Origin of the sequence: Shewanella sp. LC6 (assembly GCF_006385735.2) — a bacterium.
Classification (GTDB): Bacteria; Pseudomonadota; Gammaproteobacteria; order Enterobacterales; family Shewanellaceae; genus Shewanella; species Shewanella xiamenensis.
The window spans coordinates 3,472,892-3,530,562 of sequence record NZ_CP043902.1 but is presented as its reverse complement, the minus strand read 5'-3'; the positions used below and the strand labels follow the sequence as shown (position 1 = coordinate 3,530,562).

General features: G+C 47.0%; 39 protein-coding genes, 1 other RNA gene and 4 pseudogenes (1 of these 44 cut by a window edge). 29 read left to right on the top strand and 15 right to left on the bottom strand.

Translation table 11 applies throughout. The features are described from left to right. Positions 1–1,196 carry the 3' portion of an IS66 family transposase gene (locus FJD32_RS15820; RefSeq protein ID WP_088585867.1) on the top strand. It extends 307 nt beyond the left edge of the window, so only the last 1,196 of its 1,503 coding nucleotides appear in the window; its start codon lies off the left edge, out of view; its stop codon occupies positions 1,194–1,196. A gap of 23 nt (positions 1,197–1,219) precedes the next feature. On the opposite strand, the gene FJD32_RS15815 is transcribed toward FJD32_RS15820, so the two are convergent. Beyond that, positions 1,220–2,425 (bottom strand): flavocytochrome c, encoded by a 1,206-nt coding sequence (locus FJD32_RS15815; RefSeq protein WP_226871913.1) that lies wholly within the window; start codon positions 2,423–2,425, stop codon positions 1,220–1,222. A 204-nt stretch (positions 2,426–2,629) separates the two neighbouring features. Between FJD32_RS15815 and FJD32_RS15810 the strand changes: the two genes are divergently transcribed. Then, positions 2,630–3,334, top strand: coding sequence for a LysR family transcriptional regulator (locus tag FJD32_RS15810; protein WP_226871895.1), 705 nt, complete (start codon positions 2,630–2,632; stop codon positions 3,332–3,334). Between the two features lie 3 nt (positions 3,335–3,337). On the opposite strand, the pseudogene FJD32_RS15805 reads toward FJD32_RS15810, so the two are convergent. After that, positions 3,338–3,535: pseudogene (locus FJD32_RS15805) on the bottom strand (hypothetical protein); the annotation flags it as partial. A 107-nt stretch (positions 3,536–3,642) separates the two neighbouring features. Between FJD32_RS15805 and FJD32_RS15800 the strand changes: the two are divergent. Then, a complete protein-coding gene (locus FJD32_RS15800) occupies positions 3,643–4,851 on the top strand; it encodes an IS4-like element IS10A family transposase (protein ID WP_001206290.1) in 1,209 nt (402 codons plus the stop codon). Between the two features lie 12 nt (positions 4,852–4,863). Here the strand turns inward: FJD32_RS15800 and FJD32_RS15795 are convergent. Then, positions 4,864–5,877 (bottom strand): annotated as a pseudogene (locus FJD32_RS15795) (IS256-like element ISSod4 family transposase); the annotation flags it as partial. Positions 5,878–5,909: 32 nt separating this feature from the next. On the opposite strand from FJD32_RS15795, the gene FJD32_RS15790 reads away from it, so the two are divergent. After that, a complete protein-coding gene (locus tag FJD32_RS15790; RefSeq protein WP_181159895.1) occupies positions 5,910–6,167 on the top strand; it encodes a hypothetical protein in 258 nt (85 codons plus the stop codon). Positions 6,168–6,304: 137 nt separating this feature from the next. Here the strand turns inward: FJD32_RS15790 and FJD32_RS15785 are convergent, their stop codons facing one another. The 3 genes from FJD32_RS15785 to smpB form a co-directional block, all read right to left on the bottom strand. Next, complete coding sequence (locus tag FJD32_RS15785; protein ID WP_088585866.1) at positions 6,305–7,549, bottom strand: integrase domain-containing protein; 1,245 nt, start codon at positions 7,547–7,549, stop codon at positions 6,305–6,307. A 184-nt stretch (positions 7,550–7,733) separates the two neighbouring features. Beyond that, positions 7,734–8,088: a transfer-messenger RNA gene (gene ssrA / locus FJD32_RS15780) on the bottom strand. Positions 8,089–8,160: 72 nt separating this feature from the next. Further along, positions 8,161–8,652 (bottom strand): SsrA-binding protein SmpB, encoded by a 492-nt coding sequence (gene smpB / locus FJD32_RS15775; RefSeq protein WP_011071661.1) that lies wholly within the window; start codon positions 8,650–8,652, stop codon positions 8,161–8,163. Between the two features lie 255 nt (positions 8,653–8,907). Between smpB and FJD32_RS15770 the strand changes: the two genes are divergently transcribed. Both FJD32_RS15770 and FJD32_RS15765 read left to right on the top strand, forming a co-directional pair. Continuing rightward, entirely contained in the window at positions 8,908–9,345 is a 438-nt protein-coding gene (locus FJD32_RS15770) for a type II toxin-antitoxin system RatA family toxin (protein ID WP_011623526.1), read from the top strand. Beyond that, on the top strand, positions 9,335–9,670 hold the full coding sequence (locus FJD32_RS15765; protein ID WP_037415988.1) for an RnfH family protein: 336 nt from the start codon (positions 9,335–9,337) through the stop codon (positions 9,668–9,670). Before FJD32_RS15770 ends, FJD32_RS15765 begins: the two co-directional genes overlap by 11 nt. 77 nt (positions 9,671–9,747) lie before the next feature. Here the strand turns inward: FJD32_RS15765 and bamE are convergent, their stop codons facing one another. Then, the gene (bamE, locus tag FJD32_RS15760; protein ID WP_037416135.1) at positions 9,748–10,239 is read right to left on the bottom strand and encodes an outer membrane protein assembly factor BamE; all 492 of its coding nucleotides are present in this window, start codon (positions 10,237–10,239) and stop codon (positions 9,748–9,750) included. 406 nt (positions 10,240–10,645) lie between these two features. Here bamE and FJD32_RS15755 point away from each other — a divergent pair. The 5 genes and pseudogenes from FJD32_RS15755 to FJD32_RS15735 all read left to right on the top strand — a co-directional run. Further along, a pseudogene (locus FJD32_RS15755) lies at positions 10,646–11,368 on the top strand (SAM-dependent methyltransferase); the annotation flags it as partial. Positions 11,369–11,447: 79 nt separating this feature from the next. Then, positions 11,448–12,656 (top strand): IS4-like element IS10A family transposase, encoded by a 1,209-nt coding sequence (locus FJD32_RS15750; RefSeq protein ID WP_001206290.1) that lies wholly within the window; start codon positions 11,448–11,450, stop codon positions 12,654–12,656. Positions 12,657–12,818: 162 nt separating this feature from the next. Beyond that, entirely contained in the window at positions 12,819–13,031 is a 213-nt protein-coding gene (locus FJD32_RS15745; protein ID WP_047538087.1) for a hypothetical protein, read from the top strand. A 63-nt stretch (positions 13,032–13,094) separates the two neighbouring features. Next, positions 13,095–14,822, top strand: a complete 1,728-nt coding sequence (locus FJD32_RS15740) for a GGDEF domain-containing protein (RefSeq protein WP_088585865.1) — start codon at positions 13,095–13,097, stop codon at positions 14,820–14,822. 223 nt (positions 14,823–15,045) lie between these two features. Next, positions 15,046–16,815, top strand: a complete 1,770-nt coding sequence (locus FJD32_RS15735) for a monovalent cation:proton antiporter-2 (CPA2) family protein (RefSeq protein WP_037425544.1) — start codon at positions 15,046–15,048, stop codon at positions 16,813–16,815. 68 nt (positions 16,816–16,883) lie between these two features. Here the strand turns inward: FJD32_RS15735 and FJD32_RS15730 are convergent, their stop codons facing one another. Then, entirely contained in the window at positions 16,884–19,352 is a 2,469-nt protein-coding gene (locus FJD32_RS15730; RefSeq protein ID WP_088585864.1) for a TonB-dependent receptor, read from the bottom strand. 835 nt (positions 19,353–20,187) lie between these two features. Here FJD32_RS15730 and aceB point away from each other — a divergent pair. The 3 genes from aceB to FJD32_RS15715 all read left to right on the top strand — a co-directional run bounded on the left by aceB (position 20,188) and on the right by FJD32_RS15715 (position 24,037). After that, positions 20,188–21,837 carry a malate synthase A gene (gene aceB, locus FJD32_RS15725; protein WP_088585863.1) on the top strand — a complete coding sequence of 550 codons (1,650 nt, stop codon included), beginning with the start codon at positions 20,188–20,190 and terminating at the stop codon, positions 21,835–21,837. Between the two features lie 134 nt (positions 21,838–21,971). After that, positions 21,972–23,294: an isocitrate lyase gene (aceA, locus tag FJD32_RS15720; RefSeq protein ID WP_037425548.1), complete on the top strand. Its 1,323-nt coding sequence runs from the start codon at positions 21,972–21,974 to the stop codon at positions 23,292–23,294. A gap of 374 nt (positions 23,295–23,668) precedes the next feature. Continuing rightward, positions 23,669–24,037: a hotdog domain-containing protein gene (locus FJD32_RS15715; protein ID WP_007646510.1), complete on the top strand. Its 369-nt coding sequence runs from the start codon at positions 23,669–23,671 to the stop codon at positions 24,035–24,037. 37 nt (positions 24,038–24,074) lie between these two features. Here the strand turns inward: FJD32_RS15715 and FJD32_RS15710 are convergent, their stop codons facing one another. From FJD32_RS15710 to yiaY, 4 genes are all read right to left on the bottom strand, one after another. Further along, entirely contained in the window at positions 24,075–24,287 is a 213-nt protein-coding gene (locus FJD32_RS15710; protein ID WP_037425550.1) for a hypothetical protein, read from the bottom strand. 74 nt (positions 24,288–24,361) lie between these two features. Next, the gene (locus tag FJD32_RS15705; RefSeq protein ID WP_037416017.1) at positions 24,362–25,660 is read right to left on the bottom strand and encodes an NAD(P)/FAD-dependent oxidoreductase; all 1,299 of its coding nucleotides are present in this window, start codon (positions 25,658–25,660) and stop codon (positions 24,362–24,364) included. Positions 25,661–26,342: 682 nt separating this feature from the next. Next, positions 26,343–26,714: a hypothetical protein gene (locus FJD32_RS15700; protein WP_037416019.1), complete on the bottom strand. Its 372-nt coding sequence runs from the start codon at positions 26,712–26,714 to the stop codon at positions 26,343–26,345. 685 nt (positions 26,715–27,399) lie between these two features. Continuing rightward, complete coding sequence (gene yiaY / locus FJD32_RS15695) at positions 27,400–28,548, bottom strand: L-threonine dehydrogenase (protein ID WP_037416021.1); 1,149 nt, start codon at positions 28,546–28,548, stop codon at positions 27,400–27,402. Between the two features lie 327 nt (positions 28,549–28,875). Between yiaY and FJD32_RS15690 the strand changes: the two genes are divergently transcribed. Then, positions 28,876–29,352, top strand: a complete 477-nt coding sequence (locus FJD32_RS15690; protein ID WP_037416024.1) for a MarR family transcriptional regulator — start codon at positions 28,876–28,878, stop codon at positions 29,350–29,352. A gap of 68 nt (positions 29,353–29,420) precedes the next feature. On the opposite strand, the gene FJD32_RS15685 is transcribed toward FJD32_RS15690, so the two are convergent. Continuing rightward, positions 29,421–30,053 (bottom strand): peptidylprolyl isomerase, encoded by a 633-nt coding sequence (locus FJD32_RS15685; protein WP_088585862.1) that lies wholly within the window; start codon positions 30,051–30,053, stop codon positions 29,421–29,423. 508 nt (positions 30,054–30,561) lie between these two features. On the opposite strand from FJD32_RS15685, the gene malQ reads away from it, so the two are divergent. The 11 genes and pseudogenes from malQ to FJD32_RS15630 all read left to right on the top strand — a co-directional run bounded on the left by malQ (position 30,562) and on the right by FJD32_RS15630 (position 50,701). Continuing rightward, positions 30,562–32,952, top strand: coding sequence for a 4-alpha-glucanotransferase (malQ, locus tag FJD32_RS15680; protein WP_088585861.1), 2,391 nt, complete (start codon positions 30,562–30,564; stop codon positions 32,950–32,952). A gap of 17 nt (positions 32,953–32,969) precedes the next feature. Further along, a complete protein-coding gene (gene glgB / locus FJD32_RS15675) occupies positions 32,970–35,210 on the top strand; it encodes a 1,4-alpha-glucan branching protein GlgB (RefSeq protein ID WP_181159875.1) in 2,241 nt (746 codons plus the stop codon). Next, entirely contained in the window at positions 35,207–37,465 is a 2,259-nt protein-coding gene (gene glgX, locus FJD32_RS15670; RefSeq protein ID WP_088585860.1) for a glycogen debranching protein GlgX, read from the top strand. Before glgB ends, glgX begins: the two co-directional genes overlap by 4 nt. A 2-nt stretch (positions 37,466–37,467) precedes the next feature. Further along, on the top strand, positions 37,468–39,981 hold the full coding sequence (locus tag FJD32_RS15665) for a glycogen/starch/alpha-glucan phosphorylase (RefSeq protein WP_088585859.1): 2,514 nt from the start codon (positions 37,468–37,470) through the stop codon (positions 39,979–39,981). Positions 39,982–40,099: 118 nt separating this feature from the next. Then, positions 40,100–41,362: a glucose-1-phosphate adenylyltransferase gene (gene glgC, locus FJD32_RS15660; RefSeq protein ID WP_047535906.1), complete on the top strand. Its 1,263-nt coding sequence runs from the start codon at positions 40,100–40,102 to the stop codon at positions 41,360–41,362. Between the two features lie 67 nt (positions 41,363–41,429). After that, a complete protein-coding gene (locus FJD32_RS15655) occupies positions 41,430–43,019 on the top strand; it encodes a glycogen/starch synthase (protein WP_181159876.1) in 1,590 nt (529 codons plus the stop codon). 109 nt (positions 43,020–43,128) lie between these two features. After that, complete coding sequence (locus FJD32_RS15650; protein ID WP_088585857.1) at positions 43,129–46,152, top strand: EAL domain-containing protein; 3,024 nt, start codon at positions 43,129–43,131, stop codon at positions 46,150–46,152. A 201-nt stretch (positions 46,153–46,353) separates the two neighbouring features. Continuing rightward, positions 46,354–47,724: a DEAD/DEAH box helicase gene (locus FJD32_RS15645; protein ID WP_088585856.1), complete on the top strand. Its 1,371-nt coding sequence runs from the start codon at positions 46,354–46,356 to the stop codon at positions 47,722–47,724. A 106-nt stretch (positions 47,725–47,830) separates the two neighbouring features. Continuing rightward, a pseudogene (locus FJD32_RS15640) lies at positions 47,831–48,217 on the top strand (GTP-binding protein); the annotation flags it as partial. A 123-nt stretch (positions 48,218–48,340) separates the two neighbouring features. Beyond that, positions 48,341–49,951: an IS1634-like element ISSpu7 family transposase gene (locus FJD32_RS15635; RefSeq protein ID WP_011787758.1), complete on the top strand. Its 1,611-nt coding sequence runs from the start codon at positions 48,341–48,343 to the stop codon at positions 49,949–49,951. 12 nt (positions 49,952–49,963) lie between these two features. Then, positions 49,964–50,701 carry a GTP-binding protein gene (locus tag FJD32_RS15630; protein ID WP_140907600.1) on the top strand — a complete coding sequence of 246 codons (738 nt, stop codon included), beginning with the start codon at positions 49,964–49,966 and terminating at the stop codon, positions 50,699–50,701. A 10-nt stretch (positions 50,702–50,711) separates the two neighbouring features. Here FJD32_RS15630 and FJD32_RS15625 read toward each other — a convergent pair whose 3' ends face one another. After that, positions 50,712–51,488 carry a transporter substrate-binding domain-containing protein gene (locus FJD32_RS15625; RefSeq protein ID WP_037425870.1) on the bottom strand — a complete coding sequence of 259 codons (777 nt, stop codon included), beginning with the start codon at positions 51,486–51,488 and terminating at the stop codon, positions 50,712–50,714. A 422-nt stretch (positions 51,489–51,910) separates the two neighbouring features. Between FJD32_RS15625 and FJD32_RS15620 the strand changes: the two genes are divergently transcribed. Both FJD32_RS15620 and FJD32_RS15615 read left to right on the top strand, forming a co-directional pair. Further along, positions 51,911–53,524: an IS1634-like element ISShes12 family transposase gene (locus FJD32_RS15620; protein ID WP_011715680.1), complete on the top strand. Its 1,614-nt coding sequence runs from the start codon at positions 51,911–51,913 to the stop codon at positions 53,522–53,524. 33 nt (positions 53,525–53,557) lie between these two features. After that, entirely contained in the window at positions 53,558–54,079 is a 522-nt protein-coding gene (locus tag FJD32_RS15615; RefSeq protein ID WP_069454559.1) for a DUF3087 domain-containing protein, read from the top strand. A gap of 113 nt (positions 54,080–54,192) precedes the next feature. Here FJD32_RS15615 and FJD32_RS15610 read toward each other — a convergent pair whose 3' ends face one another. Beyond that, the gene (locus tag FJD32_RS15610; RefSeq protein ID WP_037416046.1) at positions 54,193–55,737 is read right to left on the bottom strand and encodes an MFS transporter; all 1,545 of its coding nucleotides are present in this window, start codon (positions 55,735–55,737) and stop codon (positions 54,193–54,195) included. 421 nt (positions 55,738–56,158) lie between these two features. Here FJD32_RS15610 and FJD32_RS15605 point away from each other — a divergent pair, with 421 nt between their 5' ends. After that, the gene (locus tag FJD32_RS15605) at positions 56,159–57,505 is read left to right on the top strand and encodes an MATE family efflux transporter (protein WP_088585854.1); all 1,347 of its coding nucleotides are present in this window, start codon (positions 56,159–56,161) and stop codon (positions 57,503–57,505) included. The last annotated feature ends 166 nt before the right edge of the window (positions 57,506–57,671 follow it).

Genomic DNA, 57,671 nt, shown 5'->3' with positions numbered 1-57,671 from the left:
CGTATTGCGACTGCTGTGATGCGCCTTTACATGAATGCGGTAAGGAAATCAGCGAAACCCTGAAAATCCTACCTCAGCGAGTGAGTGTCATTCGCCATGAGCGCACCAAATATGCTTGTCGCCACTGCGAGCAAACAGCCGAAACCAGCAAAGTGGTCACAGCTCCAAAACCGGCGAGTATGCTCCCTAAAAGCCTTGGCAGTGCCGAGGCCTTCGCCGCCGTGGTCACCGCCAAATACGTCGATGCACTGCCGCTCTACCGTCAGGTAGATATCCTGAACCGCTCGGGTATAGATATTAGTCGCGCCACCTTGGCCAACTGGTGTGTGCAGCTTGGCAGTAAAGTGCAGGTCATTATCGATGCAATGAAAGCGCAGCTCCTAAAAGAATCCCTCATCTGCGCCGATGAAACCACGGTGCAAGTGCTCAGAGAAGAAGACAGACAGGCCCAGTCCAAATCCTATATGTGGGTTTATCGCAGCGGCGAGTTCACCCCCAATCCCGTCGTCATCTACGACTATCACCCCAGCCGAGCAGGCGCTTGTGTGCGCGAATTCCTTGGTGATTACCATGGTTATCTGTTGTCAGATGGTTACAGTGCGTATGACACGGTAGACGGTGTCACTCAAGCCGCGTGCATGGCGCATGTGCGCCGCAAGTTCACCGATGCTCAAAAGGCATCCCCTTCGAAAAAGGCAGGGAAACCCGAAAAGGCCCTGGCCTTTATCGCCAAACTGTATGGGATAGAAAAGCGAGCCAAAACGCTGTCGGCCGAAGCCCGCCAACAGCTGAGGATGCAAGAAAGCCTCCCCATATTGAATGACTTCAAAGCGTGGCTCGATAGCCTGAATGTGCTGCCCAAAGGAGCATTAGGCCAGGCCATCACCTACACCAAGAATCAGTGGCCTAAGCTGCTGACCTACCTGGAAGATGGACATATCAGCATCGACAACAATGTGACAGAGCGGGATATCCGGCCGTTCACGACGGGGCGAAAAAACTGGATGTTCTCAACGTCAGTCGGTGGTGCGAAAGCCAGTGCCAATCTGTATAGCTTGGTCATGACGTGTCGGGCGAATGACATCAACCCCTATTATTACTTCCGGCACCTGTTCACGGAGTTGCCAAAGCGTTCAATCGCCGATGATATGTCGGATCTGATGCCATGGAATGTTGATCTCAGTGGAATTGAGTAGGGCTTCACTGGTTCATTAACCGCTTACATACATTCAGACACCTTATCTCTTGGCCCCATTTCATCACAGAACCGGTCACCATCATTATTTAACATGATTGCTCCGGCACCTCGTGCAGTCCCTGAAATAACCATTTTCCCTGCTGCTGCCGTTGGAAAGGCTTGAATTTCTTTTATATCAACAACCTCTGCACCTGCTTTGGGGGCAAAAGTTAGCGCATCTCCTACGTTACCTGGATTGTTTGTTGCATCGACTCCTTTCAAATCTGGGCGATATTTTGCCACTAGTTCATTATTTCGAGCAAAACCACCTGAAGCAATAATGACTGCTTTAGCTCCAAGTATATGTAGTTTCGAGTGTTTTCCTTGAACAAGGACGCCAGTGACAACCCCTTGTTTATCTTGTACTAACTGGATAACTTTACTATTTGTACGCGTTTCAATCCCGAGTTTCTTTGCTGTTTCTTTTAGGGTGTTAACGATTTCAGGACCTGATTTCGCCCCACCTGTAGGCCTATGTAAACGTTCAGCATTATGCCCCCCAGCACTTGATGCTGACGTTAAATCTGCTCCCATTGCTTGTAGCCAATCAATCCCAGCGCTGCCGTTTTCTGTCAAGATTTTAACGAGATTGGGGTTGTTTATGTTATGTCCACCTTTCATTGTATCTTCGTACCACAGTGCCTTACTGTCAGGATAGTTTTTAAGGGCTTGTGTGATTGTTTCTGCGGCAGACATTCCGCCTGCGGCTAACATGCTATTCCCTCCTATATAGGGTTGCTTTTCAAGAATAACGACATCTGCAACACCATGTTGCCTCGCTGAAATAGCCGCAGCATGTCCTGCTGCACCTGCTCCAATAACAACAACTTGGTGTTGTTCAACTGGAGCTTTTGCAAGGGCTGTATCAATCATTTCTTGAGTAACTTTAGGGAATTGATAGCTATCAAGAATGGGCTTGTCATCAGAAAAGGGGATTTTGAACTCATTCTTAAAAGAGTCGTGACAAGTTTGGCAGACGAATACCGGTTGTTTATGGCCCGAGTGGCAACTAGTACATGACACATCAATAAGGTGGCTATGGTGTGGGGATAGTTTTGTTTTTGATTTAGTAGCTAATTTATCCATAGTACCATGACAACTTTCACAGGACTTATTTTCATAACTTTCTGCATCATCAACTTTTATAGGCTTTGTGTGACATGATTGGCAATTATTGCCATTATCAATATGGAATTCTGATAACGTTTGTCCAAAACTAAATGTTGATATAAAAAAGCAGATATAGCTAACGGTAATAACTTGGTGTTAAACATTACTCTTACCTCTCTAGTGTTTTAATTCACATTCATCATTGCTTCAGGGGTGCATGTTGACAAAGCAAAAAAATTAATTTGTCAGAATAGAAAAATTCACTTAACACAAGGAGATGGCATGAGAGTTATACCTCCGATAAAATCGATTATTTATTTTGAGGCAGCAGCTAGACTGCAAAGTTTTAAACTTGCTGCAATGGAACTGAATGTTACGCCTGGTGCAATTAGCCATCAGATAAGTACGTTAGAAGATTTTATTGGTAAAAAAGTATTTGAAAGAGGTAGCAGGAAAGTTACTCTAACCTATTGTGGTTTAAGGTATTATTCTAGAATATCCATGATTTTGCAAAATATGGAAGAAGCTACGGTTGACCTGGGGATTGAAGGGAGTAAGCCAAAAATCAAAATAGCTATACCTCCTTCATTATTAAAGAATTGGCTTCTACCAAGGTTGGTAGATAACAAGCTAAAAGAGCTTAATCGTAGTGTTGAATTCATTGATACATTAGATTACCTTGAATTTTCTAAGTGTGATTTAGATCTGGCAATACGTTATGGCTACGACTCTTGGGATAATCTCTACTCAGTTTTTTTATTTCATGAAGAAATGATCCCAGTATGCCATCCTAATTATTTTAATTCTGATGTTCTTAGCTTTAATCAGGAGATTGTCGATAAACATACTTTGATTTTTACCAACAACCGTTTAGTTCAATGGGATATTGTCATGCAGTATTTTGGAGTAGAGCGAAAATCGAGCCAGAGTAAACTTATCTTTCAAAACTCTATTCAAGAGGGCGTTCAAAATTCTGTGTCAGGCTAATTTTTAAATTTCCAGCACGCTATCTAAACGTCCTTCAAAATAAATCGCTAACTGAGATAAACAAAGGCTCCAATTGTGGATTGGCATGGTCCATTTATCTGAGGCGTTTAATATGCCTGCGTAAAGTAGCTTCAACAAGCTATTTTCATTAGGAAAAGCACCTTTGGTTTTGGTGAGCTTTCTAAATTGGCGATGCACAGCCCTGAAGAATCCCCTGATGATTTACAAATAAATCATCAAATTAGAGTGGAAGCGCATCTTGTTGCATGATCAAATGGTTTCGCTAAAAACTACACTTGGACAACAAGATGCGCGAAGCCAATATCCTACAACATTCTTTACACCAATACTGCCCAGAACTTCACCTAAAACGATTAAACAGCTTGATGCTGGCCTCTAAGGCACTGATTGAATGTAAGACACTGACCTTGACTGAGTTAGGTCGAAATTTACCAACCACGGCCCGAACCAAGCACAACATCAAGCGCATTGATCGTTTGCTCGGCAACACGCATCTGCATCAAGAACGGTTAGCTGTCTACCAATGGCATGCCAGCCTCATCTGTTCTGGTAACCCTATGCCGATTGTGCTCGTCGATTGGTCAGACATCCGAGAGCATAAACGCATCATGGCTCTGCGCGCCTCAATAGCCTTCAATGGCCGCTCTATTACCCTGTATGAGAAGTCCTATCCCCTATCAGAACAATGCTCTAAGGCCTCCCACAACGGTTTTTTAGCGGACTTAGCCAAGATTTTACCTTTGCATGTTACCCCTCTCATCGTGACTGACGCGGGGTTCAAAGTGCCTTGGTACAAAGAGGTTGAGGCGCATGGTTGGTTTTGGCTAAGCCGTATTCGCGGTACAGTTCAATTTGCAGATATTGGCGCTGAAAATTGGCGTGCAGTTCGCAGTACACATGACTTGGCCAACGGTCAAGCGAAGAGCCTGGGTTGTAAGACCTTGACCAAAACTAACCCTATCAATTGCCATCTCACGCTTTATCGTAGCAAACCTAAGGGGCGTACAAATCAGCGTTCAACGAGGACTAATTGCCACCATCCATCGGCAAAAACGTACTCAACATCGGCGAAAGAGCCTTGGGTGTTAGCCAGCAATTTACCACCAGAATCTCGGAGCCCAAAGCAGCTGGTAAACCTGTACGCCAAACGTATGCAAATAGAGGAAACCTTTCGTGACCTCAAAAGCCCGGCATACGGCTTTGGCTTACGCCAAAGTCGTACCAACAGTCCAGAGCGATTCGACATCATCCTACTGATAGCGTTGATGGTTCAATGCCTGTTGTGGCTAGTTGGTTTACACGCACAGCAACAGGGCTGGGATAAGCATTTTCAGGCCAATACCATTGGGCATCGAACGGTACTCTCAACGATTCGCTTGGGATTGGAGGTGCTCAGGCGGCCTGATTATCAAATCACGGAGAAAGAATTGCTGGCGGCCTGGGTATTATTCGCCAATCAGTTGCTCAAATATGGCTATGCTATGGCTGATTTATGAGGGGATCCTTCAGTGCACAGCCTCAACCGCATTGGTCGTGTAAATCACTTTCCTGATATGTTCTGGGTACTTAAAATAATGGGACAAATTATGCCATTTGCGACGCCAAGAGTTGATTACCAGCGGATAAGCATCACCCCATTTGGCCTCCAGTTCGTCCAATGCCATCTCTGCGGCTTCTTTACTCACGGCTCGATACACAGGCTTTAAATCAGCCATAAACGCTTTCTGATTTTTTGAGGCGACATACTTCATTGAGTTGCGGATCTGGTGGATAACACATAGCTGTGTTTCCGTATGAGGGAAGATACTGGCTATGGCCTCAGGGAAACCGGTCAAACCGTCAACACAGGCGATAAGAATATCTTTTACACCACGATTATTAAGATCGGTCAGTACGGATAGCCAGTAATTAGCGCCTTCATTTTCGGACAAGTGAAGCCCTAAAATTTCCTTTTTTCCTTTCATATTAAGCGCTAACAATGTGTAAACGGCTTTACTGACGTAACGCCCATCCTCTTTGACTTTGTAATGTATCGCATCAAGCCAAACGATAGGATAATGGCTATCTAATGGGCGCTGTTGCCACGCTTTAAGTTCGGGGATGAGTTTGTCAGTGATAGCACTGACTGTTGCGTTAGACACATTGAGCCCATACATATCTTCAACATGTTGATTAATATCGCGATAGCTCATACCTATACTGAACATCGATAACACTTTACGTTCGATTTCATCGGTTAGCGTAGTTTGATTTTTCTTAATCAACTGAGGCTCAAAGGTGCCATTGCGGTCTCTAGGCGCGTCTAACTCAAAGTTACCGGACGGATACTTAATGGTCTTAGAGGTTTTGCCATTTTTACGATTAGGCTGAGGATCATGCGCTAAATGCTGCTCAAGCTCAGCCTGGAGAGCCGCTTCAGTGAGTTGCTTGATCAGTGGACCAAGAATGCTGTCTTTACCTGTGAGGCTTTTACCTGATTGCAGATCTTTAAGGGCTTGTTCGAAGTTAAAAGGTTGGGTCATGTGTCATTCCTGTTTTTGAATATTTTACTGAAATGACACAGAATTATGAACACTACCCTATTCAAGCAATAGAAGCTGCAATTCAAGGTGCTGGTATTGCTTATGTGAATCGAATTCTAGTCTCAAAAGAGTTGGCTAATGGACGTTTGATTAAGCCATTTGATATATATATGCCAAAACATAAATCTCCCGCGTATCATCTTGTCAGTACTTATGAGCATATGCAGGATGAATCAACATTTAAGCTATATCAAACCATTTTGGGTTTTGCTAAATCAGTTAAGGCTTAATGAGTTTGATGTCATAATTTTGTAGTTTTTTGAGATTAGAACGCTAAGATATTTTTATACTATTTAATGTAAGCGATGCTCATAGCATTTATGAGCTCGATTGATGTTTTTGTTAACCGAGCTCGCGGTGTTTTTATTTAGCTATTTACAACTTTAAATCCTTTAAAGCTTGATGCAGATAGAGACCCTTTCGAGGCTTCTTCTATATGTCCACTCCACCAGCTCATCATCGGGCGTCTTCTTTCCAAAAAGTCTGTCCTGTTATATGCAGTTCTAACTTGATTGGAGTCTACGTGTGCTAATGCCGATTCAATCAAATCTGGTTCAAAACCCTGTTCATTTAATGTTGTACTGGCTAGAGATCGTAAGCCATGACTGACAAGTCGGTTTGCAAACCCCATACGTTTTAATGCCATATTTGCAGTTTGGCTATTGCAGTGCTCTAGAGGATTGCGATCTGAAGGGAAAACATAAGGCCGATGTCCACTAATAGGCTTCATTGTCTCAAGAAGTGCCAACATTTGCTCTGTCAGTGGGATTGTGTGAACTCGTCTTTTTTTCATTTTCTCAGCTGGAATAGTCCAAGTTTTTTCTTCGAAATTAAACTCATCCCAACGTGTCGAGGCGGCTTCAGAAGGTCTAGTCATAGTGTGTAATTGCCATTCAATTAGGCAACGAGTTGTACGTTTGATGGAGGCATTTGCTAGGGCTAACATTAGCTCAGGTAATTCTTCAGGTTTTAGGGTTGCCATATTTTCTTTTACCGGTTTTTTGAAACCAGCTTTTACTCCAACAAGTGGATTGGCAAAAATTAGGCCGCAGTTAACAGCAAATACCATGACTTCATTTAGGCGTTGAGTGAGCCTTTTCACTGTTTCCAAACTGCCTGAAGCCTCTATAGGGCGAAAAAGCTCAATAATCATCGGTGATGTGATTTTTGATATGGGCATATCTTTGAGTTTGGGGAATACGTGACGCTCAAATGAGCGCCATATATCTGTTGCGTAATCAGTTGTTACACTGTGTTTTTTGGTCTCAATCCACTGAGATGCGACATTAAACAAGGTATGTTCGGTAATACTTTGTTCTTCTAATCGCTTTTGGCTTCGATGCTCTTTGGGATCAATTCCTTGAGCAACCAATGCTCGATTTTCGAGAGTCAATTGCCTTGCTTGAGCTAAAGATATTTCGGGGTAAGTACCCAATCCAATATTGATACGCGCTTTGGTTGTTGGATGACGATAGTTAAAGTTCCAAAGTTTAGACCCATTACATCTGACTCTGAGTTGCAGTCCATCCCCATCCGATAAGACCTTATCCTTGTCATCGGGTTTGATTGATTTGATTTCCTTATCACTAAGACGAGTCGCTCTGGCACACATAGACTATCTCCAAACCGTTTTGGTATTCCAAATAATAGCGACATTTCGCTTGGAATACCATTTGGAATACCAGAGTATATGGCAGTTAATGGACGTCTATGGATAATAATGTATTGTAAGTCATTGATTTTATATTGTTTAAGGCAAGAAAAAAGACGTCCTGAGACGTCTTCGTTCTTATATTTGGTGGAGGCGGCGGGACTTGAACCCGCGTCCAGAAAACCTACATCCAAGGCGCTACATGCTTAGTCTTTCTATTGTTTAACCGTTTGAACTCCGAAAGACAGGATCCCAAACGGTGAGTCCGGTACTGTTTCGCGGTTCACCCCCGGACAGGGTTCCCTCGCTAGCACGATGTGAGATGACCATCAAATCCACTGCCCATGTGCGAAGCGTGTGGTAGATGGCTAGCGGCATTAAGCGGCTAGAGCGTAGTTATCGTCGTTTGCAACTATAACTTTGCGGCTTTTAACGAGGCCAACCGCCCCTCGGCATGCTCCCAGGGTTTCGTGAATCCTGTCGAATCCAGAATCGCCCCCAAGAAAGTTGATTGTAACTCGTAGCGTAAAGATAACCTAGTATCATTTGCTGCAAGTTCAATCGTTTGTTCATTATCCGCGCGTTTTTTCCTTTTTCATTACGCGGGCTTTTTCGACTTCCCATTCGCGCGCTTTAGTATCTTCACGCTTGTCGTGATCTTTTTTACCTTTACCTAGGCCGATTTCCACTTTGACCCAAGCCCCTTTACGCCAGTACATTGAGATAGGGATAATCGAGTAGCCTTGGCGTTCCACTAAACCTGCTAATTTGTCCAACTCTTTACGACTTAACAGTAATTTTTTGAGTCGTATAGGGTCGCACACCACATGGGTAGAGGCGGTATTGAGCGGAATAATGGTACAGCCGTGCATAAAGGCTTCGCCATTTTTCAGGAAGACGTAGCAGTCCGATAGGTTCACTTTACCCATGCGGATAGACTTCACTTCCCATCCCATGAGGGATAGGCCGGCTTCCATTTTTTCTTCGAAACGGTATTCGAAGGTTGCGCGCTTATTACGTGCGATTGTCGCAGGCGCGGCTTTTTTTGAGTTTTTCTTTACCATAGTGGCGCCATTATACGCACGGTGAATCAATTTGAAATGGATATAAGGGTTTATTTGAGCTATTTCAAGCCTTCATTAGTTTGTTGCTGGTTTTTTATACGGTTTTGGCGGTGTCATCATAGGGATATGTGAGGGGTGCGTTTTTTAAGTATCGTGGTAGAATCCAAACCAATTTTTGTTAGCTTCCCTAGAGATTAGGGCGCGCGGAGTTCGCTTGAGACAGCGTGTTTACTTAGATTGAGAGTGCCAAGCTTTATGCCGCAAATTTCTCGAAGTGTGTTAGTTCGTTTTAGTGCGATGCAAATGTATGATTTAGTCAATGATGTTGAGTCGTACAAAGAGTTTTTACCCGGTTGTGTTGGCGGTAAAGTGCTTGAGTTTGATGGTAAAACCATGGTGGCCTCGGTCGATGTGAGTAAGGCGGGGATCCGTAAGACCTTTACCACGCGCAATCAGGTGGTGCCGGGAAAGAGTATCGAGTTAAGACTTGAAAATGGGCCTTTTAAACACTTATTCGGCCAGTGGCGTTTTACCGAGTTGACTGAAGATGCCTGTAAGGTGGAGTTCGATTTAAATTTCGAGTTTTCCAGCTCATTGGTCGATATGGCTTTTGGTAAAGTGTTTAATGATCTTATGGTGTCAATGGTGACGGCATTTACCAGCCGCGCTAAGGTAATTTACAGTGACAAATGAAGCAGATAAGTTCGTCGTCGATGTTATTTATGCGCTGCCGACTCAGCAGAAGGTGATTTCGGTTAGCGTATTGCCCGGCACGAGCGCGATTGACATAGTGCGTCAGAGCAATATGGTGAGTTTTTTCCCTGAGATTGATTTAGAAACGGTAAAGCTTGGGGTGTTTAGCAATGTGATTAAGCATGACCAAGTGATTTTACCTGGGCAGCGAGTAGAGATTTATCGCCCGTTGATTGCCGATCCTAAGGATGTGCGCCGTCGCCGTGCCGATAAGGCCAAGGATGAAGGTCGTGCCAATAAAGTGACCGGTGGACGGGTGTCTTAATCTGTCTGCAACACCAGCACACAAAAAAAGCGCCATGGGCGCTTTTTGTTTTTAAGGTAAGTGTTAAACCAGTGTACTTACTTGATTGGCTTTTGAACTTGCGCTTCGGTTTGATTTTCTTTCACTAATGGCTTTTCATCTGGGCGCTGTGCTGGCACCTGCGGCGCAGATTCTGCGGTGTTTACCATCGGCAACTTACTTTGCTCAAGCGGCGTATTAAACTCTGGGCTTAATTCATAGTCGCCCTTCACTAAGCTTAATTTGTTGCCAGTAAAGTGCAGGATCAGTTCTTTGTGGGTAATGCTCGCATCACGGCCACTCTTATAGTGGTACACATAATACCAAGTGTCATCGGCAAAGCTGTCACGCAGTACTGGGCGACCAAGAATGTATTCGGCCTGCTCTTTGGTCATGTCGATACGCAACTTTTCAACCTGTTGCGGCTCCATGTAGTTGCCTTGCGGAATATCGGGCTTATAGATCAGCCAATCAAACACGCTACAGGCACTGAGCGAAACTGAGAGCGCAATGGCACTCAGCAGGGTAAGACTTTGCTTTTTATTGATCATTGTATGCGCTACTTCTGAAAATCTGGCGGCCATCATACCCAAGCAGTCCCCCCTATGACAAGGGTAATTGGGCGTTGCGGCGCTTATCGTTGCAATTGTGTGAGTTTTCGACCTAAGCGGCTGGCTTTAGTTCGCTGTGTGTGAAGATTTTTATCATGGACACTGATTTACGGCGATTGTTACCTGTATCGCTTTTTGTTTTATATGTACCGTGTAGGGCGGTAATTAGGTCAGAAAATTTTACCAAATGCAGTATTGTGCTGTGGCATTGTTAGCTGAATGTGGGTAGAGTTGTGAAAGTTTTTTGTTTTGATGATCTTAGTGATGGTATTGGTTTTAGAGAGCGTTATTTCAGCGCTTGAATTTATGTATTAATCCGCCGAGATCGCCTTTTTAGGAGAGACCATTGGGATCACTCGTTTGTGTGGGGACGGGGTTACAGCTCGCGGGGCAAATTAGCGTATTAAGCCGCAGCTATATTGAACATGCCGATATTGTATTTTCACTCTTACCCGACGGTTTCTCGCAGCGTTGGTTGACGAAGCTCAACCCCAATGTCATCAATTTGCAGCAGTTTTATGCGCAAAATGGTGAAGTTAAAAATCGCCGAGACACCTACGAGCAAATGGTCAATGCCATTCTAGATGCGGTGAGAGCGGGTAAAAAAACTGTGTGTGCACTCTATGGTCATCCGGGCGTGTTTGCCTGTGTATCCCATATGGCGATAACTCGCGCCAAGGCCGAAGGGTTTTCGGCCAAGATGGAGCCGGGGATTTCGGCCGAAGCTTGCCTGTGGGCCGACTTAGGGATTGACCCTGGCAACTCCGGGCATCAAAGCTTTGAAGCCAGCCAGTTTATGTTTTTCAACCATGTGCCCGATCCCACCACCCACTTATTACTCTGGCAAATCGCGATTGCGGGTGAACATACTCTAACCCAATTTCATACCTCGAGTGATAGATTGCAGATCCTCGTGGAGCAGTTAAATCAATGGTACCCGCTCGAGCATGAGGTGGTCATATACGAAGCGGCCAATTTGCCAATCCAAGCCCCGCGTATCGAGCGTTTACCTTTAGCGAATTTACCCCAAGCACACTTAACACTGAAGAATCCCCTGATGATTTACAAATAAATCATCAAATTAGAGTGGAAGCGCATCTTGTTGCATGATCAAATGGTTTCGCTAAAAACTACACTTGGACAACAAGATGCGCGAAGCCAATATCCTACAACATTCTTTACACCAATACTGCCCAGAACTTCACCTAAAACGATTAAACAGCTTGATGCTGGCCTCTAAGGCGCTGATTGAATGTAAGACACTGACCTTGACTGAGTTAGGTCGAAATTTACCAACCACGGCCCGAACCAAGCACAACATCAAGCGCATTGATCGTTTGCTCGGCAACACGCATCTGCATCAAGAACGGTTAGCTGTCTACCAATGGCATGCCAGCCTCATCTGTTCTGGTAACCCTATGCCGATTGTGCTCGTCGATTGGTCAGACATCCGAGAGCATAAACGCATCATGGCTCTGCGCGCCTCAATAGCCTTCAATGGCCGCTCTATTACCCTGTATGAGAAGTCCTATCCCCTATCAGAACAATGCTCTAAGGCCTCCCACAACGGTTTTTTAGCGGACTTAGCCAAGATTTTACCTTTGCATGTTACCCCTCTCATCGTGACTGACGCGGGGTTCAAAGTGCCTTGGTACAAAGAGGTTGAGGCGCATGGTTGGTTTTGGCTAAGCCGTATTCGCGGTACAGTTCAATTTGCAGATATTGGCGCTGAAAATTGGCGTGCAGTTCGCAGTACACATGACTTGGCCAACGGTCAAGCGAAGAGCCTGGGTTGTAAGACCTTGACCAAAACTAACCCTATCAATTGCCATCTCACGCTTTATCGTAGCAAACCTAAGGGGCGTACAAATCAGCGTTCAACGAGGACTAATTGCCACCATCCATCGGCAAAAACGTACTCAACATCGGCGAAAGAGCCTTGGGTGTTAGCCAGCAATTTACCACCAGAATCTCGGAGCCCAAAGCAGCTGGTAAACCTGTACGCCAAACGTATGCAAATAGAGGAAACCTTTCGTGACCTCAAAAGCCCGGCATACGGCTTTGGCTTACGCCAAAGTCGTACCAACAGTCCAGAGCGATTCGACATCATCCTACTGATAGCGTTGATGGTTCAATGCCTGTTGTGGCTAGTTGGTTTACACGCACAGCAACAGGGCTGGGATAAGCATTTTCAGGCCAATACCATTGGGCATCGAACGGTACTCTCAACGATTCGCTTGGGATTGGAGGTACTCAGGCGGCCTGATTATCAAATCACGGAGAAAGAATTGCTGGCGGCCTGGGTATTATTCGCCAATCAGTTGCTCAAATATGGCTATGCTATGGCTGATTTATGAGGGGATCCTTCAGCACTTAACACCGATTAGTACGTTGTTAATTCCGCCAGCAAAAAAGCTGGAGTACAACTATGCTATTTTGGCTAAGTTAGGGATCGGTCCCGAAGATTTGGGCTAAATTGAAGTGTGATATTGAGTCATTATTAACAATAAGGAGAAAACATGTTTGCATTATCGGATTTTTTTACCCAGTTAGGCCAAGATGCGCAGTTAATGGAAGACTATAAGCAGAATCCCGAGGCGGTGATGCGTGCCCACGGATTAACTGATGAAGAAATTAACGCTGTAATGACTGGGGATATGGAAAAGCTCAAAACGTTAAGTGGCGACCAAGACTATCAAGCCTTCTTATTAGTGAATCATGGTAATAATTAACTTATCTTGAAACGGTTGCGTTGTGCCCTATTAGCCATCTTTGCTTTGTGTTCGACAGCGTTGATGGCTAAATCTATCGATTTTGATCAGGCACTCAATGAGCTTGATGTATTACTGCAATCTGATCTTAGCACTGCGCAGAAAAAACTGGCCGAATATGAGACCGCATTTAGCAGCTTAACCCCGACACAAAAAGGCAGACTAAGAATTGACAGAGCCATTAGCTATATTTTTGTCAGTGAATATGCCAAAGCGTTAGACGATCTGCATCAGGCCGAAACCTTAATCACAAATTCTGAGTTATTAGCATCGGTTTATAGTTATAAAGCCACGGTTTATATAGGGATGCGCGACTATGATAAAGCCTTATCGGCTGTCGCCAAAGCATTAGCCCTAGTGGTGAATATCGATGATGTTACGATTAAACGTCACTCCTATCTAAGAATTGCCAATATTTATTCCGAAATGGATGCTTATAGCGATATGGGCCTCTATGCCAATAAGGTGTTACAACTCGCTCAGGAAACCGATGTTCGCGATATTTGCCATGCCAAATTGCTGCGGGCGATTTACTTGCTCGGTGTGAAAAATCCCGACGCCTTCGATGCCTTCGAAGATAGCCGTCAATATTGTGATGCGAAGCAATTTCCACTTCTGGCGATTATTTCGATGAAAGGCAAAGGGATGGTTTTGCAGGAGCGAGGTGACTATTTAGGCGCGAGAGCGATTTTGCTATTAGCGTTAAAAGGGTATGAAGCTTTTCAATTTCAATTAGAAATCAGCCATGTGCATGCACTACTTGCAGAAAATTACTTTGCAACGGGTGAACTGGTGCAAGCAAAAAGTCACGCAGTTAAGGTGCTCACATTTCCCGATGATAATAGTTATATCGAACATAAGCATATTGCCTACAAAGTGTTTGCCGAGTTGATGGCGGCGGATAAACAATTTGAACAAGCCTATGAATACTCCAGAAAAGAGCAACATTATAATCAACTGATTTTTGATGAGTCGAGGATGAAAACCCTTGCTTATCAGGCGGCTAAGTTTAATGCCGATGAGCAGGCGCGTGAAATCAACTTGCTGAATAAAGAGCGCGAACTTTACATCGCTCAGCAAACGGTAAAAGAGCGCGAGTACACTAATATGCTGATGTTTATCACGATATTAGTGGGCGGGCTGTTTTTCCTCGCGATTTTGTTAGTCGTGGGCAATTTGCAAAAACGGCGTTTTATGCGCATGGCCAGAATGGATGCATTGACGGGCGTGCTTAACCGTGGAGCAGGGCAAGATCTGGGCGAAAATCTATTTGTGCAAGCCGCTGCCCGAGGGGGCGATTTTTGCGTGATTTTATTCGACTTAGACCATTTTAAACGGATTAATGATTCCTACGGCCATGGAACGGGTGACTGGGCGCTGAAAAAAGTCGTGGAAGTATTAAAACCCCATGTGCGCAATGGTGATGTGTTTGCCCGGATTGGCGGTGAGGAATTTGCGCTATTCTTGCCTTACGCCAGTGAATCTAAGGGGATGGAAGTTGCCGAACAATGCCGAAGCCGAATTGAAGCCATTGATACGCATCTGTCGGGGCATAAATTTACTATCACCGCGAGCTTTGGGGTCAGCGGCATGACAACAGAAGACTTAAGCCTAGACCCTCTACTACACCGTGCCGATATGGCACTGTATGCCGCAAAATCCAATGGTCGTAACAGTGTATTCTGTTATGAGGACGCTTTAGCCTCCGATAAACGCGCCACCAATATTACCAGCCAGTTGGTAAGGCCGTAGGGGGTAGAGTTGTATTGTCTGTGTAACTGACTGTTTAGGTTAATGTAACGCGTTTTTTTTCTTTCGCTGTTTCGGTTATTTCTTGCGTTTTCTCGATGATTTTTAGGTCAATTTTTCACACTTTTTCCTGCATAACTAGAGTATGATTGCCAGCGGTAGCCGAAGCTTTTTCGCTTAAGGTCATACCCCTATTTTTGCCTTTCGCTAACATTGTGGAGCCCTAATGGAAGAGTCGAGTCTGCTCACTTCTGTACTGTTATTTTTATTGGCCGCGGTGATTTTTGTACCCTTGGGCAAACGTTTTGGCGCAGGACCTATTCTGTCTTACCTCGCTGCTGGGGTGATTTTAGGGCCTGGCGGCATGGCGCTGGTGTCTGATCCCGCCGCCGTGCTGCATTTTGCCGAGCTGGGTGTGGTACTGATGCTGTTTGTGCTCGGGCTTGAACTCAATCCGAGCAAGTTATGGGAGCTGCGCAGCGCCATCTTTGGTCTCGGTAGTGGTCAGTTACTCCTTTCTTGGGCGGCAATTGGCGGTTTAGCTTGGGGATTTGGCTTATCCATTGAGGCAGCATTAGTGGTTGGCGCGGCGTTATCCTTGTCATCGACGGCTTTTGCGGTGCAGTTGATGAGCGAACATAGACTACTGACCACCCCGCTGGGCCGCGATGCCTTTGGTGTGTTGTTAATGCAAGATCTCGCCGTGATCCCCATGTTGTTATTAACCGCTTATCTTGCACCTAATTCGGCCCAGATTGAGCACCATGCGGTGCCTTGGTATTGGACCTGTGTGGCCTTAGTGGGCTTTGTGTTGGTGGGCAAATATCTGTTGCCGCGGGTACTTAAACTTGTTGCCAGTAGCGGCGTTCGTGAGGTGTTAACCGCCTTTGCATTATTGCTGGTGATGGGCAGCGCCGAATTGATGGAGTGGCTGGGGCTATCGGCGGGTATGGGGGCGTTTTTAGCCGGAATTATGCTGGCGAACTCCAGCTACCGACATCAGCTCGAAACCGATATCGAGCCTTTTAAGGGCTTACTGCTTGGGCTGTTTTTTATGGCGGTCGGCATGAGTATGGATCTCAAGCTGTTTTTAACCGATCCCTTACTTATCCTCGCGATTTTACTGGGCATGCTGCTGATTAAGACCCTAGTGCTAATGCTGCTTGGCCGTTTACGGCACCATACATGGCGCCCGAGTATTGCCCTAGGGCTTATCTTGGCAGAGGGCGGTGAGTTTGCCTTTGTGTTGTTATCGCAGGCGCAATTATCCAGCATAGTGGATGATAAAATCGCCCAAATATTAGTGCTCGCCATTGGTTTATCCATGGCAGTCACGCCGATGATTTTCACGCTTTTTAGAGCCACTAAACCTAAGGTGGTGGATACTCGTTTACCCGATACCATTAATGTGACTGAATCTGAGGTGGTGATCGCCGGATTTGGACGGGTGGGGCAGATCACTGGGCGGATTTTAGCGTCATCGGGTATTCCGTTTGTGGCCTTAGATAAGGATGCCAGCCATGTGGATGTGATCCGCAAATACGGTGGTGAGGTCTATTTTGGCGATGCCAGACGCTTAGATATGTTGATGTCGGCGGGAATTGCGCGCTCGCGCTTGTTGCTGCTGGCCGTTGATAATGTTGAGGATTCGATTGAAATTGCCCAACAGGTGAAAACCCATTTCCCCCATATCAATATTGTTGCTCGGGCGCGGGACCGTAACCATGCCTATCGATTAATGAGCCTTGGGGTGACTGATGTGTTCCGTGAAACCTTTGGTTCGGCTTTATCTGCCAGTGAGAAGATTTTGCAGGGCTTAGGTTTATCACAGGTGCAGGCCAATGAAAGGGTGAAGATTTTTGCCGAGCACGATAAAAAGCTGGTGATCGCCAGTGCTGCCCATCAACATGATTTAGCCAAGCTGATTGATTTATCCAATAAGGGGAAAGCTGAGTTGGAGTCGCTGATGCGTGGCGACCGGGAAAACGTTAGTTAAGTCTGCCAGCTAAAACAACAAGAGAGCCAATGGGCTCTCTTGTTTGTTTATGGGCTTAAGGAAAACGCTTAGAAGCTGTAGCTATATTGCAGCTTCACATTACGCTCTTCGCCCGGCATACCACCGAGGAACATCGCTTTGCTGTAATAGTCTTTATTGAATAGGTTATTGATATTCAATTGTAACTTCCAAGAGTCGGTGGCGTAGCTGATGGCAGAGTCCACTAAGGTGTAGCTCGGCACATATCCATCAGGGATGCCAAAGTCTGTTGAGTGCGTGCTTCTATCATCCACATACTTGGCGCCTAAACTCAGCTCAATAGGGCTGGATAAGGCAAACCAGTCTGCACCATAGGTCACCCAAGCACTGGCGGTCACATAGGGTACCCCTTTTTGGCGGCTGTTGTAGGTTAAACTATTTGGGTTTTGTTTATCCCTTGCATCTTGGTACATGCCATTAAAGTTAACTCGCCACTGATCATTTAGGTGGGCATTAAGATCTAACTCGACCCCTTGGGTATCTTCGCTGCCATCGTAAAAGTACACGGGTACCTCGGCACCAGATACGCCAGCGTTATAGTCTGGGTTGTTGTAAGGCACATTCGTGCGTGAGCTTTTAAAGAACACCAGCGATGCTAGCATCTGATCATCAAAGGCTTTAAAGCGCATACCAAGATCGTTACTGACGGATTCTGAGTCTTCGCGGTCGGTATTTTCCCCAGTGATTGAGCCTAAGATGCTATAGGCGGTGCGGCCCTTTGAGTGATTGACGAAAAATGATAAATCATCAATGGGCATATAGGTTAAGCCCAAGTTGTAGGTGACACCATTATCTTTGCTATCTTCCTCAGGGGTAGGGCTCGCTTGACTCGCGCTGTAGCGCTCATCCACACCTAAGTGCTCATAGCTCTGTTTGATTTCGTTAAAGGCCACGCCAACACGGGAGGTAAAGCCATAACCTAAATAACCCACATGTTGCACGCCTAAGCCCCAAGCGCTGACTTTTTTGTTGTAGTTGGCGGTTTTGAGTGGATCGTAGTCGGCAAATTTACCCGTTCCCCAATTTGGATTGCGAATATCGTAAATGTACGGTAGCGAACCACGGTAAATCACTTCGCCTTGTTTGTTTTTAATGACTTGATCTGCATCGTAAATTGAGAATTGCTCGAGGCGAATATCGCGGTCTTCGTAGTTAGCGTTCACCAGTAATTCGTTGTCGATATTGCCGATTTGGAAGTCGTAACGTAGATCAGCAAAATACTGCCATGAGGTTTCTTCGGCATCGAGTTGGCGGTATTCCTGACGTCTGGCGGCAAAGGGATAGAGCACGCCATTTTCAACCAGTGGCGCGCGGGGATCCTGGTTAATCACATCAGTCGATACGCCACCAATCTTGATGTTTCGCTTCCAGTACACATAGTTGTAAGCCCCTGTTTGACGGGCAAAACCTGTGGTGTAGTCGCGATATTGCAACTGCTGATTGAGGAACAGATTATCGGTAAAGTAGATATTGTGGGTTAGCTTGAATCTTAATTCTTCACCTTCATTATCCTTTGCCATGGGAGAAATTAATCCCGCGTCACCAAAGGAATAGGGAGTTAAGCCATCACCACTTGCGAGTGATGCCGCCAATTGCTGACGCTGCTCGTCGGTTAGTTGTATGCCCAGCCCTTTAGGATCGTTTATCAAATCTTGCCAAGTGACTTCGCCAGCGGTTTTGCCACCGACAGAATCGGCATTGTAGATACGGATTGGATGGCCGATGGAGTCAACGGCAATGGCGTCTTTGATATACGCGCCGGATAGCATCAGATCTTGGCTATCACTTAATACCCATTTGAGTGAGCCGAACACTTCATCACGGTCGGCGCCTAAATCACGGTAGCCTTCACTGCGGGCGGTTTTGGCGACTAAGCGGTACGCAAGATCATCGGTAATTCCACCCGTGCTGTCGATGGCGAGCGAGTAGGTATCCCACTGGCCAACTTCTGTGGTGATTTTGTGTTTGGATTCAAATTGCGGTTTCTTTTCAATCAGGTTGATCACGCCGCCCGCGCTACCCATGCCATAGAGTCCAGTCGCTGGCCCTTTTAAAACCTCAACCGATTCCACATTGGTTAGGGAGCGAGTGGGGTTAAAGGTATTGCCAAGGCCGGCACCGCCATACATGCCGTCATAGGTGTAGTTTGCGCCTAGGCCGCGAATCACTAAGTTATCCCCAATGCCGTAGTTATTGCCCGCTTGAGTCACCCCGCTGATATTGCGAATTAAGTCCTGCAGATTGTCGACTCCTTGGCTGTTAATCAGCTCCTGGTCAACGATAACAACCGCCGCAGGGGTTTCCATCAAGGACATATCTGACTTAGTCGCAAGTCCTGAGTTTTTCACAACGGAGTTTTGTCTGCCGTATACCGTTATACGTTCGATGTTTTCATCGCGAGCAGAAGGTGTGTCATCGGCAAAAGCGGTATGTGGTAAAGCACTGAGGCAGGCGAGTGCAATAAGTGATAAACGAAATATAGGTGGTGATACTGACATATAAATTTCCCCCAAACAGAATGGTCGCGAATGATAATGATTTTCATAACCATTGCAACCTTTGATTGATAGGTCTTGGGAGTTAAATGTTTGTCATCTTTACGTATGATTAACGGTTTGTGGATTAATCCTGTGGTGAGTTTTGCCGCCACTAGGCGCGTAACTTGAAGCAACTCTTAGCCAGATTTCTAATTTGTTTCATTTTTTTTATAAAAAAGTGATTTATTTTTTGGGTTAACCACATCGACTCGGCTTTTTGATCGAGAAACATAACCCGTGATCCCTATCACTCTCACCCTATCCTAATGACTGTTTACGTAAACGTAATATTTAAACGAGTGTTTAAATTTATGTGGTGTTTCAATTTTGTTAACTTGTTATTTTTATTAGTTTTACTCGCTTTCCTTAAGGTGGAGTTCAAAACGCTGTCTGTTTTCTACTTAGGTCGAATAAGGTAAAAGTGGTGTATATATTAATTTTCATTATGTAATTTAATTACGTATAAAATTACAATGCGCTTAAAGTGGTAAAGTTGTCAGACAAATTTCACCACTACCAAAATAGTAATTATCGCTTTAATGTAAAGTAATTTTAAATCATATGTTTATACTTTAAAAGTCACTTTGGTCAGACCAATTTTGTCACGGTTTTTGGTCAAATTTTTTAGCTGTCATGACACTTTTGGATAGTTGCAAATACAAATGTTTGTCTGTAAGTTTTGGTTCTAAACGAACATTTGAATGTTTTGCGGTGAATGTTTGTACATGTTACCCATGTCTTTACTGGTAATGAGTCGTAAACGAGCAAGAGTTTTGCCTCTTGGGAGGGTGAGAAGATGACGGAACAAACTTTAAGTGAGCAGCAATTGAATTCGGCACAGAATAAGACCACTGCGAATGGCACGCTGACCATAGTGGGAAATACTATCCCTGGCCAAGAAGTGATTTTTACCGAAGGTGCGCTGGCGTTGCTTGAGTCACTTTGCCGTGAATTTGCGGCTGAAGTGCCCACCTTACTCGCCAAACGTAAAGACAGACAGATGCGTATCGATAAAGGGGCTTTGCCAGACTTTTTACCTGAGACTCGCGCTATTCGTGACGGCGCATGGAAGATCCGCGGTATTCCGAACGACCTACTTGACCGCCGTGTCGAAATCACCGGTCCCGTCGAACGTAAGATGGTGATCAATGCACTTAATGCCAATGCCAAAGTGTTTATGGCGGATTTTGAAGACTCTTTAGCACCGAGCTGGCAAAAAGTCGTGGAAGGTCAGATTAACCTGCGTGATGCGGTGCGCGGTGAGATTGAATACACAGCGCCTGAAACCGGTAAACACTACAAGTTAGGCCCAAATCCTGCGGTATTAATTTGCCGTGTGCGTGGCCTGCACTTAAAAGAGAAGCACGTTGAATTTAACCAGCAGTCCATTCCCGGCGCGTTATTCGACTTTGCAATGTACTTTTACCATAACTATCGCCAATTGCTGGCGAAAGGCAGTGGTCCTTACTTCTATATTCCTAAACTCGAGAGCCATATCGAAGCGCGTTGGTGGGCAAAAGTGTTTGCTTTTGTTGAGGAAAGATTCTGCCTGCAGCCTGGCACAATCAAATGTACTTGTTTGATTGAGACCTTACCCGCGGTGTTTGAAATGGACGAAATTCTCTATGAATTACGTTCAAACATCGTCGCACTAAACTGTGGTCGTTGGGACTATATCTTTAGTTATATCAAAACATTAAAGCGCCATAGCGACCGCGTGTTACCGGATCGCCAAGCGGTGACCATGGATACGCCTTTCTTAAGTGCCTATTCAAGACTGCTGATCAAAACCTGCCATAAACGTGGCGCACTGGCTATGGGAGGTATGGCGGCCTTTATTCCGGCGAAGGATCCTGTACAGAACGAAGCCGTGTTGCAACGGGTGCGTAAGGACAAAGAGCTTGAGGCTCGCAATGGACACGATGGTACTTGGGTCGCTCACCCTGGTCTTGCGGATACGGCGATGGGGATTTTTAACGAATATATCGGCCAAGATCATCAAAACCAATTGCATATCACCCGTGATGTGGATGCACCGATCCTGGCCGCTGAGTTATTAAAGCCCTGTGATGGGGAGCGCACTGAGCAAGGGATGCGCCTGAATATTCGTATTGCACTGCAATACCTTGAAGCGTGGATCAGTGGCAACGGTTGTGTGCCGATTTATGGATTAATGGAAGATGCGGCAACCGCTGAAATCTCCCGCGCCTCGATTTGGCAATGGATCCAACATGGTAAGTCACTCTCCAACGGCAAACCCGTCACGAAACAATTGTTTAAAGACATGCTGGTGGAAGAGTTAGCAAACGTGAAAAAAGAAGTGGGCAGTGACAGATTCACCCACGGCAAATTTACCCAAGCGGCGGTATTGCTTGAGGATATTACCACTTCGGATGAGTTGGTCGACTTCTTAACCTTACCCGGTTACGAGATGCTAACTGCTTAATTATAAATGCGTTAACACTTAATGCGTCCTATGGAATGCGTTATGGCGGTGAAACCGTCAATTAAATCAATGGGCAGGGTGACGCGGTGGGGCAGCGTCACTTGCTACAACATCATACAGAAAGGAGTGACACTATGACTAAGGCAACACAGACTTCACGTCAGGCGCAGATTGACGCGATCAAAAAAGATTGGGCAGAGAATCCACGTTGGAAAAATGTTCGTCGCCCATACACTGCAGAAGAAGTCGTGGCACTTCGTGGTTCAATTGTTCCAGAAAACACCATTGCCAAGCGTGGTGCAGCTAAATTGTGGGATCTCGTCAACGGTGGCGCAAAAAAAGGTTATGTGAACTCGTTAGGCGCACTGACTGGCGGCCAAGCGGTACAACAGGCTAAAGCGGGTATCGAAGCGATTTATCTGTCTGGTTGGCAAGTGGCTGCCGACGCTAACTTAGCGGGCACTATGTACCCAGATCAATCCTTATACCCAGCTAACTCAGTGCCTGCGGTCGTTTCACGCATTAATAACTCCTTCCGCCGTGCTGACCAAATCCAGTGGAGCAACGGGGTTAATCCGGAAGATGAAAACTTTGTCGATTATTTCCTACCCATTATTGCCGATGCTGAAGCCGGTTTTGGTGGCGTACTGAATGCGTTCGAGTTGATGAAGTCAATGATCGACGCAGGCGCCGCCGGTGTGCACTTTGAAGACCAATTAGCGTCAGTGAAAAAGTGCGGCCACATGGGCGGTAAAGTATTAGTGCCAACCCAAGAAGCTGTACAAAAACTGGTTGCAGCACGTCTGGCTGCCGACGTAAGCGGTGTTGAAACCTTAGTTATCGCTCGTACCGATGCGAACGCGGCGGATTTATTGACCTCTGATTGCGATCCGTACGATCGTGACTTTGTGACTGGCGAGCGTACCAATGAAGGTTTCTACCGCGTAAAAGCGGGTCTGGACCAAGCGATTTCTCGCGGTCTAGCCTACGCACCTTATGCGGATTTAATTTGGTGTGAAACCGCTAAGCCTGACTTAGAAGAAGCACGCCGCTTTGCTGAGGCAATCCATGCTCAGTACCCAGACCAATTGCTGGCCTACAACTGTTCACCTTCGTTCAACTGGAAGAAAAATCTGGACGATGCAACGATTGCCCGTTTCCAACAAGCACTATCAGACATGGGCTACAAGTACCAATTCATCACTTTAGCGGGTATCCACAACATGTGGTACAACATGTTTGACCTAGCTTACGATTACGCTCGTGGTGAAGGTATGAAGCATTATGTTGAGAAAGTTCAAGAAGTTGAGTTTGCGGCAGCGAAGAAAGGTTACACCTTCGTGGCGCATCAACAGGAAGTGGGCACAGGTTATTTCGACCAAGTGACTACGGTTATCCAAGGTGGTCATTCATCGGTGACTGCGTTGACTGGCTCGACTGAAGAAGAGCAGTTTTAAGCGAAGTCTGTTGTATCGCGAATAGGTTCTACCCGTAAGATGTTGTACCCGTAAACCCTGTGTTTAGCTGCATTGCAGCTGTTGTCTCCCGTGCAGTTCGCCTACATGTGCTGCACGGGTTTTTAAGTCAACTCTTGTGACTTAACTTCCCACCCAGTCAATACTTTGCTTGCCTGTGCTTGGCGACTCTCTGAGTCGCTATTTTTTTATCTAATTGATTATTCTGGTGCAACTCTGACTCGAGTTGGTGCAATTTTTTAACCGTTTTACAAAGACTTAATACTATCTCATTGTTATTCAATGGCTATTTATCTTGGCCTAAATAATGCTGTGAATTGGCCGTAAAACTTAGCATTCACAGTGAGGTCACCGTCATGAAATATTACAGTCGTCGTTTAGTCAAACCTGAACATTTAAATCCTGCAAATACCCTATTTGGCGGCCAGTTATTGAGTTGGATTGACGAGGAGGCGGCTATCTTTGCTGCATGCCAGATGAAAAGCACCAGCCATGTGACTAAGCTGATTTCTGAAATCAATTTTATGACGCCGGCGCGCCAAGGGGATGTGTTGGAATTTGGCTTGGAGCTTGTCAGCCTCGGGCACAGTTCCATTACGGTCAGTTGCCAAGTGCGTAATAAGATGACGCAGGCGCCTGTGGTGAGTATCGATAAGATGGTGTTTGTAAATGTGAATGCGCAGGGATTACCGGTTCCCCATGGTATTCGTGCTAATGCGGCCTAAGGATTGAGCCCCGATAAAGCAGAGTGACGCACGGGCGTCACTCTGAGTCTTTAGTAAGATCTTCTTTGACCGATTTCACTGCATCTCTTGAAGCATGACCAATGGCTTTGGTGGTGTCGCGGGTGGCATGACCAATCTCTTTAGTGACATCCTTAGTGGTGGTGCCGATAGCACGCCCCGCATCCTTTAAATCGGCGCAGGCCGTGGTGACAAGTAGCAATGGCAGTATGAGGAGTGTAGCTTTTTTCATGGTTATTCATCCTGAAAACTAACGGTTGCCTCGCAAGATACCAAATAGTTACGCAAAACGCCTTAATAATCTTGCTAATGCAATTTGAGATGGGGATGAATAATGCGACTAATACCTTTAGCAAACATTAAAAGGCTGCCTTTTACCACACCGTGCAGTTCAATTAAATGTCGCCGATAGAGAGAAGTGTAAACAAAGCGAGCGATTTTACCTTCGACCATCACTCCACCGCCGATAAATGACAGCAAGTTGCCCACAGTATGAAACTTCGACAAGTTAACAAGCGACCCAAGATCTTTATAAACATACTGATGACGGGCGTCTTGTCCTGCAAGCAGTAGCATAATATTGTCGGCCGTCATGAGTGCCATTTGTCGTGCAGATTGCCCCCTTGGTGGAACAAAAGTACCGTTGGGTTGTGGGCAAGCAGCACAGTCACCAATTGCAAAAATATGCGGATCGCGGCTGGTTTGCATATTCTGTTTTACCACCAACTGGTTAATATGGTTGGTTTCTAGTCCACCAATTTCCTTCAGAAAATCCGGTGCCTTTACCCCTGTAGACCAGATCACTAAATCGGCGGGGATCATTTGCCCATCTGTTGTGGTCAACCCCGTTTCATCCACCTGATTAATGCGTGTTTCAGTCATGACCTTAACGCCGAGCGCGGCTAATTCTTTGGTCACTGAATCTGAAATTTCGCGCTTTTCTACTTTAGGTAAAATCCGTTTATCAGCTTCAATGAGGGTGACCTCCAAAAGACGTGAATCGATGTTATAGCCAAACCCGCGCAGCTGATCCACGGCATGGTGCATTTCCGCAGACATTTCTACTCCAGTGGCCCCTGCACCTACAACAGCAATTTTAATTTTATCGGCCAGCAGGCTATGGCTGGCATAACGGAGAAACTTATTCAGCAAAATTTTGCGGATTGCCATTGCTTGCTCTGTATTATCAAGAAATTGGCAATGTTCACGTACGCCTGGAATGTTAAAGTCATTAGCGATGCTGCCAATGGCGACCACTAAATAGTCATAATCAATATGACGAGATGGGAGTAGTACATCACCTTTATCATCACAAATCGCAGACAGCACTACTTGTTTGTTTTGTCTATCGATATCCGTCATAGCGCCCTGCTGAAAATGGTAACCATGGGCGGCTGCATGGCTTCGATAGCTTAAAGCGTCGATACCGACATCGAGTGCGCCAGTCGCAACCTCATGCAGTAGTGGCTTCCAAATATGGCTTTCAGCACAATCGATTAACGTTATCTTTGCTTTTCCTTTGCGCCCCAGTTTGTGGCCTAATTTAGTCGCAATCTCCATCCCGCCAGCACCACCACCCACGATAACAATGTTTGCTATAGCCATGCCGCTTATTCCTATTCGTTGTGTCGTTAGATTGTGCAGAGGGTAAGGTTGTGAAACAAAATATTAACCTTAGCTTTATGTCTCAAGCAATGAGGCCATATGTTGGGAAGTGAGTCAGGAATAATGATTATTTATTGATTTTATTAGTCTTATTTTTTTATGGGGGTTGAGTGTATGATTATGCTGATCGCAAATTGTGATGTGTGTCGTGTCACTTTTTGGTGAAATGTGCGCTGGCTCACCTGCTTGTGTCGGGAGAGTTCTTTGAACTGAAACGCTTTATGCCGCTTGTGAGCACCATCGTCATCAGTTAACTAAATCCTAGGGCGCATTGATGTATCGAGATTACATTTCATTCCGACAAGCTAGTGCTCGCGAAACGAAGAATAATGCGTAGTTATTCTACTCAAATGACATGCGGCTCTTAATGACAGAAAGTAAGAGCATGTGCTTGTCTGCTGCGTTATTCTCCGTTTATGTAGGATGACTACAAGCACGGATTTTGCCTTGTATAAACACTGGCCAAATTGCTCCAAAAACTGAAACGTCAACACGCGCTAGGCATGAGATCACAATTGCTTGCTGCAGCTTTGACTAAAGTACTTAACAAAAAGGCCAAACGTTGGTTTGGCCTTTGGGATAATTGGGCATTTGACGCTATATGCCCACGGCGAATGGTGTTCTATGCCTGTTCTAGCTTGGCTAAACGTTGCTGATAGTCTTGGATTAGGTGCTGCATAATTTCTTCTGGTGCGGCCTTGTCGCAACAGGTATCGAGGAAAATTTTAAAGGTGACGAGCGCATGACCATCATTTTTAAGTCTATCGCTTTGCATCGAAAAATAGGCTTCTTCATTTTCGGCTTTGCGGACGACAAACTTACTGGTTTCAAAGGATTTAGTGCCTGAGAGTTCATGCCATTTGGTGATACGGTTTAATGCAATTTCACTCGATTGGTTTAATTCAATGTGGTTTAACCAACTTGCGGTATGTTCGGGATCTTTGTAATGCGGACATCTAACTGTGTAGTTATATACATGAGTAATTGCTGTCATAGCGTACCTACCTGTAGAGGATGTTGCTGCCATCATAGGCATCGTTTTTGAATTCGGTCAATCATTAATTACGCTGATACCGTCCTAGATAAATCACCGTTTTTACAAGTGTTTTTATATAAAAATGAGCGAGTTAATTTATTTGCCATAGCTGTTATTTAGCATGAGTTTTTAACGAATAACTTTGGGCTATCTCTCAGTTTTGCACTCAAATTCGTTTTTGCTTAACTACTGCGCAATAAAGCACCAATTAATGATAGGTATAAAAATGTTTTGATGAGTATGCTATTTAACATTAGCAAAATATGAGGGAAGTGCATGGTTGATGAGGGCTTGAATGGACAGAGGCCCGTTCCTTAAAACGGGCCTCTCAGCTGGCTTCATCTTTTGCAGGGAAAAAGCGAACTGGAACCAGTCTAGCGGATTTGTAACAGCATGTAACCCACCAAGATCACGTTTTTGCGCTATTTGATGGAATTTTCGATCTGCGCGATCTCAATTGCCGAAGATTAAGGCGTTACGGCGGTTTTTGCTGTGATGATGTGGTGTTAAAGGTGTCTTTGATGCATAAAAAGAAAGGCCCAAACAAGGGAACTTGTTTGGGCCGATTCTATGTCGTTAGCTTGCGCTAGCCGAACAACATCCTGTCAATTGGCGCGCTGATAGGCGTTAGAGCTTGTATGACTTATAACGCATTCGTGAAGATCTGGCAGATCTCTTCATGGGTTGCCTGTTTAGGGTTAGTGAAACCACAGGCATCCTTCAAGGCGTTTTCAGCCAGCGTTGGAATATCTTCCGCTTTAACCCCGAGTAACGTCAGGTTTTCTGGAATATTTACCGCAACGGATAGGGCTTTAATCGCGGTGATTGCAGCCGCAGCACCTTGCTCATCCGTCATATTGGCAACATCGACACCCATCGCTTTGGCGATATCTTTTAAGCGATGCGGTACCACTTTAGCGTTGTATTCTTGCACATGGGGTAATAAGAGGGCGTTACACACACCGTGGGGCAGATCGTAGAAACCGCCTAATTGGTGCGCCATGGCATGCACATAACCTAAGCTGGCGTTGTTAAAGGCCATACCCGCTAAGAATTGCGCATAGGCCATCTGCTCACGGGCTTCAATATCTTGGCCTTGTTTTACCGCATTCACTAAGTTGCCTTGGATAAGCTCAATGGCTTTAATGGCGCAAGCATCGGTAATGGGGTTCGCAGCGATAGACACATAGGCTTCAACCGCGTGGGTCAGCGCGTCCATGCCCGTTGCAGCAGTGAGGCTTGCTGGTTTTTTCAGCATCAGCTCTGGGTCATTCACAGACAGTAATGGGGTGGTGTGTTTATCGACAATTGCCATTTTGATATGGCGAGCTTCGTCAGTGATGATACAAAAACGGGTCATCTCGCTGGCGGTGCCGGCGGTGGTGTTAATGGCTACTAATGGCAGTTGTGGCTTAGCGGATTGGTCTAAGCCTTCGTAGTCTTTGATGCTGCCGCCGTTGGTTGCCACAAGAGCGATACCTTTAGCGCAATCGTGTGGTGAGCCGCCACCGAGTGAAATCACAAAATCGCATTGATTGGCTTTTAACAGTGCCAGACCGGCTTCAACGTTCCCGACGGTTGGGTTAGGTTGTACGCCATCAAACACGGTTGAGGTAATACCATTTTGGCCGAGTTTTTCGACCACTTCACCGACTAGACCAATATTGACTAAAGGTTTATCCGTCACAATTAGCGCGTGTTTAAAGCCTAAGGTTTTGATATCACCAATAGCATCATCTACTGCGCCTTTGCCTAATACGTTGACGGAAGGAATAAAAAATTTAGCAGCCATATATCCACCTATTTGCTTGTATATTAAATTTGTTTCTTTCTGGTGACCAAACTACCAATTAAGGGGTGGCCAAGTTGTGATCTAGATCGGTTTAGATAGATTCCTGAGGTGAAATTCGCACTAAAGTTGGAACTAGATAACTAAATAATGAATTTTTATGACAGAGATTAAGGGCTGCATACGCTATGTTTTTTAACGTTTTTTTCAGCTTTTGCTTGTTTAGTTAAACTCAGATTATTACGCGATAAAATTGCCCGCCAAGGTGAGTTGTGGTTGAGTTTCTGGTAAGGTGCGGCCGTTGAGTTGATGAGGAGTATGTGAAGTACGATGGAAAAATATGAACAACTGCTGATTTCACTGCGCCGCGTGATCCGCGCTATCGACATTCATTCGCGGCAACTCAATAAGCATTCCGGCTTGACGGGACCACAGTTGATGGTGATGCAGAAGATTGCCCAACTCGGCGCTCCCTTAGCCAAGCAGGTGGCCGAAGAAATCACCCTCAGCCCAGCCACTGTGACAACGATTATTGATAGGCTCGAAGGGCGGGGATTAGTGATCCGCAAACGCAGCGAGTCCGATAAGCGTAAAGTCCATTTGTATTTAAGTGATGCGGGGCGCGCACTTTTAGAGGCGTCTCCTAAACCACTTCAGGAACACTTTATTAAGCAATATCAAAATCTTGAAGAGTGGGAGCAGAGTCAGCTACTCTCATCGGTGGAGCGAATTGCGGCCATGATGGACGCCGATAAAATCGACGCAGCACCTATGTTGTTAGTGGGTAAAATTCAAGGGGATGAATAATCTCCTTGGGCCGAGAATAATAAAAAGCACTGATAAATCAGTGCTTTTTATTTAACCCCGAGTATTTATCAAGCTTTGGGGCAGTTGGTTTCTGTCACACTATTAATCAAAATCTCAGTCACTGGTGTGTCGTTAAAACCGTTGCTGGTTTTGGTCGGCACAATGCTTATCTGATCGACCACATCCATCCCTTCGATGACTTTACCAAACACAGCATAACCATAGCTGCTCGCCGAAGCATCGAGCTGGGGATTATCCAACACATTGATAAAGAACTGTGATGTTGCTGAGTCTGACACTGTGGTACGCGCCATCGCGATAGTGCCCCGTTTGTTACTGATGCCGACCGCGGCCTCGTTTTTAATCGGAGAGCTCGTTGGCTTGCTCTGTAATCCCGTGGTGAAACCGCCGCCTTGGATCATAAAATTATTAATGGTTCTGTGGAATAAGGTGCCGTTATAGAAGGACTTATCGACATATTGTTTAAAGTTCTTACCCGTGATCGGCATATGGGTGAGGTCGATGGCTAAGGTTACATCCCCCTTTGTGGTGCTCATTAAATAACAGACATCGGCGCTTAAGCTCGGTGGAGTTGGGTCGGGTTTGGGGATATTGGGAGTGAGATCATCTTCGCCACCGCCGCAGGCACTGAGGACCATGCTCAAACTGCTGGCGAGTAAAAGTCCCGTGATTCTTTTCATATCAATTTCCTTATTTTTGCGTTGTTCGCCACGCCTTTGCCTGCTTGGATAATGTAAGCGGGCATGGGTAAATGTTGCGATTAAGTGTTGTTTTTGTTTTGTGCGCGCATAGTGACAGAGCGATGAAGGGGATTTCAAGATGAAAAATGTAATTGATACAAAGTGTTGCAGCTAGTTGCCACTCTAATCTCCCCTGTGCCAGAGAGGCATTCAACCTAAGAGATAAATCTCACTAATGTACTCAAAGATAAGATGTTGTTTTGCTTGCGCCATTTAAGCGCGTTGCACCTTTTTTAATCACTCCCTGCTTCAAACTAGTGCGTTTGCGAGATGGCTCGGTGGGCAAAGGCTTGGGTGATAAAGGCACGTATTTTATTCAAGATGCTGATTTATAAGTTTTCTTTGTTGTCACTTGGCTGACACAAATCTGTCTTCATGCTGTTATTTTGCGCTGGCATGGTTACTGCCTATCTAAGACTATGGATGAGCAGTCGCGGGGGCGACAAATATGGGGCTGGAGAAGTTGCTGTATTTGCGGGGCGTGGGGGCAGACTTTACCGACTGCTTTGGCCAGTACATCCGCATTCCCGAGGCTGACAGGCAAGGGATTTTGACCTGTATGTTGCAGGAAAAAAATACTCAGTCCTGCGAGGCAAAGGATGAACCGTTAACGAGTTTACCCAGTGGCGACGAGCTTGACGCTCAGGTGTATCAACTCGATGCACACCATTGGACACAAGTGTTGCCAGCGTTTCATTGGTGTTATGTCGATGAACCTTGGGTCTGCCTGTATTTACCTCAATCTTACCGTGGCGATCTGCTACTCACCTTTACCTGTGAGCAAGGGGAGAGGGTTATTCTTGAGGTGCCATTTTTGGCGCTAAAACCGATTGGGGATTATCGTATTCAGGCGCAGGAGTTGGCGCAGTTTGGCACCAGCTCCTTTGCCAATGAGTGTCAGTTCCTGCAATACCGCCTCGACCTCTTAGGTCATGAGTTTCATTGCCGTGATGCGGGCGATGCCGCTGAGCAAGATAGCAGCGCTGAGCCGCGCCGTTCATGGGAAAATGTCAGCGCCGCGCCAAACGCATCTAGCAATAAAGACAACTTAAGTGATTTATCTTGCCTCGGGCTGGGCTACCACACTCTGAGCGTCAGTTTGCTTGGGCTGGCAGATGTTCAGCACGGCCTAGCATCGGCAAGCACCTCATCAGCAAGCATTTCTGTAGCATGCAAGGCGACTGAGTTCCATGGCACTTTTATGGTGGCACCGAGAACCGCCTATCAAGGGGTGATGAGCGCTGTGGCGCAAGGAAAGCGCCATAAACCCTGGGGAGTGAGTCTTCAGCTTTATAGTCTGCGCAGCGAAAGCCAATGGGGTATCGGCGACTTTGGCGATTTAGAGCAACTGATTGGTTTAGTGGCCGAATATGGCGCCGATTTTATTCAACTTAATCCATTGCATGCCTTAGATATTGCCGCGCCGGAACATCCGAGTCCCTATAGTCCCTGCGATCGTCGAAGGCTGAATCCGCTGTATATTCATTTACCTAGTGTGCCTGAATTTGAGCCATTAAAGACGGAGTTTGCGGCGAAGGAATGGCAAGAAGCCATTGCCCTACTCAATGCGGAGAACTGGCTCGATTATCCCAAGGTGAGTGAGCTTAAGTACCGCGCCTTTGCACGTTTATACACTGTCTTTTGCGAACACCATTTACAGCCAAACACACCAAGGGCGCAGCGATTTGAGGATTTTGTAGCACAGCAAGGCGCGCCGCTCAGGGAATTTGCCCAAGCCGAATCGCTACGCAGCCCAAGGGCCATAGCGCAGGATGAAGGCTTTTATTTATACCTGCAGTTTGTGGCCGAAGATCAACTGCAACTATGCCAACTCAAAGCCAAAGAAGCGGGAATGGGCATAGGGCTTATCCGCGATTTGGCCGTAGGCGCCGCGTTGCAAGGCGTTGAGGTTCAAGCCAATTCGCAGCAGTTCTGCTTAAACTCCAGCATAGGTGCACCGCCAGATCCCTTCGCGCCGCAGGGACAAAACTGGGGCCTTACGCCCCTCGACCCCGTCAAGCTAAAACAGCATCAATATCGTCATTTTATTGAGCTTATCCGCGCCAACATGACCCACTGCGGTGCGCTGCGAATCGACCATGTGATGGGGCTGCTGCGGCTCTGGTGGTGGCCACTAGATAAGCGCCTCGGCCATGGCGCCTATGTGTATTACCCGGTCGAAACTCTGTTGGCGATTCTCTGCCTTGAGAGTCAACGTGCCCGCTGTGTGGTGATTGGGGAGGATTTGGGCCTAGTGCCGCCCGATATTATTCATCGCCTGTATCAGGCGGGGGTTTACTCCAACGAGTTGTTCTACTTCTGCAAAGACCATCAAGGCTTTAAGCCGCCGAGCCAGTATAAGTTCCAGAGTTTGATGATGCTGGCAAACCACGATGTGCCGACGTTAGTCGCTTGGTGGACGGGCAGCGATTTGCACCTGAGGCGACAACTCGAACTACTCAAGACTGATGATGAACTGTGGGAAGCGCTCGCCGGACGTGAGCAGGAAAAACACCAGCTCGCGCAGTGCTTAATCTCCCAGGGCTTATTAGCCGAGACAGATATTCAACAGATTGATATTGAAGATTTATTAACGGCGTGGATGCCATTTTGCGCCTCGGGCAATAGCGCACTTTACAGCGTGCAGTGGTGCGATCTGCTAGGGGACCGCCATGCGGTGAATATTCCCGGCACTTGGCTCGAGTACCCGAATTGGCAGCGGCGATTGCCCATCAGCCTAAGTGAGGCAGCGGTTAAACCTACGCTGGATGAACGTTTGCAACGCATTGCTGCGGCAAGACATTTGCCAGAAACGGCTGCGCATACAGATACCCTTTGACTAAAAATGGAAGCCAAATGATGACTCAAGCCCAGACTTACTTCTATGACGGTAGCGATGTCGCGCTGTTAAACGGTCAATATACGGATGTGTTTTCCCTGCTCGGTATGCACAGCATCAACGAGGGCAAGGCCCTAGTCGTGCGCTGTTTTTTACGCAACGCCCAAAAGGTTGATGTGATAAGTCTTAAGGATGGCCGTAAGGTGGCGAGCCTTGAGCGCGTCAATGAGGCGGGACTATTTGCGGGCACGCTTGGCAGACGGGTTAAGCCCTTTTTGTATGCGCTACGGGTGACTTATCCCCTCTGTGAGTTGGATATTATCGATCCTTATCAGTTTGGTTCACTCCTCGATAGTCAGGACTTATACCTCTTCGGCGAGGGAAGTTCTGAGCAGGCCTATCGCTTTTTAGGTGCGAACTGGCACCAAGTCGATAGCGTAGAAGGAGTCCATTTTTGCGTATGGGCACCCAATGCTAAACGAGTCTCTGTGGTGGGGGATTTTAACCACTGGGACGATACTCGCCATGTGATGCGCCAGCATCTGGCCAACGGCTTGTGGGAGATTTTCCTGCCTGATGTTGCCGAAGGCGCGCACTATAAGTTTGATCTGATTTATCAAAATGGCGAGCGTCACGCTAAATCTGACCCTATGGCGACCCAAATGGAATGTGCGCCGCACAATGCCTCCATAGTGCCGAAAAAACATCAACACCCTTGGGCAGATACACAATGGATGGACAAACGGGCGAGCACGGCTTGGCATCGCGCCGCTATGTCTATCTACGAAGTGCAGTTAGGCTCTTGGCGCCGAAAAGGCGAGTTTGGTGAGCAATATTTTGATTATCAAGACTTAATCGAGCAGTTGATCCCCTATGTGAAAGAGCAAGGCTTTACCCATATCGAGTTGATGCCGATCAGTGAATATCCCTTCGATGGCTCTTGGGGGTATCAACCCGTTGGCCTGTATGCGCCGACCCATCGTTTTGGTGATGCTAATGGCTTAAAGGCCTTTATCGATGCTTGCCATCAGGCCGACATTGGCGTGTTACTCGATTGGGTCGCGGCGCATTTCCCTAAGGATCCCCACGGCCTTGTGCGTTTCGATGGCACTTGCCTCTATGAACATGAAGATCCGCGCAAAGGCACGCACCCCGATTGGGATACGCTGATCTATAACTACGACCGCGGAGAGGTGCGTAGTTTTCTGCTCAGCAATGCCTGCTATTGGCTGCGGGAGTTTCACCTTGATGGGTTAAGGCTCGATGCGGTGTCATCCATGTTGTACCTCGACTACAGCCGCGAACCCGGACAATGGCTGCCCAATGCCTATGGCGGACGGGAGAATTTAGAGGCGATTCATTTTCTGCAAATGTTGAATCAACGTTTGTATCAAGCCTTCCCCGGCATTTGCATGATAGCCGAAGAGTCAACTGCCTTTGCAGGCGTGACTAAGCCGACGGATAGCGGCGGGTTGGGGTTTGGTTTTAAATGGAATATGGGTTGGATGAACGACAGCTTAAGCTACTTAGGCCGCGATCCTATTTATCGCCAGTATCACCACAACCAGCTGACCTTTAGCCTGATGTATGCCTATTCGGAGCAATTTATGCTGTCGATAAGCCACGATGAAGTAGTGCACGGCAAGGGCTCTTTGCTGCATAAAATCCCCGGCGATGATTGGCAAAAATTCGCTACCCTCAGGGCCTATTACGGCTTTATGTGGGGGCATCCAGGCAAAAAATTACTGTTTATGGGCAGCGAGTTTGCCCAGCGTGACGAATGGAACCATAACCATAGCCTCGATTGGCATTTGCTTGCTTTTGAGCCCCACCAAGGCGTGCAGCGCTGGCTTCGGGATCTGAATCAGCTTTATCGCCAATTCCCCGCCTTATCCGTGCTCGACTATGACTCGCAGGGTTTTCGCTGGCTCGATTGTGACAATGGCCGCGACAGTATTTTTAGCTTTGTTCGCTATGGCGAGGGCAGTGATGTGCCCTTAGTGTTTGTGGTGAATATGACACCAACCCTGCACCAAGGATTTCGTATTGGCTTGCCCCAAGGCGGGGATTTCTGTGAGTACCTCAATAGCGACAGCCATCTCTATGGCGGCAGTAATCAGGGTAATGCGGGCAAGGTGATTGCCGAAGATTTACCTTGGCAGGGTATGGCGTCGAGCGCGTTGATCACTGTGCCGCCCCTGGGTTGCTTAATCCTCGGGCCAGCGATGGATGCGCCCGATAGAGATGTTAGCCTATGACGAATCCTGTGCCTGTAAATGCTGATGGCTCAACCGCCTTTAACCTAAGTGCGGGGCAGCCTTTTCCCTTAGGGGCGACGGTCGATGATGGCGGGGTGAATTTCGCCCTGTTTTCGGCCCATGCCACAGGGGTGGAGTTATGTCTGTTTGATGCCCAAGGCGAGGTGGAAATTCAGCGCATCCCCTTGACGGAGCAGACCCAGCAGATCTGGCATTTGTATGTGCATGGGCTCAGTGCCGGCCAGCTTTATGGTTACCGTGTTTATGGTCCCTACGAGCCGCAATTAGGCCACAGATTTAATCCGCATAAGTTGCTGTTAGACCCTTACGCGCGCCAGCTCGTGGGACGCTATCACCACCATATCGCCAACTTTGGTTATGAGATTGATAACCCTAATGAAGACTTATCTTTCAGCACCTTAGATAACGCGGATTTTGTACCTAAGTGCAAAGTGGTCGATACTCGGCCTCTTTTTAATGCCGCTAAGGCGCATACTATTCGGCCTCTTACAAGTAAGCGTGAGCCACTACCGCTTGAGCAGTGCATTATCTATGAGATGCACTTAAAGGGATTTACCGCGCTGCACCCTGAGATAGATGCGCCGCTGCGTGGTACCTTTGCCGGGCTGGCATCGAATGCTGCGATAGATTACTTAGTTAATCTCGGCGTGAATTGTGTCGAGTTACTGCCGGTACAGGCATTCTTCTCCGAGCCCTTTCTGCTTGAAAAACAGCTATCTAACTATTGGGGTTATAACAGTATAGGCTTTTTTGCGCCTGAGCCGAGTTATCTCTCGAGTGAGGATATTGGCGAGTTTCGCACTATGGTGGATGCGCTACACAGCGCGGGTATCGAAGTCATTCTCGATGTGGTCTATAACCACAGCGCCGAGGGTAGTCGCCTCGGGCCGACCTTTAGCTTTCGCGGTATCGACAATCTGAGTTATTACCGCCTGCATCCAAATGATAAACGCTTTTATATCAATGATACTGGCTGCGGTAATACCTTAAACCTCAATCACACGCGCATGTTGCAGTTGGTGTTAGATTCGCTGCGTTACTGGGTCGAAGTGATGGGCGTCGATGGTTTTCGTTTCGATTTAGCCGCCTGCCTTGGCCGTGAAGCCTATGGATTTGACCCCGGAAGTGGTTTTTTCGATGCGCTGCTGCAAGACCCTGTGTTGTGCCGGGTGAAGCTGATTGCCGAGCCTTGGGATATTGGCCCTGGTGGGTATCAGCTGGGTAATTTCCCTGTGGCTTTTAGCGAGTGGAATGACAGATACCGCGACACCATGCGGCGTTTTTGGCGCGGCGATCACGGCATGTTGCCCGAGTTTGCGCGGCGGTTTCATGGCTCGGGGGATTTCTTTGAGCATAGCGGCCGGCCTCCTGCCGCCAGTATCAACTTTTTAACCAGTCACGATGGTTTTACCCTCAAAGATTTAGTGAGTTATTGCGAGCGGCACAATTGGGCCAACGGTGAAGAAAACCGCGACGGCCACCATGAGAACTTCAGCTATCACTATGGGGTAGAAGGCGAAACTGACGACGCCACCATTCTTGCGCTGCGCGCCCGCCAGCAACGCAATCTATTGACCACATTATTCTTATCCCAAGGGGTGCCTATGTTACTCAGTGGTGATGAGGCGGGCCGCACCCAAGGCGGGAATAATAACGCCTATTGCCAAGATAACCCCTTGAATTGGTTCGATTGGTCAGCGGATGGCATGGATAGCTCATTGCTGAGTTTCACCTCACAGCTGATTGCCTTGCGTAAACGCTTCCCGCTGCTGTGCGCCAAACGTTTTATCCATGAGCAGCTAGTGGCCAATGCCTTCAATTGGTCACCTGAGGCATCTGCAATCCAAGCTGCAAGCCCTGTCTCAACCCGTGCGGGGGTGAGGCTGGATTGGTTTAGCCGTCAAGGTGAACCTATGAGCAAAAGCCTGTGGAGCGAGTCCATTGGGCGCAGTCTTAGTGTGGTGTTATCAGGCAATTTAACTGCCACTCAGCCGCAGACTCAGGGTGACAACCTTCAAGCACTGCTGTTGATGGTTAATGCTGATGAGCACCCTTTGGCCTTTACCCTGCCGGTTTTTGACGGTTTAGGACCGTGGCAATGCCTGCTGCATACCCAAACGGACCCACAATTTTTAACTCCCACTGAGCCGCTGGATGCTCAGTCCTCACCGACGCGGTACTTGCTACAGGATCGCAGTCTTATGCTGTTTCATGCTGATTTTATAAGGAATTAACTATGAGTCATAACAGTGAGCTGAGCCCAAATACCAGCGGCGTTACTCCCAAAAAACGTTCAACAAAGACGGTTGAAAGTAAGAGCAAAACAGCACCCGAACCCTGCGAGCCCTGTGATGCCTTACCCGCTTCTTTTACTCGCCATGTTCGCTATGGATTAAGCCGCGGCGAAGGGGCGCGTGGTGAATTATTTCAAGCGCTGGCTCTCAGCGTAAAAGAGCAAATGCTGGATGATTGGCGTGAGACGCGCATCAAAGATAGCTGTTACGACAACAAACAAGTGGCCTATTTGTCACTCGAGTTTTTAATGGGCAGGACACTGGGTAATGCCTTGTTAAACTTAGAGTTAGAGCAAGATAGCCGCGAGGCGTTAAGCCATTACTCTGTTTCACTCGAGGAGATAGAAGAGGCCGAACATGACGCGGGCTTAGGCAATGGTGGCCTTGGGCGGCTTGCAGCTTGTTTTCTCGATAGTTGCGCCAGCATGGACTTATCCGTGACTGGGTATGGCATTCGTTACGAATACGGCATGTTCGCCCAAAAGATAGTTGATGGTTATCAGGTTGAGCGCCCTGATCGCTGGTTACGTGAGGGCAACCCTTGGGAGGTGCGTGTTCCGCACCATAATGTGACGGTAAAGTTCTTTGGTCACACCGAATCCTATGTCGATAAACAAGGGCGCAGGCACATGATTTGGGTCGATACCCAAGATGTGCTCGCTGTTGCCTACGATATGCCTGTTCCTGGCTATCGCAATGGTCGCGTGAATAGCTTAAGACTTTGGAAGGCTGAAGCCACCGATGATTTTGACTTAGCAGAATTTAACCAAGGCGATTACACAGAGGCCGTGGCGCGTAAAAACCTCGCCGAGCAGATCACTATGGTGCTTTACCCCAACGATGCCAGCGAAAACGGTAAGGAGCTGCGGCTGCGTCAGCAATATTTTTTGTCTTCCGCTAGCTTACAGGCAATTTTAAAACGTTGGGTACATCACCATGGCAATGATTTCACTCATTTTGCTGAAAAAAATGTGATGCAATTGAATGACACTCATCCCAGTATTGCGGTCCCCGAGTTAATGCGGCTGCTGGTGGATGAATATGGTCTCGAATGGGATGCCGCTTGGTCGATCACCAGTCAAACCATTGCTTATACCAATCATACGCTGCTACCCGAGGCATTAGAGCGCTGGCCTGTGCGTATGATGGCATTGATGCTGCCGCGTATTTTAGAAATCATCTATGAAATCAACGCCAGATACCTCGATTTAGTTGCCCACCACTGGCCGGGGGATGGTGCCAAACTGGCCAGCATGTCGATCATTCAAGATGGCCCCGATCCACACGTCCGCATGGCCTATTTAGCCATAGTGGCCAGTTTTTCGGTGAACGGTGTCGCTGGATTACATACCCAATTGTTAAAGTCGGGCCTGTTTAAGGATTTTTATAGCCTGTGGCCGCAGAAGTTTAACAATCGCACTAACGGGGTGACGCCAAGGCGTTGGTTAGCCCACTGCAATCCTTCACTCGCCAAACTGTTAACCAACCATTTAGGCAAAGGTTGGGTGACGGACTTAAGCCAACTGACGGCACTCAATGCCTTAACCCAGGACGCCAGCTTTATTCAAAAGTGGCGTGAAGTGAAACAAGCCAACAAGGCGGTGCTGGCCAAGATGATTGCTAAGGAATGTGGCGTCGAGTTTGACCCTTCAATGCTGTTTGATGTGCAGGTCAAGCGGATCCACGAGTACAAGCGTCAGCTACTCAATATTCTGCATGTTATTCATCTTTACCATCAAATCCAGCAGGGGCATACAGAGCATCTGGTACCACGCTGTGTGCTGATCGGCGGTAAAGCGGCGCCCGGTTACTTTATGGCGAAGCTCATCATCAAACTCGCCAGCAATGTTGCCCATATGGTCAACTGCGATCCTGTGGTGGCGCCTTATCTGCGCTTTGCGTTTCTGCCCAATTACAACGTCAGTGCGATGGAAAAAATCTGCCCCGGCACCGATGTCTCCGAACAAATCTCCACCGCGGGTAAGGAGGCCTCTGGCACGGGCAATATGAAGTTTATGATGAACGGGGCACTCACCATAGGCACCTTAGATGGCGCCAATATCGAGATGCTCGAAGAGGTAGGCGAGGATAACTTCTTCCTCTTTGGCCTCAACGCCGATCAAGTGGCCCAAATGCGCTGTGATTACCAACCTCAGCGCATTATCGCCGAGTCCCACGCCTTATCCGAAGTCATGGCCTTACTGAAGAGCGGCCATTTTAACCTACTGGAACCGGGAATTTTCGACCCGATTATCGCCTCGATTGAAAGCGCGGACGACCAGTGGATGACGGCGGCGGATTTCGATAGTTATCGCCTCGCCCAAGAGGCTGTGGCTAAGGCTTATAAAGATCCGAAAAAGTGGACGCAAATGAGCATTCGCAACACGGCGGCCAGTGGTCGCTTCTCCAGTGATGTGACGATTGCAGGCTATCGGGATGAAATTTGGAAACTGTAAGGGAGTCGTTAATGAGCGAAGGAATACGCAGTTGTATGCAATGCTGCGGCCTTAGGGCGGCAGGGAAGAGTGGTTGTGAAGCAATCGGCACTGATGTGCTATTTGGGGAGTAGAGCCTATGTCTAATGTACGTTATATCAGTAATTTAACTCGTGAAACCTATGCATTGATTCTGGCTGGTGGCCGAGGCTCGCGTTTACATGAACTCACCGACTGGCGCGCTAAACCCGCGCTGTATTTCGGTGGCAAGTTTAGGATCATCGATTTTCCGCTGTCGAATTGCATTAACTCGGGGATCCGCCGCGTTGGGGTGGTGACCCAATATAAGTCGCACTCGTTAATTCGCCACGTGATGCGCGGTTGGGGCCACTTTAAAAAGGAATTAGGTGAGTCGGTGGAAATTCTGCCCGCCTCACAACGTTACTCTGAGAATTGGTATCAAGGCACGGCTGATGCGGTATTCCAAAATATCGACATCATCCGCCATGAGCTGCCCAAGTACGTGATGGTGCTCTCGGGTGACCATGTGTATCGCATGGATTATGCTGGCTTACTGGCCGCCCATGCCGAATCTGGCGCCGATATGACAGTCTCCTGCCTTGAGGTGCCCGTGGCCGAAGCGGCGGGCGCATTTGGGGTGATGGAAGTCGATGACGAGATGCGCATCCTAGGATTTGAAGAAAAACCTAAATACCCTAAACATTCCCCAGGCAATCCAGAGAAGTGCCTCGCCTCGATGGGCAACTATGTGTTTAACACTGAGTTTTTGTTCGAACAGTTGAAGAAAGACGCGCAAAACGCCAATTCCGATAGGGATTTTGGCAAAGATATTATTCCCTCGATCATCGAAAAACATAAAGTGTTTGCCTATCCCTTTAAGAGTGCTTTCCCCAACGAGCAAGCCTACTGGCGCGATGTGGGCACCTTGGATTCCTTCTGGCAGGCCAATATGGAATTGCTATCGCCCACGCCGGCCTTAAACCTCTACGATGCCAAATGGCCGATTTGGACTTATCAGGAGCAATTACCTCCCGCTAAATTTGTGTTTGACGATGACGATAGACGCGGCATGGCGGTGGATTCGATTATTTCTGGCGGCTGTATTATCTCGGGCGCGACCGTGCGCCGCAGCGTGCTGTTTAACGAGGTGCGGGTTTGTTCTTACTCCGTGGTTGAGGATTCAGTCGTGCTGCCCGATGTGGTGGTGCTGCGCCACTGCAAGATTAAAAACGCCATCATCGATAGAGGTTGTATTATCCCCGAAGGCACAGTGATCGGTTATAACCACGACCATGATAGGGCAAAAGGCTTTAGGGTGTCCGAGAAAGGCATTACCTTAGTCACCCGCGATATGTTAGGACTGCCGGTGGGCTACGAGTAAGGCCAACCCATTAATTAGCTTGAAAATTAACCCTGTTGGAGTATGAAGTTAGGTGAAACGCATATTAATGGTCGCGGCCGAAAATGGAGCGCTGAAAGGGGCGAAAGTGGGCGGTATGGCGGATGTGATCCGTGACTTGCCCCAAGCGCTGGCGGGTGTTGAGATCCAAGCTGATGTCATTATGCCCAGCTACGGATTTTTAACAGGCTTTGACGCCAAACTTATCCATGAGTTTGAGGTGAGTTTTGCCGGGCGACAGGAGCCGATTAAGTTGTATTGGCTGGCGCACCCCAAGGTGCAGGGCGCCAATATTTACTTGCTCGAGCATGGGCTGTGGCAATCGAGCCCCGGGCAGATTTATAGCCAAGGCACAAGTGATCGCCCCTTTGCCGATGATGCGACTAAGTTTGCGCTGTTGTGTGCAAGCGTAGCCAAGGCCTTAGTGGCAGGGCTTGTGCCTATGCCTGAGCTTTTACATCTGCATGACTGGCACACGGGATGTTTAGCCATGCTGCGAGCGCTGGCGCCTGAGTATCAAGCGTTAAAAAGCATAGCATGTGTGTTTTCGATTCATAACCTTGCGCTGCAGGGCATTAGGCCGCTGAGCCATGATTCGTCAAGCTTTGCGGCTTGGTTTTCTCACTTATTTGCCCAGTTGGATGAGGGCCAACGCGCCCAGATTATCGACCCCCGTTATCCCCATTGCATTAATCCGATGCGGATGGGGATTACGCTGGCGGATAAGGTGCATCTCGTCTCACCCACCTACGCCAAGGAGGTGTTGCTTCCCTCTCGCCCAGAGTTGGGCTTTTTCGGTGGCGAAGGGCTTGAGGCCGATTTGCAACATAAAGCTGATCAAGGTCGAGTACTGGGGATTTTAAACGGTTGCGAATACCCAGAGGCTTTAGCTCAAACCTCCCTCGAACGTATGGAATTAACGGATTTTACGAAGCTACTGAGTTGCATCGAGTCAGCTTTAGCCCAGTGGCAGGGTGGGCGAACTCAGGTGAGTGGCGTCGATATGATTGCTTTTACGCGGCTGCAAGCCCTGTGGCGCCAAGCCTCTGCGGGAGAGTTCCCGAACTTTCTGTTGACGTCTGTTGGTCGGCTTACCGATCAAAAAGTACTGATCCTTCGCCATATTTTACCTTCTGGCTTATCGGTATTAGAGACGTTACTGCAACAGTTACAGCAGACGCAGCCCAAGGCGCTATTTGTGCTGCTTGGCAGCGGCGACCCAGAGATAGGGCTGTTTTTTCAAACCCTTGCGGCTAAGTATGCCCATTTTGTATTTCTGCAAGGATACCATGAGGAACTCTCCCAGTGTCTTTATCAAGTGGGTGATTTGTTCCTGATGCCGAGTTCTTTTGAGCCCTGTGGTATTAGCCAAATGCTCGCCATGCGTAGCGGTCAGCCTTGTTTAGTGCATGGTGTGGGCGGATTACAAGATACGGTCGAGGACAATGTCGATGGTTTTGTGTTTTATGGCGAAGATATCAAAAGCCAGGGCGAGGCTATGCTGGCAAAGCTGGCTGAAGCACTCGATAAATTTAATACGCGTGATTGGACGCAATTAAAACGCAAGGCGAAAGCGCGGCGCTTTGATTGGCATAGCATCGCCCTTGATTACAAGAAACAACTTTACAACATTTTGTGAATTACCCCATGTAATTAGATCATGATTTGTAAGCAATTCTGCTACACTTTTGGGGGAGAGTTTTCGTAAGATAGACCATTTCCTCATTTTTGGAGTTGCTTCCACATCCATGGATAAAAGCATTTTCTTACCCTTAGTACAAAATGCAGCGTTACTGCTCGCCTTAGTGTTTTTGTACGATGCGATTCCTAAAAAGCATCAGCGGCAGTATTTTTTACTATGGCGGCTGGGGATTGGCTTATTTATCGGTGGCATTGGTGTCGCGATTATGAGCACCCCATGGATGTACGAACCCGGTATTATCTTCGATACCCGCTCTGTACTCTTGTGTGTTTCGGGCCTGTTTTTTGGTGGCTTACCGACGGTGATTGCCGTTGTTATCACTTCGCTGTACCGACTCAGTATTGGCGGTGTCGCCATGTGGGTTGGCGTTGGCGTAATTATCAGTTCCGGTCTTATCGGTGTGATATGGCGGCATTATCGTAAGTCCTATCTTGCCAATATTTCGGGTAAAGAAGTCTTTGGTTTTGCTTTTTTAGTGCATTTAGTGATGTTGTCATGGTTTTTTCTGCTGCCTAACCAGCTTGCATTGCCCGTATTGTCGAAAATCGCCTTACCAATATTATTGATTTATCCCCTTGCTACCTGGCTGCTAAGTCGTTTGCTATCTCGCCGTTTTGAGCTAGAGCGGGACGAGCAAATTCGCCTGCAAGATGATTTTTTATTCCGCAGCCAATTTAACGTCGGCAATATTGGGATTGCCATTACTGGCGTCGATCAAAAGTGGATCAAGGTGAATCCAAGGTTATGCCAGATGCTTAAATACTCAGAGGATGAGTTGCTGCATATGACTTGGAAGCAGCTCACTCACCCCGATGATGTTGAAGCTGATCTATTAAAGTTTGAGCTAATGCTTGAAGGCAAAATCGATAATTACGAATTAGATAAACGCTTTATTGCCAAGGATAACTCGATTGTTTACACCCATATGACAGTGGCCTGTAAGCGCGCAAATCATCAGGTATTATTAGTGATTGCAGGCTTTTTGGATGTCACGGCGCAAACATTAGCTGACATGGAGGTGCTCGCCAGTCGTGAACAACTTGAGTTGGTACTGAGCAGTAGCGATCTTGGGGTATGGGACTGGGATATTCGTAATGACCATATCGAGCGAAACGCCCGCAGTGCCGATATTTTAGGCTGCGATATCGATATGCTCAATGCCAATAGTCGCCAATGGATGGACTCGATAGTGGCTGAGGATAGGCCCAAAGTATTGCATTCTATCGAGGCCCATATTCGTGGCGAAACGCCGCAACATAAGATGGAATATCGCTTAAAAACCCTTAACCGCGACATCCGCTGGATTTTAGATACCGGTAAAGTGGTGAGCCGTGATGCCAATAACAATGCGCTCAGAATGTGCGGTACTTATACCGATATCACCGATGCAAAGTTGATTGAAGAGTCTTTAAAACTCTCTGCGTTAGTTTATAACAATAGCTCCGAAGCCATGAGTGTACTCGATGAAAACGGAGTGATTATTACCGTAAACGCCGCATTTACCGATATCACTGGCTATAGCGAGTCTGAAATTCGTGGACAGCATATTCGTATGATGTATTGCGACCTTAATGGTCACGATTTTTATCAGCGCATGAATAATGACATTCGCGAAAAAGGCGAGTGGCAGGGTGAAATGCGCCAACGGCGTAAGAATAATGAAGAGTATGTCATTTGGCTAACCATTAATACGATTAATAATGCCGAGGGTTTGCCTTATCGTCGTGTTGCGCTTTTTTCTGATATTACCGATAAAAAACAAAGTGAACATTTAATCTGGAAACAAGCCAACTACGATACCTTGACTGGCCTGCCTAATCGACGCATGTTGCTCGAATATTTAAGTGCCGAAATCAAGAATGCTGACCGTAATCGCAATCACTTTGCGCTGATGTTCCTCGATCTCGATTACTTTAAAGAGGTTAACGATACCTTAGGTCACGCCATGGGGGATCAATTACTGATCGAAACCGCCAGTCGCTTAAAATCCTGTGTGCGGGATGCCGATGTGGTGGCGCGACTTGGCGGTGATGAGTTTACCGTAGTATTAAGTGCTATGGCTGATCATAAGGGGATTGAGCGAGTTGCCGAACATATTTTAAGGCGTATTGCCGAGCCCTATCTGCTCGGTGAAGAAACTGCTTATATTAGCGCCAGTATTGGTATCACGCTTTACCCCGATGATTCGACTAGTATTGAAGGTTTACTTAAACATGCGGATCAGGCTATGTATGCGGCAAAAGATCAAGGCCGCAATCGGTTTAACTATTTCACCCCTTCGATGCAGGAATACGCTAAATACCGCATGCGATTAATTCACGATCTCCGTCAAGCCGTGCTGAATAAAGAATTTGAACTGCATTATCAACCGATAGTAGCGATGGAGACAGGGGAAGTGGCTAAGGCAGAAGCCTTATTGCGCTGGTTCCATCCTGAGCGGGGCTCTGTATCGCCAGCAGAATTTATTCCTGTTGCTGAAGATACAGGGCTGATTGTTGAAATCGGTAACTGGGTATTTGAACAAGCAGCACGCCAAAGCGCCCAGTGGCGCAAGACGTTGGGCGTGGAAATTCAGATCAGTGTTAACAAATCGCCTATACAGTTCCGTGATGAGGGCACACTGTTACACAATTGGCTTGAATTACTGCAGCAGTTAGATGTCACTGGTTCTGGCGTTTGTGTGGAAATTACCGAGGGGCTATTGCTTGATGCTAGCATGGGCGTGACTGAAAAATTGTTAGCCTATCGGGATGCGGGCGTGCAAGTTTCCTTAGACGACTTTGGTACTGGTTATTCGTCCTTAGCGTATTTGAAGAAGTTTGATATCGATTACTTAAAAATCGACCAATCCTTTACCCGCAATATCGATACGGATGAAAATGACCACACCTTGTGTGAAGCCATCATTGTGATGGCCCATAAATTGGGCATGAAAGTCATCGCCGAAGGGGTTGAAACCGAGGCGCAGCGGCAGGTGTTGCTCAATGCAGGCTGCGACTATGGCCAAGGTTATTTATTCTCTAAACCCGTCAGTGCCAGTGAGTTTGCCAGCAAGTATTTGCTGACATAAACACCTAGGCGAGAAAGGTTTATCAGGCGTGCGACGTTTTGCCTATAAATCAGCCGCGAATTTTGCTAGACTCCGCGGCCCCATTTAAGGGCATGATGCAGAAAATTAATAATGTTGAAGAGTACAATAAGTCATCTCTTCGATTCGTCTCTTTTTTGCTGCGCATTGAGCAATTCCACCGACTAACACCTAAGAGTTCCTATGAAATTTGACACACTCGGCTTATCTTCACCTATTTTGAATGCGATAACTGAGTGTGGCTATCAGCAACTCACTCAAGTGCAACAACAGGTTATTCCTCTCGCCTTAACGGGGAAGGATATTATGGCCTGTGCTCAGACTGGAACAGGTAAAACCGCTTCCTTCGCCTTGCCCGTGCTTGAGCAACTTGCTGCCCAGCCTGCCGATAAACCCTTGCTGCGCGCCTTAGTGATGACGCCAACCCGTGAGTTGGCAATTCAAGTTTGTGCGAATATTCAAAAATATAGCCAGTTTTTGCCCCTTAAAACCTTAGCGGTTTATGGCGGTGCGAATATGAATCCGCAGCGTAAAGGAGTCGAGCAGGGCGTCGATATCCTCGTCGCAACGCCAGGGCGACTATTCGATATTATTGGCCAGTTCAATTTAGACCTGTCCAGTGTAACGACCTTAGTGATCGACGAAGCGGATCGTATGCTCGATTTAGGCTTTGTACGCGACATTGAAAAGGTGAAGCGCCTTATTGCCCCTGTACATCAAACGATGTTGTTTTCAGCCACCTATAGCGATGCGGTGAAGCAACTCTCCCATAAGATGCTCAATCAACCTGAATGGGTTAATGTTGCCGAAAATACCACGGCATCGACCGTAGAACAGCTAGTGTATCGGGTCGATAAACGTCGCAAAGCAGAGTTATTATCTGAGCTGGTGGGGCGCAATAATTGGCGCCAAGTGCTGGTGTTCGCCAGTACTAAGGAATGCGCTGAGCATTTATTGCAGGAGTTAACACTCGATGGGATCAGCGCGGGCGTTTTTCATGGGGATAAAACCCAAGGGGCGCGTAATCGTGTGCTCGATGATTTTAAAGCCGGAAAACTGCGCGTGTTGGTGGCAACCGATGTGGCGGCCCGCGGGCTTGATATTCAGGCGCTTCCCTTAGTGATAAACCTAGAGTTGCCTTTCCTCGCGGAAGATTATGTCCATCGTATTGGCCGCACTGGCCGTGCGGGCCTGTCAGGTCGAGCTATTTCATTTGTCAGCCCAGCAGATGATGAAATGCTCGCAGAAATAGAAGCTTTAATTGGCCAGCAACTCCCTGTCACTGTGCAGCCTGGTTACGAGGAGGGCACGCCACTGCCTGCACGTTACCGCGATGCTCCCGCGGCAACCACTAAAACTAAATGGAGTTATAAAGCACCAAAAGATCGCACTATTGGCAAAGTCAGTGCTGCCGGGAAGTCGAGTGAGAGCCAAGCTAGATCAAGAAAATCTCCTACCCGCGAGGGTAAGTATTCAAAAGATAAGGCGAAATTTAGCCCATTTCAAACTCAGCGTTCTGGTGGTAAGCCGCAGGGCGGCAATAAAGTAAAATAGTGCAGTACGCAGCGCGCCCAAGGCGCGCTTTTTGTTGAGCTTTAACTAGAATATCCCTACACTCGAATGCCCCTAAACGTTGCCCGTTACCCTGCGAGTGTTGTCCATGATCGTCAAAGCCATTCCCACCAATATCATCACAGGTTTTTTAGGTGTCGGTAAAACAACGCTTATAAAACAACTTTTGAAGACTAAACCTGAGGGCGAAACTTGGGCGATATTAGTCAATGAATTTGGTGAAGTCGGTATCGATGCGGGCCTCTTAGAGGCAAACAACAGTGGGGTGCAGATTCGTGAAGTTGCCGGGGGCTGCATGTGCTGCGCGGCGGGCGTACCCACGCAAGTGGCAATCAATCAACTGATCGCCCGTGCTAAGCCTGATCGCTTGCTGATTGAACCTACGGGACTTGGGCATCCTAATGAAATTATTAAAGTCCTCAGTGCGCCCCATTATCAACATGTTATCCGCCTTCAAAGCACTTTATCCGTCATTCCGCAGCTAATTCCAGAATTTAAATAGTGTGATCTGGCGATCAGCTTTTCATAAAAACTACGACACCATCTTGACCGCGATCGACAGTTTTGCTCTATTACTGCTATTTGACGGTCTCAAAATATGTCTACCCATCCTGTTATTAAACGCTTAGATCACCTTGGTCTCATTGCCGCCTTTTGTCACGAAATTGGCCTGCCACGGATGATAGATGCCGTTATCCCAAAATATTCTGACCACAATGTTTCTCATGGTGACGCGGTATTGGCCATGCTCCTAAATGGACTTGGCTTTCATAGCAGAACACTGCACATGTTCTCGGACTTTTTTAAGACCAAGCCTGTATCTAAGCTACTCGCCAAAGACATTGAAGCACACCACCTGACTGATGATGTACTAGGCCGCACATTAGATGCTCTATACGAAGCCGATGTCTCAGCGCTCTATCAGGTTATTGCTGAGCGTGTTGTTGATAAACTGGGCTTGACGACCGATTCTGTTCATCTTGATATCACTAGCTTCCACGTTGATGGTGAGTATGCACAAGATGAAAACACCAACGTGATTAAGCTTGTAAGAGGTTATAGTCGGGATCATAGGCCAGAGCTTAACCAAGTCGTGCTTGAACTCATCTGTGAAAACCAAGCAGGTATTCCTGTTTACATGCAAGCACTGAGTGGTAACACCAATGATGCCAAGGCATTCGCTGAAGTCACTAAAAGACACATACATTGCCTAAAAGCCGCGCAAAATAGTCGTTACTTTATCGCTGATGCCGCTTTGTACACCGAAGAAAGCATCTCCTCGCTAGATGAGCAAAATCAAAAATTCATTACCCGTGTCCCCATGACCATCAAGCTCGCAAAACAAGCACTACTTGCGCTAGAGCCAGAGCAATTAAGCACTATCGGTCATGGCTACTCAGGATGTTGGATAGACTCGGATTACGGAAAGGTCAATCAACGTTGGTTGCTCGTTCACAGTGAACAGGCCACCAAGCGGGAAGAAATCACTTTCTTCAAGAACTTAGAGAAAAACATAGCAAAAGAAATCAAAGCGTTGGAAAAGCTAAGTAAAAAACCATTCGCTTGTGAAGTTGACGCAGAATTAGCGTTTAACGATTTCAAGAAACAATGTGACTTACTTGGGTTTGAACAAGGCACTCTCATCAAACAGCCGACTTACTCTCATTCGGGCCGCCCAAAGACAGATGAAGCACCGACAGGATACCAATACTTTATCGAAGCCGCCCCCTTCACCGACCTAGAAAAAGTAAAACTGGCTAAGCTCAAAGTAGGCATGTTTATCCTCGCGACGAATGACACCGACAATGAAGCACTCACCATGGCGGCTCTTCTAGCACATTACAAATCGCAACAAAAAGTCGAGCGCGGCTTCCGTTTTCTAAAAAGCCCTGAGTTTTTAACCTCTTCCATCTTCTTGAAAAAGCCTGAGCGCATTGAAGCGTTGCTAATGATAATGACGTTGAGCTTGCTTGTTTACGCTAGTTTAGAACACAAAATCAGAGAACAACTCGCACAAACCGAAGCGTTCTTCCCAAGTATGGTAAAGAACAAGACGACCTCCAGACCGACGGCACGTTGGGTCTTCTTGCAATTCGAAGGCATAGATACGCTAGAGATTAACGGCCAAAGGTTCATCACTGGACTTCAAGATCACCAAACACAACTACTCAAATTACTCGGTAGATTCTATGAGGTAGTTTATTCCTAAATTAGCTGCGGAATGTCGGCTTTATGCCTAATTGATGCCCGTAAATTAATGGATGAACGCTACCGCGGACATGATAATTTTGTGCAGCAGTTGCAAGTAGCCGATGTGATCGTTGCGACCAAAACCGATTTATATCCTGAGTTTGAGGCATTGCAGGGCAGGCAATTAGCTAAGGAATTAACTCATTATCTCAATGCTTTACAACTTGATGATACGCCAGTGGTGGAGCATAGTTCGCCTCAAGGCTTATCGGCTCAATTACTTGAGCTCCTTAAGCAACCACGCCGTGATTTACCTAAACCGGCCATTAACCTAGCCGCTAGCATTAACGCATTGAGCCAATCTCGCAGTGTGTTGCGTAACACTGCCGACACTTTGGGTTTGCAGGGGCTGTTTACCGAGGAGGCAAGCGAGCAGGTCTACCAGTTTGATGCGCGTGGCATAGTACGTAAGCAAAATCAGGGGGAGGGCTGTTTTAGCTGCGGCTGGGTATTTGAACCTATGCAAGAGTTTGATTTTGATAGATTAATGCAATTTATTACCCTCCAGACCCAAACAAATCCTACTTTACTGCGGTTAAAGGCTGTAATGATTACCAGCGATGGTATTGCGGGGATCAATTGGAGCAGTGGGGATATGACTGTCACTGAACTTGATGATTGTGTTGATTCTCGGCTCGAAATGATTGCAACCCAAGAGCTGGATTGGGACCACATTGAACTGGCCTTAATGGAATGTTTAGCTGGTTAATTGAAGGGGATTAATCGGTGAGCATTGAGGTGGGAATGGTAACGCCACGTTTTTTTGCCAGTGTAGCCAATTCGCCTGTCTCAACCATATGTTGCATAAATAGATCGAAACGTTGTTGAAGTGGTTGAAATTTTACGTCTTTTGGAAAGGCCATAAAGCCATCTTGGATATCAATTCTTGGCATTATAGGGGTGATTGCCTGTGGAATTTTGATTTGCGCGAGCATTGCTTGAGTATTGCGTATGTTGGTGGCAAGCAAATCGAGATCGCCACGGGATAAGCGTTCAATACCACTTTTGAGATCTGCAAATTCATTAATTGTGAGCGTTTTGGTGCGTTCGTTAAACAAATAGCCGTAACTCCAGCCTTGCATTTTGCCAATTCTTAATCCATGGATACTGGCATAACTACCATCCCAAGGCGTGGGGTGATTGACTCTGGCGTAAAAAACGATTTCATCGCGATAAAAGGGTTGGGCCGAGAAGGCTAAGTGCTTTTGCCGTTCTTCCGAAAAATAGGGACCAATTAAAATATCTGCTTGGCCGCGCTCGACCATAGATTGCGCTCGGCGCCAAGGCGCTATTTGATAATGAATGGTCACTTTTTGTTGCTGGGCAAAACGATTGAGTATATCTACCCCTAAACCGATGTATTCGCCGTTCGGTTTTTGTTCAAAAATTTGGCTAAAACGAGTCCCCACCGCAAAGAGCTCCTCTGCTTTTATAGGGGCGACTAAGCAAATGAGGGTGAGCAAAACTAACCTTCGCAAGGTGTTCTTTAATGCCATTTCATTCCTGTGATGGTTGCTTCATTCCAAGTGGAATGTGGTGCAAGTAAGGGGAGTTTGTTAAATAAATCGTTACGTACTTTGAATATCAGCAAATTGTACACTGATTTAGATCCCTATCTGCACGTACCTGTCATCAATGCGGATAACCGTGCCTCAATAACCGGAAGATAACTAAATAAAAAGATTGGTAATTTTATAATATAAATCCTTAATCATATTTGTTTCAAATTGTATCCTTTGTGGTTGGTTTGATGGCGGAAGACTTATATTATTCAGGCAAGCTCAAGCAAACTGGGTTATGCTGCGCCGCCAATGCGTATTTTGATTAAAACCGTCATTCCGCACCTAATTTTCGATTTAAAAAACTTGACGGCGATCGGTCATTCTGATCTATTACTCTCTTTTGCAGGTAATTCATCATGGCCGCTCCCGCTATCTCTATCCGTAACCTCGACCACCTTGGTTTGGTCGCTGCACTTTGCCAAGAACTCGGCATTGCTCGCATGATTGATGCGGTGCTACCCAAAACGCCGCCCTACAAAGTCTCACATGGTGAAGCGTTGGTGGCGATGATACTGAACGGTCTTGGCTTTCATAGTTCGACCTTGCACATGTTCCCGCAATTCTTTGCCAACAAGCCTGTAGAACGCCTGATTGGCCCGGGGATCTGTGCCGATGACCTCAATGATGATGTGCTCGGCCGCTGCCTTGATGCCCTCTTTGAGGCCGATGTCAGCACGCTTTATCAGGTGATGGCGGAGCAGGTCGTTGAACGATTGGGGCTCAAAAGTACTGCAGTACACCTCGATATCACCAGCTTCCACGTCGATGGCGCCTATGACCAAGCCGATGGCGAGCAGCTCGGTAAGTTGCAATTGGTACGGGGCTATAGCCGCGACCATCGGCCAGAGCTAAACCAGGTTATCCTGGAGCTTATCTGTGAAAATCAGGCCGGCCTGCCCATCTACATGCAAGCCTTGAGTGGTAATATTAATGATACCAAGGCCTTTGCCCAGACGGTACGGCGCCACTTGAGCAGTCTCAAGGCCGCGCAGGAGAGTCGTTATCTGGTCGGCGATGCGGCGCTGTATTGCGCCGACACCTTGCAACTACTGGCACAACAGCAACAGTTGTTCGTGACTCGTGTGCCTGTCACCCTCAATGAAGCCAAGCGAGCCGTGGCAACCATTGGCACCCAGTCGCTGGTTGCGCTGGGCAATGGCTATCATGGCTGTTGGCAAAGCGCCAATTATGCCGACGTCGCGCAGCGTTGGTTGCTGGTGCGCAGCGAACAGGCCAGCCACCGTGAGCAGCAAACATTAGCCAAAAACCTACTGAAAGACAGCACGCGTGAACTGAAAGCCTTCAACAAATTATGTGCCCAGCGTTTTGCCTGCGAGACCGATGCGCAGGCTGAATTAGCCCGTTTTGCTGTCAGCTTAAATCTGCTGCAACTAGAAGCAGAAGTCGTGAGTGAACCTATCTATGCAGGGCGCGGAAGGCCCCAAAAGGGTGAAATGCCGGTGAACTACCAATTTCACATCAAGGGGTTAGCCGCAAGTAGCTTGGCGCGGGTGGCTGAGGCGCGCAACCAGACAGGGGTGTTCATCCTCGCGACCAATGATCACAGTGAAACGCTCACCATGGCTGAGCTGTTGGCTACCTATAAAGCCCAGCAGAATGTCGAGCGTGGTTTTAGGTTTCTGAAAAGTCCCGAATTTTTAACCTCCTCGTTATATCTTAAAAAACCGGAACGTATCGAAGCGTTGCTGATGGTGATGACCTGTAGCCTGATGATTTATGCGGCGCTGGAGCACCGGATCCGGCAGGGCTTAGTAGAGCAGAACCGGAGTGTGGCGGACATGAAAAAGAAACCCACGCAAAAACCGACTGCGCGGTGGATTTTTTTACGCTTTGGCGGGGTGCACGAGTACCAGTTGGGAGAGGCGCCACCTCAAGTCACAGGACTCACAGTGGACCAGCAGATCATTCTCGACGTGTTAGGCGAACGGTATCGGCAAATTTATTCCTAAATCAGGTGCGGAAAGTCGGTTAAAAGAGAACCCATGAAGTTACAGCAAATTGATAAATCCCTTTATCGTAGCAATATGAACCTGTTTATGGTGGCCTTAGTGTTGGCCTTGATCGTTTGCTCCCTTGGCTTTGGGGCTGGATTAATTGCGCTCTTTGGCGTTGAGGCTTTACCCGGTGAGCCTACAGGAAATTTCCACTGGAATTTACTCGGGGTGATTTTGGCGGTATTACTTTGTAGTGCCATTGTCTATCAGCTAAAAACTCAGCCCTTTTTTAAAGAGATTTATTATGTGTGGCAGTTAAAGCAACTGCAAAATCGCATTTATCGCAAGCTGGCTAAAGTCCAAGCAGCTGCGGCGGACAATGATGTAAATGCGTTGATTACATTGCTATTTTACTTCACCAGTTTACGCCAGGTGTATTTGCTGGATGATAATACCTTGACCTTATCAGCGGTTGATAAGGAGCTTGCACAGTTACAGGCACAATGCGACGTTTTAGGATTAGCGCTATCGGCTGAACAATTTGAGGTCGAACTGTTAGCGGGTTTTTAATTCTAGATTTAATGATTTAGTCGCGTATCAAGACCGTTAAATAAAAAGTGAGTGCATGCACACTCACTTTTTAATTGGAATCGATTAGCGGCTTCGATAACGCGGTTAAGGTATTAGTTCGCTGCCTGCTGCGCACGTTGCAGCGTCAGTAACCACTTACCATAGAAATAAATACCCACCGCCGAAATAGTACCAATCGCCGCAATTATATACCAAGCCATACCAATGTTGTGGCTGTGGTAGAGCAGCTGAGTCAGATCATGGGCGTTTTCGCCGGTAAAGCTGACTAAGGTGGTAAAGGCTTCACCCTGCGGAATGGCACTCACATCCGTTGCGCTCATGCCGCGCTCGAGTAATAAGTCGCGTGAGAACAACTCTTTCGAGGCGAAAATTTCATAGAGTTTTGGGCCAAAATAACCTTCTAAGCCCCAGCCAATCCCTTGAGGTAGCATGACAAAGCCAAGGTACATGGCTTTTTTACCTTCGGGGGCAATGTTACCCATAAATTCGTTTTTCTTTGGGCTAATCATCATTTCGCCAATCGAGAACATCGCGATGGCGAGCACAATAAACCAAGCCGCATGGAAGGCGCCGATAAACACAAAGGCCAAGATACTGAGTAAACAGCCAATCAGCATCGCCGTGGTGATGCGGTATTTGGCGGTCAGCGCGGCAATTAAAAAGCAGCTGGTCATAATCAGGCCGGCGTTGAGATTAAGCATGCCCTCAGGCATCACTTTCGTGCCTTCGTTATTTAACCCGAGCCAGAACTGTAAAATGCCGTTGCTGGTGCCTTCGCTACCAAACAAACTGGTGACAATTACGCTGGTATCGACCCACTCGGAAATATGAATCGGTAGTACATCAAACAGCGCATTAAACAAGAACCAAAAACCTGAAAATACCAGCATGTAATAGATCACAATTGGCTTTTTAAGCTCATGCCAAGCGTCGCGCCATAGGGACTCTTGTTTGACTTCACCTGATTTAATTTGCTGATTACGGATGAGGCGCTCGGCTTTTCCTGGCTCGGTATATGTCAATAAAAACAGGAAGTTTAGTGAGATAATCGCAGCGCATGCATAAAACACATTATCCCAAGAAAGTTGACGCATATGCACGGCAACCAATGGGCCTAAGAAGCCACCGATATTCACGACTTGGTAAAATATCCCCCAAGCCATGGAGGTATTATTACGATTGGTGGAGAGCACTAAGGTGCCTTGAATACCGGGTTTAAAGATACCCGTGCCGATGGCGAGTAGCAGTGCCCCCGATAAAAAGCCCCAAAAGGTAGGGAAGAACGCCATAGTCAGGTAGCCCATGATTTTAATCACGGTCGAGCCGAAAATGGTTTCCTTGTAGCCGACTCGGTCGGAAATCCCACCAGTAAACACGGGTACAAATGTCTGCATAATCGCCCAGAGCGAAATAATAATGCCATAGTCGCTGAGGCTGATCCCCAGACCTCCAGCCGATTCTGGCGCTTTGGCGTATAAGCCAGCACTGGCTTTTACGCCGTAATAGGCGATTCGCTCGACCAACTCCATGCCGCCCACTAACCAAAAAATATAACTTAGGCTAGTGATGGAGGCCCACATACCTAATTGTTTGACTTCGCGCAGATCATTCTCTGCATTTGGACTATTGTGACTCATGTCCTTCCCTTTATTATTGTTATTGACTTTAATTTCACTAATTCATTATTAATTAAATGGTTAGCTAAATTGCAGAGACAAATAATGCCTCGATAATTAACTCATTTCGGGCAATATAAACCTACACTTTACCTAATTAAGGGGTAAATACCAAAAAAGTAGTGAAAAATGATGAGTTTCGCCACATCTGTTATTGAGTAGTGTTTTATTTGTCGTGATGGGTTGGTAAAAGTGTGCCATCAGTAAGATATTGTGTAGATTAGTTTTTGTTATAAATTTATCCTGCTAATCGGGTTTGGTATTAAAGTAAAATTTAGGTACAATCCATTGCCGCATTTTTGTTCATCATTCTATTTATCTAAGTGAATACCGCTAGAACAATCTGAGTGCGCACCCTGCCTTTATTTTGTGAGATTTGGTTATGACTGCTGTTTCCCATAGCGCAACGGATCAACGCCTGCTGCAAGAGCCGATTTCGAAGCTTTTCTGGCGCTATACCATTCCAACAATCGCCTCCATGCTGGTGACTGGGGTATATGTCACCATTGATGGTATCTTCGTCGGACATTATCTCGGTGAAACCGGGCTTGCTGGCATGATGCTGGCTTATCCCGTGGGCGCGATTCTCTACGCCGTCGGTGCCATGATTGGCATGGGCAGCGCCGCGTTAGTCTCGATTAACTTGGGGCAAGGCAATATAGCCAAGGCGCGTAAATTGCTCGGTAATGCCTTTAGTTTATGTTTACTCGCGGGGGCATTTTTTGCCTTAATCGGCGGGATTTTTTCGCGAGATATTTTAATTGCCCTCGGCGCTGAGGGGGAAATACTCGAAAATGCTAATGAATACCTGTTCTGGTATTTTGCCTTATGTCATTTCCCTATTATCTCAATGGCATTTACCACCTTGCTGCGTAACGATGGTCGCCCCTCCATGGTGACCTTTGTGCTGATCTTAGGTGGCGTGCTGAACACCTTTTTAGATTGGCTGTTTATTGTGGTGTTTCCCTTCGGTTTAGCGGGGGCGGCGATTGCCACTATGTTGTCCCAGGCCGTGACTGGTTTACTCTGCCTGCAGCATTTCTTTGGGGCGCGCACACAGCTCAAAATCAATCTTGAGCAGATGAAGCTAAAGCTTGATAACTGCATCAACATCGCCCGTGTTGGTTTGCCAAGCTTTTTAATGAATCTGTATCTGTCGATTGTATTGACTCTGCATAACACCGCATTTTTATGGGTTGGTGGCCCTTTGCATGTGGCAGCATACGGGGTGGTCAGTTATACCGAAGCGTTTTTCTACCTGATTTTTGAGGGGATTGCCCTCGGTACCCAGCCAATTTATAGCTTTAATGCGGGAGCAGGGCGCTTCGATAGGGTTAAACAGGCACGCAATATTGCCTTTGGCATGACCTTACTCACCGCCGCACTTGGCTTACTGTTGATTTATTCCCGCCCTGAATGGTTGGTGTACCTGTTTGCCGGTGATAACCCAAGCCTTACGCCCGTCGCGATTGAAGGCATGCGTTGGTATTTCTGGGGCTTGCCGATGGAAGGCCTCATTTTAGTGGGGGCGAGCTTTTTCCAAGCGATTAATTGTTCGAAACAAGCATCGATTCTAACTGGCGCAAAACTCATACTGATTGCTGCGATTATCTACTGTTTTGCTTGGGCTTTTGGCGTGATCGGTGTGTGGATATCGCTCGCGACCTGTAGCACGCTATTGGTCATTTGGATGTTCATTGCCATGCAGCGGCTTAAGATTAAAGCCTAATTTTTGTTTAGTTATTATCTTAGTCTTGAAACCGACTTAATACTGGCGTGTCGGCATGCGCTCTGATACATTTCGCTGGTTTAAACCCTGCTTAAAATGAGCTCAGTCTGTAGTATGAGTGTTGTCGATAAAATACCGTTACCGACTGACAGTAATGCAGGTGGAT

Bases quoted from the DNA above. Each gene is read 5' to 3' on its own strand.
- FJD32_RS15810 (WP_226871895.1), top strand. From the start codon at position 2,630: ATGAGAGTTATACCTCCGATAAAATCGATTATTTATTTTGAGGCAGCA.
- FJD32_RS15800 (WP_001206290.1), top strand. From the start codon at position 3,643: ATGCGCGAAGCCAATATCCTACAACATTCTTTACACCAATACTGCCCA.
- FJD32_RS15790 (WP_181159895.1), top strand. From the start codon at position 5,910: ATGACACAGAATTATGAACACTACCCTATTCAAGCAATAGAAGCTGCA.
- FJD32_RS15785 (WP_088585866.1), bottom strand. From the start codon at position 7,549: ATGTGTGCCAGAGCGACTCGTCTTAGTGATAAGGAAATCAAATCAATC.
- smpB (WP_011071661.1), bottom strand. From the start codon at position 8,652: ATGGTAAAGAAAAACTCAAAAAAAGCCGCGCCTGCGACAATCGCACGT.
- FJD32_RS15770 (WP_011623526.1), top strand. From the start codon at position 8,908: ATGCCGCAAATTTCTCGAAGTGTGTTAGTTCGTTTTAGTGCGATGCAA.
- bamE (WP_037416135.1), bottom strand. From the start codon at position 10,239: ATGATCAATAAAAAGCAAAGTCTTACCCTGCTGAGTGCCATTGCGCTC.
- FJD32_RS15750 (WP_001206290.1), top strand. From the start codon at position 11,448: ATGCGCGAAGCCAATATCCTACAACATTCTTTACACCAATACTGCCCA.
- FJD32_RS15745 (WP_047538087.1), top strand. From the start codon at position 12,819: ATGTTTGCATTATCGGATTTTTTTACCCAGTTAGGCCAAGATGCGCAG.
- FJD32_RS15740 (WP_088585865.1), top strand. From the start codon at position 13,095: ATGGCTAAATCTATCGATTTTGATCAGGCACTCAATGAGCTTGATGTA.
- FJD32_RS15735 (WP_037425544.1), top strand. From the start codon at position 15,046: ATGGAAGAGTCGAGTCTGCTCACTTCTGTACTGTTATTTTTATTGGCC.
- FJD32_RS15730 (WP_088585864.1), bottom strand. From the start codon at position 19,352: ATGTCAGTATCACCACCTATATTTCGTTTATCACTTATTGCACTCGCC.
- aceB (WP_088585863.1), top strand. From the start codon at position 20,188: ATGACGGAACAAACTTTAAGTGAGCAGCAATTGAATTCGGCACAGAAT.
- aceA (WP_037425548.1), top strand. From the start codon at position 21,972: ATGACTAAGGCAACACAGACTTCACGTCAGGCGCAGATTGACGCGATC.
- FJD32_RS15715 (WP_007646510.1), top strand. From the start codon at position 23,669: ATGAAATATTACAGTCGTCGTTTAGTCAAACCTGAACATTTAAATCCT.
- FJD32_RS15710 (WP_037425550.1), bottom strand. From the start codon at position 24,287: ATGAAAAAAGCTACACTCCTCATACTGCCATTGCTACTTGTCACCACG.
- FJD32_RS15705 (WP_037416017.1), bottom strand. From the start codon at position 25,660: ATGGCTATAGCAAACATTGTTATCGTGGGTGGTGGTGCTGGCGGGATG.
- FJD32_RS15700 (WP_037416019.1), bottom strand. From the start codon at position 26,714: ATGACAGCAATTACTCATGTATATAACTACACAGTTAGATGTCCGCAT.
- yiaY (WP_037416021.1), bottom strand. From the start codon at position 28,548: ATGGCTGCTAAATTTTTTATTCCTTCCGTCAACGTATTAGGCAAAGGC.
- FJD32_RS15690 (WP_037416024.1), top strand. From the start codon at position 28,876: ATGGAAAAATATGAACAACTGCTGATTTCACTGCGCCGCGTGATCCGC.
- FJD32_RS15685 (WP_088585862.1), bottom strand. From the start codon at position 30,053: ATGAAAAGAATCACGGGACTTTTACTCGCCAGCAGTTTGAGCATGGTC.
- malQ (WP_088585861.1), top strand. From the start codon at position 30,562: ATGGGGCTGGAGAAGTTGCTGTATTTGCGGGGCGTGGGGGCAGACTTT.
- glgB (WP_181159875.1), top strand. From the start codon at position 32,970: ATGATGACTCAAGCCCAGACTTACTTCTATGACGGTAGCGATGTCGCG.
- glgX (WP_088585860.1), top strand. From the start codon at position 35,207: ATGACGAATCCTGTGCCTGTAAATGCTGATGGCTCAACCGCCTTTAAC.
- FJD32_RS15665 (WP_088585859.1), top strand. From the start codon at position 37,468: ATGAGTCATAACAGTGAGCTGAGCCCAAATACCAGCGGCGTTACTCCC.
- glgC (WP_047535906.1), top strand. From the start codon at position 40,100: ATGTCTAATGTACGTTATATCAGTAATTTAACTCGTGAAACCTATGCA.
- FJD32_RS15655 (WP_181159876.1), top strand. From the start codon at position 41,430: ATGGTCGCGGCCGAAAATGGAGCGCTGAAAGGGGCGAAAGTGGGCGGT.
- FJD32_RS15650 (WP_088585857.1), top strand. From the start codon at position 43,129: ATGGATAAAAGCATTTTCTTACCCTTAGTACAAAATGCAGCGTTACTG.
- FJD32_RS15645 (WP_088585856.1), top strand. From the start codon at position 46,354: ATGAAATTTGACACACTCGGCTTATCTTCACCTATTTTGAATGCGATA.
- FJD32_RS15635 (WP_011787758.1), top strand. From the start codon at position 48,341: ATGTCTACCCATCCTGTTATTAAACGCTTAGATCACCTTGGTCTCATT.
- FJD32_RS15630 (WP_140907600.1), top strand. From the start codon at position 49,964: ATGTCGGCTTTATGCCTAATTGATGCCCGTAAATTAATGGATGAACGC.
- FJD32_RS15625 (WP_037425870.1), bottom strand. From the start codon at position 51,488: ATGGCATTAAAGAACACCTTGCGAAGGTTAGTTTTGCTCACCCTCATT.
- FJD32_RS15620 (WP_011715680.1), top strand. From the start codon at position 51,911: ATGGCCGCTCCCGCTATCTCTATCCGTAACCTCGACCACCTTGGTTTG.
- FJD32_RS15615 (WP_069454559.1), top strand. From the start codon at position 53,558: ATGAAGTTACAGCAAATTGATAAATCCCTTTATCGTAGCAATATGAAC.
- FJD32_RS15610 (WP_037416046.1), bottom strand. From the start codon at position 55,737: ATGAGTCACAATAGTCCAAATGCAGAGAATGATCTGCGCGAAGTCAAA.
- FJD32_RS15605 (WP_088585854.1), top strand. From the start codon at position 56,159: ATGACTGCTGTTTCCCATAGCGCAACGGATCAACGCCTGCTGCAAGAG.